The 42,114-nt window shown below is 69.0% G+C and carries 40 protein-coding genes and 3 tRNA genes (1 of these 43 cut by a window edge); 23 read left to right on the forward strand and 20 right to left on the reverse strand.

Features of this window, described 5'->3' with window-relative positions:
• On the forward strand, positions 1-87 hold the 3' portion of the coding sequence (locus tag P1J78_RS04780; protein ID WP_275566186.1) for a hypothetical protein. Its footprint begins 66 nt before the window's first position; 87 of the gene's 153 nt are visible here — the last part of the coding sequence; the start codon falls outside the window, past its left edge; it ends in the stop codon at positions 85-87.
• A gap of 118 nt (positions 88-205) precedes the next feature.
• A complete protein-coding gene (locus P1J78_RS04785) occupies positions 206-619 on the forward strand; it encodes a DUF4112 domain-containing protein (protein ID WP_275566187.1) in 414 nt (137 codons plus the stop codon).
• A gap of 198 nt (positions 620-817) precedes the next feature.
• On the opposite strand, the gene ndk is transcribed toward P1J78_RS04785, so the two are convergent.
• Positions 818-1,240, reverse strand: coding sequence for a nucleoside-diphosphate kinase (ndk, locus tag P1J78_RS04790; RefSeq protein ID WP_275566188.1), 423 nt, complete (start codon positions 1,238-1,240; stop codon positions 818-820).
• Between the two features lie 125 nt (positions 1,241-1,365).
• The gene (locus P1J78_RS04795) at positions 1,366-1,767 is read right to left on the reverse strand and encodes a DUF6636 domain-containing protein (protein ID WP_275566189.1); all 402 of its coding nucleotides are present in this window, start codon (positions 1,765-1,767) and stop codon (positions 1,366-1,368) included.
• A 128-nt stretch (positions 1,768-1,895) separates the two neighbouring features.
• Between P1J78_RS04795 and P1J78_RS04800 the strand changes: the two genes are divergently transcribed.
• The 3 genes from P1J78_RS04800 (at position 1,896) to P1J78_RS04810 (ending at position 5,119) form a co-directional block, all read left to right on the forward strand.
• Positions 1,896-3,743 (forward strand): ABC-F family ATP-binding cassette domain-containing protein, encoded by a 1,848-nt coding sequence (locus tag P1J78_RS04800; protein WP_275566190.1) that lies wholly within the window; start codon positions 1,896-1,898, stop codon positions 3,741-3,743.
• Positions 3,744-3,840: 97 nt separating this feature from the next.
• Entirely contained in the window at positions 3,841-4,482 is a 642-nt protein-coding gene (locus P1J78_RS04805) for a MarC family protein (RefSeq protein WP_275566191.1), read from the forward strand.
• 55 nt (positions 4,483-4,537) lie between these two features.
• Entirely contained in the window at positions 4,538-5,119 is a 582-nt protein-coding gene (locus P1J78_RS04810) for a retropepsin-like aspartic protease family protein (RefSeq protein WP_275566192.1), read from the forward strand.
• Positions 5,120-5,247: 128 nt separating this feature from the next.
• On the opposite strand, the gene P1J78_RS04815 is transcribed toward P1J78_RS04810, so the two are convergent.
• The 6 genes from P1J78_RS04815 to P1J78_RS04840 all read right to left on the reverse strand — a co-directional run bounded on the left by P1J78_RS04815 (position 5,248) and on the right by P1J78_RS04840 (position 12,052).
• Positions 5,248-5,958 (reverse strand): DUF2189 domain-containing protein, encoded by a 711-nt coding sequence (locus P1J78_RS04815; RefSeq protein ID WP_275566227.1) that lies wholly within the window; start codon positions 5,956-5,958, stop codon positions 5,248-5,250.
• 130 nt (positions 5,959-6,088) lie between these two features.
• The gene (locus tag P1J78_RS04820) at positions 6,089-7,495 is read right to left on the reverse strand and encodes an amidase (RefSeq protein WP_275566193.1); all 1,407 of its coding nucleotides are present in this window, start codon (positions 7,493-7,495) and stop codon (positions 6,089-6,091) included.
• A gap of 328 nt (positions 7,496-7,823) precedes the next feature.
• Entirely contained in the window at positions 7,824-8,948 is a 1,125-nt protein-coding gene (gene prfB, locus P1J78_RS04825) for a peptide chain release factor 2 (protein ID WP_275566194.1), read from the reverse strand.
• A 92-nt stretch (positions 8,949-9,040) separates the two neighbouring features.
• Positions 9,041-9,868, reverse strand: a complete 828-nt coding sequence (locus P1J78_RS04830) for an arylamine N-acetyltransferase family protein (protein ID WP_275566195.1) — start codon at positions 9,866-9,868, stop codon at positions 9,041-9,043.
• Positions 9,869-9,955: 87 nt separating this feature from the next.
• Complete coding sequence (locus P1J78_RS04835) at positions 9,956-10,708, reverse strand: DsbA family protein (RefSeq protein WP_275566196.1); 753 nt, start codon at positions 10,706-10,708, stop codon at positions 9,956-9,958.
• 6 nt (positions 10,709-10,714) lie between these two features.
• On the reverse strand, positions 10,715-12,052 hold the full coding sequence (locus P1J78_RS04840) for a M48 family metalloprotease (protein ID WP_275566197.1): 1,338 nt from the start codon (positions 12,050-12,052) through the stop codon (positions 10,715-10,717).
• 59 nt (positions 12,053-12,111) lie between these two features.
• On the opposite strand from P1J78_RS04840, the gene P1J78_RS04845 reads away from it, so the two are divergent.
• Complete coding sequence (locus tag P1J78_RS04845) at positions 12,112-13,251, forward strand: aminotransferase class I/II-fold pyridoxal phosphate-dependent enzyme (protein WP_275566198.1); 1,140 nt, start codon at positions 12,112-12,114, stop codon at positions 13,249-13,251.
• A gap of 440 nt (positions 13,252-13,691) precedes the next feature.
• Positions 13,692-14,903 carry an N-acetylmuramoyl-L-alanine amidase gene (locus P1J78_RS04850; protein ID WP_275566199.1) on the forward strand — a complete coding sequence of 404 codons (1,212 nt, stop codon included), beginning with the start codon at positions 13,692-13,694 and terminating at the stop codon, positions 14,901-14,903.
• A gap of 31 nt (positions 14,904-14,934) precedes the next feature.
• Here P1J78_RS04850 and P1J78_RS04855 read toward each other — a convergent pair whose 3' ends face one another.
• Positions 14,935-15,540, reverse strand: a complete 606-nt coding sequence (locus tag P1J78_RS04855) for a class I SAM-dependent methyltransferase (protein ID WP_275566200.1) — start codon at positions 15,538-15,540, stop codon at positions 14,935-14,937.
• 160 nt (positions 15,541-15,700) lie between these two features.
• Here P1J78_RS04855 and P1J78_RS04860 point away from each other — a divergent pair, with 160 nt between their 5' ends.
• Positions 15,701-18,214, forward strand: a complete 2,514-nt coding sequence (locus tag P1J78_RS04860; RefSeq protein ID WP_275566201.1) for a penicillin-binding protein 1A — start codon at positions 15,701-15,703, stop codon at positions 18,212-18,214.
• A 167-nt stretch (positions 18,215-18,381) separates the two neighbouring features.
• A complete protein-coding gene (locus P1J78_RS04865; RefSeq protein WP_275566202.1) occupies positions 18,382-18,852 on the forward strand; it encodes a hypothetical protein in 471 nt (156 codons plus the stop codon).
• Positions 18,853-18,963: 111 nt separating this feature from the next.
• Here P1J78_RS04865 and ispG read toward each other — a convergent pair whose 3' ends face one another.
• From ispG to P1J78_RS04885, 4 genes are all read right to left on the reverse strand, one after another.
• Complete coding sequence (gene ispG, locus P1J78_RS04870) at positions 18,964-20,097, reverse strand: flavodoxin-dependent (E)-4-hydroxy-3-methylbut-2-enyl-diphosphate synthase (protein ID WP_275566203.1); 1,134 nt, start codon at positions 20,095-20,097, stop codon at positions 18,964-18,966.
• 75 nt (positions 20,098-20,172) lie between these two features.
• Positions 20,173-21,390 (reverse strand): helix-turn-helix domain-containing protein, encoded by a 1,218-nt coding sequence (locus P1J78_RS04875; RefSeq protein ID WP_275566204.1) that lies wholly within the window; start codon positions 21,388-21,390, stop codon positions 20,173-20,175.
• A 111-nt stretch (positions 21,391-21,501) separates the two neighbouring features.
• Positions 21,502-22,725 (reverse strand): 5-aminolevulinate synthase, encoded by a 1,224-nt coding sequence (gene hemA / locus P1J78_RS04880; RefSeq protein ID WP_275566205.1) that lies wholly within the window; start codon positions 22,723-22,725, stop codon positions 21,502-21,504.
• Positions 22,726-22,843: 118 nt separating this feature from the next.
• Positions 22,844-23,422 carry a 5-aminolevulic acid synthase gene (locus P1J78_RS04885; protein WP_275566206.1) on the reverse strand — a complete coding sequence of 193 codons (579 nt, stop codon included), beginning with the start codon at positions 23,420-23,422 and terminating at the stop codon, positions 22,844-22,846.
• Positions 23,423-23,554: 132 nt separating this feature from the next.
• On the opposite strand from P1J78_RS04885, the gene P1J78_RS04890 reads away from it, so the two are divergent.
• Both P1J78_RS04890 and P1J78_RS04895 read left to right on the forward strand, forming a co-directional pair.
• Positions 23,555-24,934: a M20/M25/M40 family metallo-hydrolase gene (locus P1J78_RS04890; RefSeq protein WP_275566207.1), complete on the forward strand. Its 1,380-nt coding sequence runs from the start codon at positions 23,555-23,557 to the stop codon at positions 24,932-24,934.
• Between the two features lie 4 nt (positions 24,935-24,938).
• On the forward strand, positions 24,939-25,238 hold the full coding sequence (locus P1J78_RS04895; RefSeq protein WP_275566208.1) for a putative quinol monooxygenase: 300 nt from the start codon (positions 24,939-24,941) through the stop codon (positions 25,236-25,238).
• A 258-nt stretch (positions 25,239-25,496) separates the two neighbouring features.
• On the opposite strand, the gene P1J78_RS04900 is transcribed toward P1J78_RS04895, so the two are convergent.
• Positions 25,497-25,573 (reverse strand) — tRNA-Asp (locus P1J78_RS04900).
• A gap of 316 nt (positions 25,574-25,889) precedes the next feature.
• On the opposite strand from P1J78_RS04900, the gene P1J78_RS04905 reads away from it, so the two are divergent.
• From P1J78_RS04905 to P1J78_RS04950, 10 genes are all read left to right on the forward strand, one after another.
• Positions 25,890-26,441: a chemotaxis protein CheD gene (locus P1J78_RS04905; RefSeq protein WP_275566209.1), complete on the forward strand. Its 552-nt coding sequence runs from the start codon at positions 25,890-25,892 to the stop codon at positions 26,439-26,441.
• Positions 26,442-26,601: 160 nt separating this feature from the next.
• Positions 26,602-26,904: an STAS domain-containing protein gene (locus tag P1J78_RS04910; protein WP_275566210.1), complete on the forward strand. Its 303-nt coding sequence runs from the start codon at positions 26,602-26,604 to the stop codon at positions 26,902-26,904.
• Entirely contained in the window at positions 26,894-27,259 is a 366-nt protein-coding gene (locus P1J78_RS04915; RefSeq protein WP_275566211.1) for a response regulator, read from the forward strand. Before P1J78_RS04910 ends, P1J78_RS04915 begins: the two co-directional genes overlap by 11 nt.
• Positions 27,260-27,268: 9 nt before the next feature.
• Positions 27,269-29,437, forward strand: coding sequence for a chemotaxis protein CheA (locus P1J78_RS04920; protein ID WP_275566212.1), 2,169 nt, complete (start codon positions 27,269-27,271; stop codon positions 29,435-29,437).
• A 3-nt stretch (positions 29,438-29,440) separates the two neighbouring features.
• Positions 29,441-29,905: a chemotaxis protein CheW gene (locus P1J78_RS04925; protein WP_275566213.1), complete on the forward strand. Its 465-nt coding sequence runs from the start codon at positions 29,441-29,443 to the stop codon at positions 29,903-29,905.
• Entirely contained in the window at positions 29,902-30,798 is an 897-nt protein-coding gene (locus tag P1J78_RS04930) for a CheR family methyltransferase (RefSeq protein ID WP_275566214.1), read from the forward strand. Before P1J78_RS04925 ends, P1J78_RS04930 begins: the two co-directional genes overlap by 4 nt.
• Positions 30,789-31,175 carry a response regulator gene (locus tag P1J78_RS04935; RefSeq protein WP_275566215.1) on the forward strand — a complete coding sequence of 129 codons (387 nt, stop codon included), beginning with the start codon at positions 30,789-30,791 and terminating at the stop codon, positions 31,173-31,175. Before P1J78_RS04930 ends, P1J78_RS04935 begins: the two co-directional genes overlap by 10 nt.
• A gap of 41 nt (positions 31,176-31,216) precedes the next feature.
• Positions 31,217-31,561, forward strand: coding sequence for a DUF8776 family protein (locus P1J78_RS04940; RefSeq protein ID WP_275566216.1), 345 nt, complete (start codon positions 31,217-31,219; stop codon positions 31,559-31,561).
• A 138-nt stretch (positions 31,562-31,699) separates the two neighbouring features.
• Positions 31,700-32,275 carry a hypothetical protein gene (locus P1J78_RS04945; RefSeq protein ID WP_275566217.1) on the forward strand — a complete coding sequence of 192 codons (576 nt, stop codon included), beginning with the start codon at positions 31,700-31,702 and terminating at the stop codon, positions 32,273-32,275.
• 88 nt (positions 32,276-32,363) lie between these two features.
• The gene (locus P1J78_RS04950; RefSeq protein ID WP_275566218.1) at positions 32,364-34,886 is read left to right on the forward strand and encodes a methyl-accepting chemotaxis protein; all 2,523 of its coding nucleotides are present in this window, start codon (positions 32,364-32,366) and stop codon (positions 34,884-34,886) included.
• A 256-nt stretch (positions 34,887-35,142) separates the two neighbouring features.
• Here the strand turns inward: P1J78_RS04950 and P1J78_RS04955 are convergent.
• From P1J78_RS04955 to P1J78_RS04965, 3 genes are all read right to left on the reverse strand, one after another.
• Positions 35,143-35,218: transfer RNA gene (locus P1J78_RS04955), tRNA-Val, on the reverse strand.
• A gap of 119 nt (positions 35,219-35,337) precedes the next feature.
• Positions 35,338-35,412, reverse strand: a tRNA-Val gene (locus P1J78_RS04960).
• Between the two features lie 20 nt (positions 35,413-35,432).
• Positions 35,433-35,708 (reverse strand): HU family DNA-binding protein, encoded by a 276-nt coding sequence (locus tag P1J78_RS04965; protein ID WP_275566219.1) that lies wholly within the window; start codon positions 35,706-35,708, stop codon positions 35,433-35,435.
• Here P1J78_RS04965 and P1J78_RS04970 point away from each other — a divergent pair.
• Positions 35,701-35,988 carry a hypothetical protein gene (locus P1J78_RS04970; protein WP_275566220.1) on the forward strand — a complete coding sequence of 96 codons (288 nt, stop codon included), beginning with the start codon at positions 35,701-35,703 and terminating at the stop codon, positions 35,986-35,988. The genes P1J78_RS04965 and P1J78_RS04970 overlap by 8 nt on opposite strands.
• A 132-nt stretch (positions 35,989-36,120) precedes the next feature.
• Here the strand turns inward: P1J78_RS04970 and lon are convergent, their stop codons facing one another.
• From lon to tgt, 3 genes are all read right to left on the reverse strand, one after another.
• Positions 36,121-38,532 carry an endopeptidase La gene (gene lon / locus P1J78_RS04975; protein ID WP_275566221.1) on the reverse strand — a complete coding sequence of 804 codons (2,412 nt, stop codon included), beginning with the start codon at positions 38,530-38,532 and terminating at the stop codon, positions 36,121-36,123.
• A gap of 216 nt (positions 38,533-38,748) precedes the next feature.
• Positions 38,749-39,144 carry a hypothetical protein gene (locus P1J78_RS04980; RefSeq protein WP_275566222.1) on the reverse strand — a complete coding sequence of 132 codons (396 nt, stop codon included), beginning with the start codon at positions 39,142-39,144 and terminating at the stop codon, positions 38,749-38,751.
• A 35-nt stretch (positions 39,145-39,179) separates the two neighbouring features.
• Positions 39,180-40,310 (reverse strand): tRNA guanosine(34) transglycosylase Tgt, encoded by a 1,131-nt coding sequence (tgt, locus tag P1J78_RS04985; protein WP_275566223.1) that lies wholly within the window; start codon positions 40,308-40,310, stop codon positions 39,180-39,182.
• A 72-nt stretch (positions 40,311-40,382) separates the two neighbouring features.
• On the opposite strand from tgt, the gene rimK reads away from it, so the two are divergent.
• Positions 40,383-41,795 (forward strand): 30S ribosomal protein S6--L-glutamate ligase, encoded by a 1,413-nt coding sequence (gene rimK, locus P1J78_RS04990; protein ID WP_275566224.1) that lies wholly within the window; start codon positions 40,383-40,385, stop codon positions 41,793-41,795.
• Positions 41,796-42,114 lie beyond the last annotated feature (319 nt).

Below are 42,114 nucleotides of genomic sequence, written 5' to 3' on the forward strand. Positions count from 1 at the left end.
CCGTTCCACAACCAGCGCCGCCTGTACCGCCCGGAGGACACGCCGGAGGCCAAGCGCACCGTTTTCACGGACTGGGCCAGCATCTGATCCGCGGCCATCTGGTCTGCGTCCCTGCCGCGCCCCCGGGCGCCCGACGGCGCGGGAACCGGCCGGCCGGCCGCCGCGTTGCCTTTGCGACCGTCCCGAGACGCAAAGGACAGCACCGATGCAGGCCGACACCGCCCACGGAGTCCAGCGCCGCCCCGCCGCGCGGCCGCGCCCGCTGAGCGCCTATCGCCGGGACGAGCTGGCCCGGCTGGAGGATCTCGCCCACCGGATGGACACCATGTTCCGCATCCCGATGACGGAAATCCGGGTGGGGCTCGACACGATCCTGGGCCTGATCCCCGGCATCGGCGACACTGCCACGGCCATACCCGCAGGCTATATCGTCTATCGCGGATACAAGCTCGGGGCGCCGAAGTCGTTGCTGGTGCGCATGGGGGTGAATGCCGGCATCGACTGGCTGATCGGGAGCATCCCGCTCGTCGGCGACCTGTTCGATCTGGGCTTCAAGGCCAACCGCCGCAACGTGCGGCTTCTGCGCCGGCATTTCGAACGCACCGCCGCGCCGGCCTGACAGCGCTGTCCGTTACACCTTGCGTGGTGGCGGGCCGCCTGCACGGGCAATTGCAGCACAGAGATCGCCGCGGCTCCCCCCGCAGCCGAACGCGAAAGGCCCGGACCACCGCCGCGGCCCGGGCCTTTGCATCACCATCGCCGACCGGACTTTTTCGAAAAGTCCGACCCGGATTATTCGCAATAATCCGGAAACGGGTCAGCCGACCAGTTCGATCCCGGCGAAGAAGTAGGAAATCTCGACCGCCGCGGTCTCCGGCGCGTCCGAGCCGTGGACCGAGTTCTCGCCCACCGATTCCGCGAATTCGGCCCGGATCGTCCCCGGCGCGGCCTCGGCGGGGTTGGTCGCGCCCATCACCTCGCGGTTCTTGGCGATGGCGCCCTCGCCTTCCAGCACCTGCACCACGACCGGGCCGGAGGCCATGAAGTCGCACAGCTCGTCGTAGAACGGCCGCTCCTTGTGGACCTCGTAGAAGGTGCCCGCCTGCGCCTTCGTCAGCTTGATCCGTTTCTGCGCGATGATGCGCAGGCCCGCTTCCTCGAACTTGGCGTTGATCTTGCCGGTCAGGTTACGGCTGGTGGCGTCCGGCTTGATGATCGACAGGGTGCGCTCGGTGGCCATGGGGGTCTCTCCTCGAAAGAAAGGCCGGACGGGGACGGTCCGGCGCGTTGGGTCGGCAGCCCGTTAGCATGAGGGTCGGGGTTTGAAAAGTGGCCACCGCGCCGCCGCCCGGCCCCGCCCCGGCGTCAGAAGACCGACTGCGACTCGGGGCTCAGCGTGAAGCCGTGCGCCTCGGCGTTCATGCAGGTCATGCCGGTCTCTTCGGAAAAGCAGATCACCCCGCCGATCCCGTGGCTGTAGCCCGGCGGCATCTTCTGCACCTCGGGGTCGGCGACGGTGTCGCCGGCGCAGATCGGCCGCCCCGGCCCGCGCACGCCGAGCTCGAAGGCATGACCCCAGTCCAGGGCGCAGTCCTCCGGCGGGTCGGCAAAGCTCGCCTCGCCCCCGACGACGTCGCAGCGCACCCGATTGCGCGCGCCGCCGTGGAAGATCACGCAATGCACGCCGCCGTCCGGGGTCTGGAACGGCAGGGTCTCCTCGGCGGCGGCCGGGACGGCGAGACACAGGACAAGGGCGGCAAGACGCATTCGGAACCTCCGGGCTTGGCGCCAGCCTAGCCCCGGCCGCCCCGCGACGGGAAGGGGGAACGCGCCGATCCCGCGCGCGGCGTCCCCCGCCATTGACATCCGCCCGCGCCCGCCGCATCCCCGCGCCCATGCTGCGGATCGACGATATCCACTTCGCCATGGAGGGCCGGCCCCTGTTCGAGGGCGCCTCGGCGCAGATTCCCACCGGCCACAAGGTCGGGCTCGTGGGCCGCAACGGCGCGGGCAAGACCACGCTGTTCCGCCTGATCCGCGGCGAGCTGGCGCTGGAATCGGGCGCCATCGCCCTGCCGCCCCGCGCCCGCATCGGCGGTGTCGCACAGGAGGTGCCGGGATCGGAGGTCTCGCTGATCGACACCGTCCTGGCCGCCGATACCGAGCGCGCCGAGCTGATGGCGGAAGCCGAGAGCGCGACGGACGGCACCCGCATCGCCGAGGTGCAGACCCGGCTGGCCGACATCGACGCCTGGTCGGCAGAGGCCCGCGCCGCCGCGATCCTCAAGGGCCTGGGCTTTTCCGACGCCGAACAGCAGATGCCCTGCTCCGCCTTCTCGGGCGGCTGGCGGATGCGCGTGGCGCTGGCCGCGGTGCTGTTTTCGGCGCCCGACCTGTTGCTGCTGGACGAGCCGACCAATTACCTCGACCTCGAAGGCGCGCTCTGGCTGGAGCAGTATCTCGCCCGCTACCCGCATACCGTGCTGATCATCTCGCACGACCGCGGGCTTCTGAACCGGGCCGTCGGCAACATCCTGCATCTCGAGGACCGCAAGCTCACCTATTACGCCGTCCCCTACGACCAGTTCGCCGAGCGCCGCGCCGAGCGGCTGGCGCAGGCCCAGGCCGAGAACGCCAAGGCCCAGGCCCGCATCGCGCATCTGCAAAGCTTCGTGGACCGTTTCCGCTACAAGGCGTCCAAGGCGGTGCAGGCGCAGTCGCGGCTGAAGATGATCGAGCGCATCCAGCTCGTCTCCACCCCGCAGGAAGCCGCGCTGAAGAAGTTCACCTTCCCCGAGCCGGAAGAGCTGTCGCCGCCGATCATCAACCTGGAGAACGCCGCCACGGGCTATGGCGAACGCCGGGTGCTGTCGCGGATGACCCTGCGCATCGACCAGGACGACCGCATCGCGCTTCTGGGCCGGAACGGCCAGGGCAAGTCGACGCTGGCCAAGCTTCTGTCCGACCGCCTGTCGCTGCAGGACGGGACGATGACCAAGGCGCGCAAGCTGCGGATCGGCTATTTCGCGCAGCACCAGGTGGACGAGCTTCGGGTGAACGAGACGCCGCTGGAGCACCTGCGGCGGCTTTTGCCGGGCGAGCTGCCGGGCAAGCACCGCGCGCGCCTCGGGGGCTTCGGGCTGGCCGCCGCGCAGGCGGAGACCGAGGTCGGACGGCTGTCGGGCGGGCAGAAGGCGCGGCTGTCGCTGATGCTGGCGACGCTGGACGCGCCGCATCTTCTGATCCTCGACGAGCCGACCAACCACCTCGACATCGAAAGCCGCGAGGCGCTGGTCGAGGCGCTGACCGCCTATACCGGCGCCGTCATCCTCGTCAGCCACGACATGCATCTGCTGAGCCTGGTGGCCGACCGGCTGTGGCTGGTGAAGGACGGGCGGGTGACGCCCTACGAGGAGGATCTCGAAGCCTATCGGCGGATGCTGCTGTCGGCGGACCGGCCGGCCGAGAAGCCGAAGCCGGAAAAGCCGAAGCCCGTCAGCCGCGAGAAGGTGCTGGAGCTGCGCGCCGAGGTCCGCAAATGCGAGGCGCGGCTGGAGAAGCTCAACGAGATGCGCGACAAGCTGGCCACCAAGCTGGCCGACCCGGCGCTCTACGAGCCCGAGAACCTGGGCCAGATGGAAGTCTGGCAGAAGAAATACGCCGAGGTGATGGACGGGCTCGACCGCGCCGAGGGGCTGTGGCTGACGGCGCAGGAAAAGCTGGAGGCGGCCGAGGCGCGCTGATCCCGGGCGCACACGAATTTTCGTCGAAAATTCGCACGCGCCCGGACAGCCGGCCCCAAAGGCTTCCCTCGCGCAGCGCGGCGCGGTAGCAACGGCCATGGACCCGGCGCAGCTCGTTACCGCCTTCGTCACGCTCTTCGTGGTGATCGACCCCGTAGGCCTGTCGCCGCTCTTCGTGGCGCTGACCCGCGGGATGCTGCCGCCGCGCCGCCGGGCCGTGGCGCTGCGCGCGGCACTGACAGCCGTCGGCCTGCTGACCGTCTTCGGCCTGTTCGGCGAAGCGCTGCTGGCCTTCGTCGGTATCTCAATGCCCGCCTTCCGCATCGCCGGCGGCATCCTTTTGTTCCTGACCGCGCTCGACATGCTGTTCGACCGCCGAGCCAAGCGGCGCGAGGGCCAGGCGCACGAGCAGGACGACGACCCGGGCGACGACCCCTCGGTGTTTCCGCTCGGCGTGCCGCTCACCGCCGGCCCCGGCGCCATGGCCGCGATGATCCTGCTGGTCGGCCAGCACGAGAACGACTGGACCTGGGTCGTCGCCATCCACCTGGTGATGGTCAGCGTGATCGCGCTGTGCCTGCTCTTGTGGCTCGCCGCCGGGCTGATGGAGCGGGCGCTCGGCCCCACCGGCATCAACGTCGTCACGCGGCTTCTGGGCATGCTGCTCGCCGCGCTGTCGGTGCAATTCGTGCTCGACGGGCTGCAGGGCGCCGGCGTGCCGCTGCTGACGGCTGCGTGAGGCTCCTGACAATCGCCCCCGCGCTGCCTATCTTGAGTCGGGAAAGGGTGGGTCCATGGATTCGCAAAGCATCGGAAGCCTCGTCTACCTCGTCCTGCTGGGCTGCGTGGTGGGCAGCTATTTCCTGATCAGCCATCGCCGCAACATCGGCCAGATGGCGCGGCACGCGCTGCTGTGGGGGCTGATCTTCCTGGGCGTGATCGCCGGGGTCGGGCTGTGGTCCGACATCCGGCGCGACATCGCCCCGCAGCAGTCGGTCTTCGCCGAGGAGGGCCGGATCGAGGTGCCGCAGGCGCATGACGGGCATTTCTACATGACCGCGCAGGTCAACGGAAAACCGGTGATGTTCGTGGTCGACACCGGCGCGACGGACATCGTGCTGACCCGCCAGGACGCGCGCATGGTCGGGATCGACCCCGAGCGTCTGGTCTATTCCGGCCGCGCCGGCACCGCCAACGGCGTGGTGGACACGGCGCGCACCACGGTGGACGAGTTCGCCGTCGGTCCGCTCGTCGACCGCGACGTGGCGGTCTGGGTGAACCGGGGCGAGATGAACACCTCGCTTCTGGGCATGGCCTATCTGCGCCGGTTCGAGCGGATCGAGATCTCGGATGGCACGCTGGTCTTGGAGCGGTAGGTCTCGCCGCGCCTCGCGCGCGCCGATCCGCCCGGGGCTCCGCCCCGCCGCCCTTATCGCCCGGACCGCTTGTGCGACACGGCCGGCCCTTGGAGTATTTCGGCCATGATGAAGCGGAGAAGGCCGCCTCAGACCGGATCGTAGAGCGCCCGGCGATAGAGGTGCCAGGTCGCGTGCCCCAGCACCGGCAGCACCACGAACAGCCCCAGGAACCAGGGCAGCATCCCCAGGAACAGAAGCCCCGCGATCACCGCGGCCCAGACCAGCATCACGCCCAGATTGGCGAAGGTCGCCCGCAAGCTCAAGAGCATCGCCGTGATGAAATCCACCTCCCGCTCCAGCAGCAGCGGCAGGCTGACCACGGTCAGCGAGAACAGGACGAAGGCCGCCACGCCGCCCACCGCGATCTCCACCGCGACCATCGTCAGCCCGGTGGGCGTCAAGTACATCTCCCAGGAGGTCGAGGCGTTGGTCAGCGCCGAGGGGCCCATGAACAGCGCGAACAGCATATGCGCCAGGAACGACCAGAACAGGAAGTAGATCACGATGATCGCCCCCGCCCAGGGGATCTGCCGCTGGCGTTCGCGCAGCACCACGCCCAGCACCGCGCCCCAGTCCAGCGGTTCGCCGTCCTCCAGCCGGCGCGACACCTCGTAGAGCCCGACCGCCGCGAAGGGCGCCACCAGCGGGAAGCCGAGGCTCAGCATCAGCGTCCAGATCCAGCCGCTCGCCCCCAGCGCCGTTAGGACCAGCCCCACCACGGCATAGACCCCGCCGAAGAACAGCCCGAAGAGCGGCGCGCGGCGGAAATCCCGCCACCCCCGCTCCAGCGACACCATCACCTCGGCCAGCGTGACCCGCCCGATCTCGGGCAGCGGCGACGCCTCGGCAGTCTCGGCCACGATCTCCTCCGTTCCGTCCGGCAGGCATCAGAGCATGAAGCGCGGCGGCGGCAAAGCCGAAAAAAGCTTAGATCGGGGGCGGCCGCGCCCCGGGCCAGTCGGTCGCGCCGTGATACGCCTCGGCCATCTGCAGAAGCGCCCGGTCGGCCCCGCGCGGCCCCGCCAGCTGAAGGCCGCCCGGCAGCCCCTGCGCCCCGAATCCCGCCGGCAGCGCGGTGCAGGGCAGGCCGATCAGGCTCACCGGCACGACGCATTCCATCCAGCGGTGATAGCTGTCCATCCCCTGCCCCGCGATCTCCTTCGGCCAGTCCCACTCGGCCGGGAACGGCCAAAGCTGCGCCGTCGGCATCGCCACCGCGTCGTAGCTCTGAAACATCCGCGCCGCCGCGCGGTACCACTCCGACCGGAGCGCGCTGGCCGCGAGGATGTCGGCATTCGCCAGGGCCCGCCCCCGCTCGATCTCCCAGACCAGCTCGGGCTTCATCAGCGCCCGCGCCTCCGGATCGTCGTAGAGCGCCCCGTGCTTGCCGGCCACCGCCCAGTGCCGCAACGTCACCCAGGATTCCCACAAGGCGTCGGCCGAAAACGGCGGCGCCAGCGGCTCGACCGCGCAGCCCAGATCCGCGAACACCCGCAGCGCCCCCTCGCAGAGCTCCAGGATCCCCGGCTCCACCGGCCACGCGCCGCCCCAGTCGCCCAGCCAGCCAATCCGCCGCCCGCGCAGATCGGCCGCCAGATCGCCGGCCTCGAACACCGCGCCCACGGGCTGCAGCGGGTCCGGCCCCGCCAGCACCTCCAAGAGCGCCGCGAGATCGCGCGGACAGCGCGCCATCGGCCCGTTCGTCGACAGGGGATGCAGGACCATCTCGCCCACCGGATCGCCCGGCACCAGCCCGTGCGTCGGCCGGTGCCCGTAGACGTTGTTCCAGCCCGCCGGGTTCCTCAGCGAGCCCATCATGTCCGAGCCGTCCGCCACGCTCACCATCCGCGTCGCCAGCGCCGCCGCCGCCCCGCCCGACGACCCGCCGGCCGAGCGCGACGGGTCGTAAGGGTTCCGCGTTACCCCGTGCACCGGGTTGTAGGAATGCGAGCCCAGCCCCATCTCCGGCACGTTCGTCTTGCCGATCAGGATCGCGCCCGCGTCCTTCAGCCGCCGCGCCAGAAGGTCGTCCGCCGCCGGAACGAAATCTTCGAAGATCGCCGAGCCGTAGCTCGTCGCGATCCCCTCGGTCGCCACCAGGTCCTTCACCGCCACCGGAATCCCGTGCAGCCAGCCGCGCCGCGGACTGCGGTTCGCCACCATCGCCTCGGCCAGCAACGGGCTGCGATCGCGCAGCGACACGATCGCGTTCACCGCCGGGTTCACCGCCTCGATCCGGTCGAGCGTCAACCCCACCAGCTCCGGCACGCTCAACTCCCGGCGCTCCAGCATCCCGGACAACTCCAGCGCCGACAGGTCCAGAACATCTTCCATGCCCGGAAAGGAACCCCGCCCCAAACCGAAGCGCAACCCCCTGCTTCTTTTCGTTAAAAATACGCCCGCCGGAGGCAGGCCGGACAGTCCAGCCCGAACCCCCGCCGATCAGGGGCGACACGTCGCCGATTTCAGGAAAGATCCTGCGCGGAAGCGCTCCTTTGGATTACCTCCGTCTCGCTTCGCGGCGGTGCGGTTCAAGGACCGGGCGCGCTCCGCGCGTTCGGCCCTCGGGCCGTCCACTGGACGCCCCGCCGCCTACGGCGGACCGGGCGTTCGGCCCTCGGGCCGTCCACTGGACGCCCCGCCGCCTACGGCGGACCGGGCCTCACTCCTCCACCGCCGCCTCCGCCCGGCTCTTGCCCGAGACGTCCAGCGCCAGCGTCGCCGCCATGAAGGCGTCGAGGTCGCCGTCCAGCACCCCTTGCGTGTCCGAGGTCTCGTGCCCCGTCCGCAGGTCCTTCACCATCTGGTAGGGCTGCAGCACGTAAGACCGGATCTGGTTGCCCCAGCCGGCCGAGCCCTTGTTCTCGTGCGCCTCGTTGATCGCCGCGGTCCGCTTCTCCAGCTCCATCTGGTACAGCCGCGACTTCAGCGCCTTCATCGCGATCTCGCGGTTCTGGTGCTGCGACTTCTCCGACGAGGTCACCACGATGCCGGTGGGCGCGTGGGTGATCCGCACCGCCGAGTCGGTGGTGTTGACGTGCTGGCCGCCCGCGCCGGACGCCCGGAAGGTATCCACCCGGATGTCGGCCGGGTTCACCTCGATCTCGATATTGTCGTCCACCACCGGATAGACCCAGACGCTCGCGAAGGAGGTCTCGCGCGTGCCCTTGCCGAAGGGCGAGATCCGCACCAGCCGGTGCACGCCCGACTCCGATTTCAGCCAGCCATAGGCGTTCGGCCCGGAGATCTTGTAGGCGCAGGACTTGATCCCCGCATCGCCGCCCGGCTCTTCCGACTGCAGCTCCACCTTGAAGCCGCGCTTCTCGGCCCAGCGCACATACATCCGCTGCAGCATCTGCGCCCAGTCGCAGGCCTCGGTGCCGCCCGCGCCCGCGTTGATCTCCAGGAAGGTGTCGTTGCCGTCCGCCTCGCCGTTCAGAAGCGCCTCCAGCTCCTTCTGCGCCGCGGTTTCCTTCAGCGCCTTCAGGCCGGCCTCCGCCTCGGACACGACCTCGTCGTCGCCCTCGGCCTCGCCCATCTCGATCAGCTCGACATTGTCCTCCAGGTCGCGCGCGATCCCCTCGTAGGTCTCCATCGCCGCGACCAGCGCCTGCCGGTCGCGCATCAGCTTCTGCGCGTTCTCCGGATCGTCCCACAGCGTCGGGTCCTCGACCCGCGCGTTGAACTCCTCCAGCCGGTGCTGGGCGGTGTCGTAATCCATCCGCTGACGCAACAGCGACAGCGACTTGCGGATGTCTTCGACGGTGGCTTGCGTCTCGGCGCGCATTGCTTGGATCCTGCTCTTTGGAGTCCGGCACAGATAGCAACGCCCCGCCCGCGCGGCAAGAACCGGCGGCCCGCCCGGCCCGCTTCCGGCCGTCAGCCGCCGGCGACCGGCGCCTCGGCCAGCCGCGCCCAGATTCGGGCGGTCATGTCGGGCCCGGCATTCAGCCCGAGCCGCGCGAACAGGGCCGACAGGTCGTCCGGCGAGGCCAGCACCGACTTGCGCAACCCGTCCGGCCCGTCCTCGGTCAGCGCGCGGTTGAACAGGCCGAGCCGGGTGGCCCCGTCCATGCCGGCGATCAGAAGGTTGCCGGGGAACACGCTGTTCTCCCAGGTCGCCGCGACATGGTTGGCGGCGGCCACCTCCTCGTCCGTCACATGCGCGCCGTCGAAGCTGTAAAGCGGCTCCCACCCGTCCGGGCCGCGCCGTTCCAGCACGTGCTCGTCCAGGCTCTCGTCGCGGGTCAGCCGGTAGCTGCCGTTCGCGACGCGCTGCTCGCCGGCGGCCAGCCGCAGCGGCGCGCGCGGCGCGGGGCCGCCGAAGCCGGTATCGGCCAGCCGCGTCCCGTCGTCCAGCATCACCAGCCAGGCGAGGTGGCTGCGCGCGCCCGGAAACGGCCGCCGCTGCCGCACCCGGCACAGCGCCCGGCGCGCGGTGAAGCCGCAGGCCGCCAGCGCCGCGCCGAACAGGCTGTTCTGCTCGTAGCAATAGCCGCCGCGGCGGTCCTGCAGGAGCTTCTTCGTCAGCGCCTCGGGCGACAGGTCGGGGACGCGGCCCAGGAACGGGTCGATGTTCTCGAACGGGATGGCGCCCAGATGCGCGTGCTGCAGCGTCGCGAGGCCGTCGGCCGTCGCCGGCGGCGCCTCGGGCAGGCCGAGGCGGTCCAGATAGAGCGCGAGGTCGTTCGGCGTGAAGGTGAACACCGGGATATCCTTGCGGTGACGCGCCGGCCGTCCGGCGCTCCGGGGCGCCGCCACCGCCGGCGGCGCGCCCCGCGCCCCGTCGGGGCCTTAGCCCTCCGCGCGTTCCTCGGCCAGGATCTCGCGCATCGCGTCGAGCGGCAGGTAGCCGCGCAGCATCTCGTCGCCGAAGATGAAGCTCGGCGTGCCGTTGATCTGCATCCGCTGCGCCAGCGCGCGGTTCTGCATGATGATCTCCTGCACGCTGTCGCTGTTCATCGCCGCGAAGATCTCCGGCGTGTCGAAGCCCTTCTCCTCGGCCATCGCCGTCAGCGCCTCCTCGGTCACGTCGGCGCGCATCGTCATCAGGTCGTTATGCACGTCGTAATACGCCTCGTCCCCCTCGACCTGCTTGACCGCGATGGCAAAGCGCGAGGCCAGCACGGACTGTTCGCCGAGGATCGGGAACTCCTTGATGACATAGCGGATGTTGCCGTCGGACTCGATCAACTCGGTCACCTCCGGATGCGCCTTGCGGCAATAGCCGCAGCGATAGTCCAGGAATTCGACCACGGTGATGTCGCCGTCGGGGTTGCCGCCGACATAGGAATAGCCGTCATTGACCAGTTCCTCGCGGTTGGTCTCCACCAGCGCCACGTCGTTGGCGGCCTGCTCCTCGGCCTGGCGCCGTTCGAGCACGTCGATCGCTTCCAGCAGCACTTCGGGATTGTCCATCAGATAGGCGCGCACCTCCGAGCGGAAGATCATGCGTTCCTCGGCGGTCATCTCGCCGATCTCGAAGGCGGCGAGCGGCGTGGCGGTCAGGGCCACGAGGGCTGCGGACAGCAGCAGGCGCGGTGTCATGGTCGATTATCCTCTTTCAATTCCGGCGGCTCGCGCCGCTGATAGCACATCCTGCGCGCGGTTCCACCCGCGCGAGCCGCGCGGCAACAGGCCCACCGCGCGCTCCGCGTGGATCGCCGCGGTCTTGAGATTGCCGAGCACGGCATAGCGTTCGGCGGTGACCAGCGAGGCCATGCCGTTATTGCCGGTCTTGGCATAGGCGACGGCCAGGTCGCGCAGCATCCGCGGGTCGGTGCCGTCGCGGGCGCGGGCGCGCTCCAGCACACCCAGCGCCTCGCCGTGCCGGCCGATGGCGACCAGCGCCCGGCCATAGCCCGCCAGGATCAGCGGCTCGGACGGCGCGGCATTGGCGGCGGCGCCGTAGCTGTTCGCGGCGCCGCCGAAGTCGCGCGATTCCAGCTGGATCTGGCCCTTGAGCTCCAGGTAATACGGATCGCCCGGCTTCATCGCCAGCAGCCGGTTGATCGCGGTCAGCGCCTTCGCCTTGTCGGACGACCGGTGATAGGCGATCGCCTGGCGCATCAGGCCGAGCTCGGAATTGTCGTTGCGCACCCGGTTCAGCGTCCAGCCCGGGCTGCGGGTGAAGGCCGACAGCTTCCCCTGCGCCCGCAGGAACCAGTAATTCGCCGCCGGGTTCTCCTGCGCACGATCCTTGTAGGCGGCGGCATAGCCCTCCACCGCGCGGATGCGGTCGCGCGACAGCGGATGCGTGCGGACGTAAGGATCCTGGCGGTACTCCGACAGCACCTCCTGCCCGCGGAAATATTCCAGCACGTCGGCCATGGCCGTCGGGTCGATGCCGCGCATGGCCATGTAGCGCAGCGCCGCCTGATCGGCCGAGGATTCCTCGGCGCGGGTGTGTTTCAAAAAGACGCGCGTGGCCGACGAACCGGTGCCGATGGCCACGCCGGCGGCCGCCTCGGGATGGCCGGTGGCGGCGCCCACGGCCAGCGCCAGCAAGAGCCCGAAGCGCGCGGCGGTATTGGCCGTGCCCAGGTTGGTCAGGCGCCGCGACAGGTGGCCGTTGGCGATATGCGCGACCTCGTGGGCGATGACCGCCTGCAGTTCCTCGGCGCGCTTCGTCTTCAGGATCAGCCCCGAATGGATCAGGATATGGCGGCTGTCGACGACGAAGGCGTTGAGGTTCGGATCGTCGACCACCAGCACCTTGATCTGCGCCGGGCTGAGCCCCGCGGCGGTGATCAGCGGCTTGGCGATTTCCTTCAGAGCCCGCTCGATATCGGGGTCGCGGACGACGCCGGCGGCCAGCGCGGGCAGCGCGAGCGAACAGAAGGCGAGCGCGAACACGGCCGTGCGCAGCATGTGGCCAAGGTGTCTCGCCATTGACTGTCCGCCTCTCCGGGTGCAGGTCCTGCCTCGCGCGGAAGCATAGAGAGAGCGGCATGCGGAACTCAAGACGCAGCGAGGTCGATCCCTTCATTGTGATGGACGTGATGGAGCGGGCGCGCCAGGCCGAGGCCACCGGGCGCCGCATCATCCACATGGAGGTCGGCCAGCCCGGCACGCCGGCCCCGGCGGGCGCGCGCGCGGCGGTGGCGCGGGCGATGGAGGCCGATCCGCTGGGCTATACCGTGGCGCTGGGGCTGCCGGCGCTGCGCGAACGGATCGCGCGGCTCTACGACGAGTGGTACGGGGTGGACCTGGACCCGGCCCGCGTGGTGGTGACGCCGGGCTCGTCGGGGGGGTTCCTCTTGGCCTTCACGGCGCTCTTCGACACCGGCGACCGGGTGGGGATCGGCGCGCCGGGCTACCCGTCCTACCGCCACATCCTGACGGCGCTGGGGCTTGAGGCGGAAATGATCGAGACGGCGCCGGAGAACCGGCTGCAGCCCGTGCCCGAGGACCTGCCCGCGGGACTCGACGGGCTGCTGGTGGCCAGCCCCGCCAACCCGTCGGGCACGATGCTGGACCGCGCGGCGCTGGCGGCGCTGATCGGCGCGGCGCAGGACCGGGGTGCGGCCTTCATCTCCGACGAGATCTATCACGGGCTGGAATACGGGCGCAAAGCCGTGACGGCGCTGGAGATCACCGACGACGCCTATGTCATCAATTCCTTCTCGAAATATTTCAGCATGACCGGCTGGCGCGTGGGCTGGATGGTCGTGCCCGAGGACCAGATCCGCGTGGTGGAACGGCTGGCGCAGAACCTGTTCATCTGCCCGCCGCATGTCAGCCAGGTGGCCGCGCTGGCGGCGATGGACTGCGGCGACGAGCTGAAGGCCAACCTCGCGGTCTACGCCGAGAACCGCCGCCTGATGCTGGAGGGCCTGCCGGCGGCGGGGTTTGGCGACATCGCGCCACCGGACGGCGCCTTCTACGTCTATGCCGACGTCTCCGACCTGACCGACGACAGCCGTGCCTTCGCCGCCGAGATCCTCGACCGGGCCGGCGTCGCCGTCACGCCGGGGCTCGATTTCGACGCCCGGCGCGGCACCGGCACGCTGCGCTTCTCCTACGCCCGCGCAACCGCCGACATCGCCGAGGGCCTGGAACGGCTGAGGGATTTCATGTCCCGCCGCTGACCCCCGCCTCGTCGCGCCCTCCCGGCCGCTTCTCGGACCCCCTGCTTCTTCTGGCCCAAAAAACTCCCGCCGGAGGCACAAAGACCCTGGCGCGCAGGTCGCGACATGCCCCCGCGCCGACGACCCAGGCGACGCACCCCGCGCCTCCCACGCGCCCCAGCTTCTTCTGGTTTCAAATATCCCCGCCGGAGGCATGAAGACTCTCGCGCCCCCGTCGAATTGAATTCGCCGGTCTGGCCGGAGCGCCCCGTTCGCGGCCTGTCCCGGCGCCGACGGCCCACGCGGCGCACCCCGCGTCTCCCTCGCGCCCCAGCTTCTTCTGGTTCCAAATATCCCCGCCGGAGGCATGAAGACTCTCGTGCACCCGGCGAATTGAATGCGCCGGTCTGGCCGGGACGCCCCGTTCGCGGTAGGATCGCGGAAAACACGGGCGAGTTGGTATGAGCAGGCTCCTCCTTACGATGATGGCCCTGGTCTGGGCCACGGTCGCGGTCGCGCAGGATCTCACCGGCCTGGCGCGGCTCGACTCCGCGCGCTCGGCGCTGCGCGACGACGGGCGCGGCCTGGAACTCGTGCTGGGCCTGTCGCAGCCGGTGCCCTACCGGGTGTTCACGCTGGACGACCCGCGGCGGCTGGTGCTGGACTTCTCGGTGGTGGACTGGTCCGGGCTGGACGCCGACGCCATCGACACGACCGAGGCGGCCAGGGTAGTCAGCGCCGGGGTGTTCCGGCCGGGCTGGTCGCGCATGGTGGTGGAGCTCGCCCGCCCGATGGCGGTGGGGGAGGCCTGGATGGACACCGGCGACGCCGCGCGCGTCACGGTGAAGCTGGTGCCGGTGGCGCCGGAGGTCTTCGCCGCGGCCGCCGGCGCGCCGTCGAGCGCGCTGTTCGCGCTGCCGGAGCCCTCCGGCGACCTGCCGCCGCCGCACCGGCGCCAGGACGGCTCGCGCCCCGTCGTCGTGGTGCTGGACCCGGGCCATGGCGGCATCGACCCCGGCGCCGAGCGCGACGGGGTGGTCGAGGCCGACCTGATGCTGCGCTTCGCCCGCGAGTTGCGCGAGGTGCTGCAGCGGGCGGGCGGCTTCGACGTGGTCCTGACGCGCGACGACGACATCTTCGTGCCGCTGGAGATGCGGGTGTCGATCGCGCGGATGGCCGGCGCCGACGTGTTCCTGTCGCTCCATGCCGACGCGCTGGCCGAGGGGCGGGCGCGCGGCGCCACGATCTACACGCTGAGCGAGGAGGCCTCCGACGTGGCCTCCGAGAAGCTGGCCGAGCGCCACGACCGGGGCGATCTGCTGGCCGGCGTCGACCTGACGGAGCAGGACGACCGGGTGGCGCATGTCCTGATGGAGATGGCGCGGCTGGAGACCCGGCCGCGGGCCGACCGGCTGGCCGATGCGCTGGTCGCGGCGCTGGAGGACAGCATCGGACCGTTGCACAAGCGGCCCCGGCTGGAGGCGTCCTTCTCGGTGCTGAAGGCCGCCGACATCCCCTCGGTGCTGGTCGAGCTGGGGTTCCTGTCCTCGAAACGCGACCGCGAGAACCTGCTGGACCCGGACTGGCGGGCGCAGGCGGCCGACGGTATCCGCGACGCGCTCATCGCCTGGGCCAAGGCGGATGCGGCGGAGGCGTCGCTCCTGCGGCAGTGAAGAGGGCGCGCCGCGCCCGATGAACGGGGGGTCAGCCCTGGACCGGGCGCGCCCGCGCCAGCCAGACCGTGTGGCCCGCGCAGGCGGGATCCTGCGGTCGGTAGTCGAGCACCTCGAAGCCGTGCGCGCTCATCAGGTCGGCATAGTCCTGCGGCGCCAGCGAGGCGTGGTAGACCGGCTCGCCCTCGACCCGCCCGATCGGCTCGGCCGCGACATGGCCCGTGGTGATCATCAGCACCGCCCGCGGCCCGGCATGGGCCGCGAAGACCGGGAACATCGCCCGCTGGTCGCCCGGCGACAGGTGAAAGAAGCTGTCCCAGGTCAGGATCGCGTCGAACCGCTCCTCCAGGTCCAGCCCGCGCATGTCGGCGCGCACCGCCTTGGCCCCGGGCACGTTCTGCCGGAACAGCGCGATCATCGACGGCGCCCCGTCCACGCCGGTGATCCGGCAGCGCCGGTCGGCGAGATAGGTGGCGATCGGCCGGCCCGAGCCGCAGCCGAGATCGAGCACCCGCCGCCCCGGCGCGAAGTTCAGCATCCGGTCGAGCCAGCGCCGCTCGAACAGCGTCCGGTTGCGGCTGGCATCGTAGCCGCGGGCCACGCGGTCATAGGTGGGCAGGACATCTTCGGGTCGCATTCCTGACTCGTTACGCGGGCCCGCCGGCCGGCACAACCGTTCGTGAAAGCCGCGCCGGAGAGCGCCCCATCACATGCGCGCGATGCCGCCTATGGGCCTTTCGAGGGGCCGGCAAAACCCCTATAGTCGCTTGCGGAAATCGAACACCCCGGGGGCAGGCATGCTGCGGTTCATCGCGTCGTTCTTCGGCGGTATTTTCAGCTGGATCACCACCGGCGCCGTGATGGCGGCGCTGATCGTGGGCGCGGTGTTCTACATGTACGGCCGCGACCTGCCGAATCACGAGCAGCTGTCGCTCTACGCCCCGCCGACGATCAGCCGCATCTACAACGGCGAGGGCCGGCTGATCGACGAGTTCGCCCAGGAACGGCGGCTGTTCACCCCGATCGAGGACATCCCCGACATCGTCAAGCACGCCTTCATCAGCGCCGAGGACAAGAACTTCTTCGTCCATCGCGGCTACGACCCGCGCGGCATGGTCGCGGCGGCGCTGGACGCGGCGCGCGGCGGGCGGCTGCGCGGCGCCTCGACGATCACCCAGCAGGTGATGAAGAACTTCCTGCTCTCCGCCGACCGGACCGCCGAGCGCAAGATCAAGGAGTTGATCCTGGCCAGCCGGCTGGAGGAGACGCTGTCGAAGGACGAGATCCTGGAGTTGTACCTCAACGAGATCTATCTCGGCCAGAATTCCTATGGCGTGACCGCGGCGGCGCAGGTCTACTTCAACAAGACGCTGGAAGAGCTGTCGGTGGCCGAGGCCGCCTATCTGGGCGCCCTGCCCCAGCGGCCGGCCGAGACGCACCCGGTGCGCGACCGCGAGCGCGCCCTGTCGCGCCGCGAATACGTCCTGCGCGAGATGCGCGAGAACGGCTATATCTCGGCCGAGGAATACGAGGTCGCCCAGGCCGACCCGCTGAGGACGGTCCAGGCCGGCGACTATGCCGCGTTCGGCGCGACCCTGCCGCCGCGCGACTACTTCACCGACGAGATCCGCCGCCAGCTGTCGGGCGATTTCGGCGAGGAGGAGTTCTTCGGCGGCGGCCTGACGATCCGGGCGACCGTCGATCCGGAGCTGCAGGCCGAGGCCGAAAAGGCTCTGCGCGCGGGGCTGGAGAAATACGACCGCGGGCTGGGCGTCTGGCACGGCAAGGAAGGCGAGATCGCCGAGGACAAGCTGGCCGACGCCGAAGAATGGCGCGCGGCGCTGACCGAGATCGACATGCCGCGCGACATCCAGGGGTGGTTCCCGGCGGTGGTGCTGGGGATCGAGGCGCAACAGCTGCGCATCGGCATCGAGGGCGTGGAGCCGACCGGCGAGGAACCGCAGGTCGTCCCGCGCGAGGACATCCGCTGGCTGAAGGGCGACTTCTTCGACAATTTCGAGGTCGGCGACGTGGTCTATGTGCGCCGGATGACCCGCGACAGCGACGGCTCCTTCCTCCGCTGGACGCTGCGCCAGATCCCCGAGGTGCAGGGCGGCTTCATGGCGATGGACGTGGAGACCGGCCGCGTGCTGGCGATGCAGGGCGGCTTCTCCTACCAGGATTCGGCGTTCAACCGCGCCACCCAGGCGGACCGGCAGCCGGGCTCGTCCTTCAAGCCCTTCGTCTATGCCACGGCGCTCGATTCCGGCTTCAGCCCGGCGACGATCATCATCGACGCGCCGATCGAGGTGAAGACGGGCGACGGCATCTGGCGGCCGACCAACGCCAGCCACCAGTTCTACGGCCCCACGCCGCTGCGCACCGGGATCGAGCGGTCGCGGAACCTGATGACCGTGCGCCTGGCGCAGGAGATCGGGATGGAGCTGGTCGCCGGCTATGCCGAGCGCTTCGGCGTCTACGACCGGCTTGAGCCGTTCCTGGCCAATGCGCTCGGCAGCCAGGAGACGACGCTGTTCAAGATGGTGGCGGCCTACGCGATGTTCGCCAATGGCGGCGAGCGGGTCGAGCCGACGCTCGTGGACCGGGTGCAGAACCGCTGGGGCGAGACGATCTATCGCCACGACGACCGCACCTGCGAGGATTGCCAGGTCGCCTCGCTGGAGCCCGGCGTGCCGCCGACGATCACCGACGACCGCGAGCGGGTGATGAACGCGATCACCGCCTACCAGCTGACCTCGATGATGCAGGGCGTGGTGCAGCGCGGCACCGCGGCGGGCCGGGTGAACCTGGGCGTGCCGGTGGCCGGCAAGACCGGCACCACGAACGACGCCAAGGACGTGTGGTTCATCGGCTTCACCTCGAACATCGTGGCGGGCTGCTACATGGGCTATGACCGGCCCAAGCGGATGCCCGGCGCCTCGGGCGGGGCCATGTGCGCGCCGGTCTTCGACCAGTTCATGAAGGTGGCGACCGAGAAATACGGCGGCGGCAAGTTCGACCTGCCGCCGGGCGGGCATTTCATCAAGATCGACCGCTTCACCGGCGCCCGGCTGCCCGATTCCGCCTCCGGCCCCAACGTCGTCGCGGAATATTTCCGCAGCGGCGAGGAGCCGGTCTTCGGCGTGATGTTCGACGGCGGCTGGGCGATGGGGTCGAACCTGCCGCTCTTCGGCCCCGGCGAAGGCGGGATCGTCGAGGACGGCGTCACCGTCGAGACGGCCGACGGCGAGGTGACGATCATCCCCGAGAAGGCGGATTTCGGCACGCTGAGCTCCGGCGGGCTCTATTGAGGCATGTCGCGTTCGGTTCGGGACATGCTGTCACCTGCCGCGCCCCGAGGCCGCGAATGCGTAGGCGTTCGGGGCGCGCGCGGCGGCGCGTGAATGCATAGACGCGACCGGCTCTGAGAGCGTCCAGCCGCCCTGCCCTTCGCCACCCCAGACGGATACGCCAGCCCATGCGCCTGCTTCGCCTCGCCTTGCCCCTCCTGCTCGCCGCCGCGCCGGTCGCGCCGGCCTGGGCGCAGGATACGCTGGAGCGCCTGCGCGACCTGCGGCCCGACCCGCCGAGCGTCGGCGCCATCTATGCCGAGGAGATCGCCGCCGATCTCGCCCTGATCGCCGCGCAGGCCGAGCGGCTCTTCGACCCGGACCGCCCCGGCCTCGGCCCCGCGGACGCCCCGGTCCGCATCGCCTTCTTCACCGGCGCGGGCTGCACCGACTGCCCCCGCGCGCGGGCGGAACTCGCGGCGCTGGCCGCGCGGCTGGGCGTGCGCGCCGCGGTCTTCGACGTCTCGGACAGCCCGGCCGACGCGGCCCTGATGGACCGCCTGACGCTGGACACCCTGCCCTCCTACGTGATGCGCGACGGCCTGATCCGCGGCGCCATGCCGGCGATGGTGCTGGAGCGCTACCTGACCTCGGAGTGAGCCGCCGCGCGTGTCCCAACGGGGCTTGGCCGGCCGCCTGCGGACACCCGGACAGTTAGCGCTATCTGTAAGAATTTCAGCGGCTTGACCCCGTGTCCAACCTTGGACACCCTACTCGGCCGCGGTCTCCTGGGCCGCATTCTCCGCCTCGATCTCGGCCGCCCGCTTCTCGACCTGCTCCACGATATGGTCGATCATGGCCTCGTTCGACATCCGGTGGCTCTGCTTGCCGGCCAGATAGACCATCCCGTTCCCGGCCCCGCCGCCGGTGAAGCCGACATCGGTCATCAGCGCCTCGCCCGGCCCGTTCACCACGCAGCCGATGATCGACAGGCTCATCGGCGTCTTCACATGCTCCAGCCGCTTTTCCAGGATCTCGACCGTCTTGATCACGTCGAACCCCTGACGGGCGCAGCTGGGACAAGAGATGATGTTCACCCCCCGATGCCGCAGCCCGAGGCTTTTCAGGATCTCGTAGCCGACACGCACCTCCTCGACCGGATCGGCCGACAGGCTGACCCGCAGCGTGTCGCCGATCCCCATCCACAGAAGGTTGCCGAGGCCGATGGCGCTCTTGATCGTGCCCGACATCAGCCCGCCCGCCTCGGTGATGCCGAGATGGATCGGCGCGTCCGTCGCGTCGGCGATCCCCTGATAGGCGGCGGCGGCCAGGAACACGTCCGACGCCTTCACGCTGATCTTGAATTCGTGGAAGTCGTTGTCCTGCAGGATCCGGATATGCTCCAGCCCGCTCTCGACCATCGCCTCTGGGCAAGGCTCGCGGTACTTCTCCAGAAGGTGCCGCTCCAGCGAGCCGGCATTCACCCCGATCCGCATGGAACAGCCGTGATCCTTCGCCGCCCGGATCACCTCTTTCACCCGCTTCTCGTCGCCGATATTGCCGGGATTGATCCGCAGACAGGCCGCCCCGGCCTCCGCCGCCTCGATGGCGCGCTTGTAGTGGAAATGGATGTCGGCCACGATCGGAACCGGGCTTTCCCGCACGATCTCGCGCAGCGCCTTCGTCGCCGCCTCGTCCGGTGCCGAGACGCGCACGATGTCGGCCCCCGCCTCCGCCGCGGCCTGCACCTGCGCCACCGTCGCGGCGACATCGCCCGAGTCGGTGTTGGTCATCGTCTGCACCGAGATCGGCGCGTCGCCGCCGACGGGCACGTCGCCGACCATGATCTGGCGGGATTTCCGGCGGTAGATGTCGCGCCACGGGCGCACGGGGTTGAGCGACATGGGGGCGGTCCTCTGGTCCCGGGTCTCTGAGGGTGAATTAGGACGGATGCGCCCGCAACGCAATGGCCCGCGCCGTCACTCCTGCGGCACCGCGCCGTCGAGGCTGGCGACGACGCTGGCAAGCGCGCGGTCGGCGGACAGGTCGGCCAGGGCATAGGCGCCGGTCAGCGCCTCGGGCCCGAGCGCCACGTTCTTCACCACCGCGCCCCCGGAGCCGGCCGGGCCGTAGGTCTCGCCGGCGACCATGAAATAGACCGACCCGGCATTGCCCGCGCGCAGCGTCGGCGGCTCCTCGGTCTGCGGCAGCACGTATTGCTCGCCCGCATCGAGGATCTTCTCGAACAGCACCGTCCCGTCGGCCGAACGGACGCGGACCCAGGCCGGCTCCACGGCGAACATGACGACCTGCTGCGGCGCGTCCTCGACGACCTTGACGGGCGGCGCCGTCTCCTCGGGCGCCGGCGGCGCGGCATCGGCGATCACCGGCGCCTCGGGGGCGGGCGCGGCATCCTTCAGGGTGCCCACGGCGCGCGGGTCGATGGTGGAGATCGGGCCGTCGCGCGCCGTCAGCACCGGCACCTCCAGCGCCTGCGGCCGGTATAGCCGGTCCATCACGTCGGCCGGCGGCGCCTCCAGCCCGGCGGTCTCGGTGGGCGCCTCGACCGTGCCGGCGGGCGCCAGGGGGTCGACTTCGGCCACCACGCCGGGGGTCTGGTCGACCGGGGTCAGCTGAACCTTCTGCATCTGCTGCAGCACGGACCAGCCGCCATAGCCGATCCCCGCCACCAGCAGCACCAGCACGGATAGCGAGCCGAGCGCCCCCGGCTCGACCCGGGAGAAAAACGGTTCCGCGTGCGGCGCGAAAGGCGTGTTGGGATTTTCGAAAGGATCCCGCGATACGGTGCTGCGGACGGCGCCGTCGGGTTTCTTGGGTTTCGACTTGCCGGGGCCGGTGATCGGGCCCAGCCCGTGGGTCACCTCGAACTGCCCCTCGCGGCAGAACTGGTCGAACGCCCAGTCCGGGTCGAGCCCCAGGTAACGCGCGTAGGAGCGGACATAGCCGGACACGAAGCCCGGCGTCTCGAAGGCCGAGGGATCGGCGTTCTCGATGGCGGCGATGTAGCTGGCCTTGATCTTCAGCTCGCGCTGAACGTCGAGCAGCGACTTGCCCTTCGTCGCGCGCTCGCCGCGCATGACGTCGCCGAGACGTAGCTCGAAGTCGTCGAAGCTTTGCAGCCCCGACGATTCGTCAATCGTCGCGTCCGGAGGGGGAGCTGTGCGCCGCCCGATCATGCCCCATGTTACCCTTTGGCGTCCCTGAGCGGCCCGTGGGCGATTCGCCCCGGACCTGCGCTATTAGCAACACGCTAACACAGCCGGGGCGTCAATGCACTTTTAGAACATTCAGGCGGAGAGCTCGGCGCGATTCAGCGCACAATGCGACCACAGATCATCGAGCGCATCCACCAGGCGATTCATCTCGTCGGGGCCATGCACCGGCGACGGCGTGAAGCGCAGACGCTCGGTCCCGCGGGGCACCGTCGGATAGTTGATCGGCTGCACGTAGATGCCGTGCTGGTCCAGCAGCATGTCCGAAATCAGCTTGGTGTGCACCGGATCGCCGACGATGACCGGCACGATATGCGAGCCGTGGTCGATGAAGGGCAGCCCCAGCGCGCGCAGCCGGGTCTTGAGGATCTTCGCCTGGGTCTGGTGCCGCTCGCGCAGCTCCTGGTCGGTCTTCAGATGCCGGACCGAGGCCGCGGCGCCCGCCGCGACCGCCGGCGGCAGCGACGTCGTGAAGATGAAGCCCGGCGCGTAAGACCTTATCGCGTCGCACATTTTCGCGCTGGCCGCGATATAGCCGCCATGCACGCCGAAGGCCTTGCCGAGCGTGCCGTTGATGATGTCGATGCGGTGCATCAGCCGGTCGCGCTCGGCCACGCCGCCGCCGCGGGGGCCGTACATGCCGACGGCGTGCACCTCGTCCAGGTAGGTCAGTGCGCCGAATTCGTCGGCCAGGTCGCAGATCGCCTCGATCGGGCCGAAATCGCCATCCATCGAATAGACCGACTCGAAGGCGATCAGCTTGGGCGCGGCGGGGTCGTCGGCGGCCAGCTTGGCGCGCAGATCGTCGACGTCGTTATGCTTGAAGATGCGCTTGGCGCCGCCGTTGCGGCGGATGCCCTCGATCATCGAGGCGTGGTTCAGCTCGTCGGAATAGACGATCAGGCCGGGAAACAGTTTGGGCAGCGTGCTCAGAGTGGCATCGTTCGCGATATAGGCCGAGGTGAAGAGCAGCGCCGCTTCCTTGCCGTGGAGATCCGACAGTTCGGCCTCCAGCGCCTTGTGATAGACGGTGGTGCCGGAGATGTTGCGGGTGCCGCCGGAACCGGCGCCGGTGGCGTCGATCGCCTCGTGCATCGCGCTCAGCACCACCGGATGCTGGCCCATGCCGAGATAGTCGTTGCCGCACCAGACGGTGACCGGCTGCTCGGTGCCGTCCGACTTCACCCAGGTCGCGTGGGGAAAGGCGCCCCGCTTGCGCTCGATATCGATAAAGGTCCTGTAGCGGCCTTCGTCATGCAGCCGCTGCAGAGCCGTGTCGAGATGCGCTTGATAGTCCAACGTGATTCCCCCGCGCTCTTGGATTTGTTCTGTTTAATGGCTTCGTGCTCATATTCCAATCACGGAACATGACGGTGATACGTTTTGCCGCCCCGCCGTCGTCCCGCAATGATCTGCGTCAATCGGCGACCGCGATCCGGCAATCGCGTGCGCCGGCCTGCGCGTTGCACTCGGCCACGGCCTGGGCCTGGGCGTCGCCGCCCGTCCCGATGCCGTAGGCGCCGGTCGAGGCGGACAGCGCGATCGCCTTGGGGCCGTCGCTTTCGGCATAGTCGGCGAAGGCCGCCGTCGCGTCCTGCGACAGCTGGAACGTGCGCGGCTGGTAGCCCCGGGGGAAGAGCTGCGCGGCGACGACGCAGGCCTCCGTTCCGGGCTGCTTCGCCTGCGAACAGGCCGCGAGCGCGGCGCGGCTGGCCGTCTGTACGTCGTGGAAGTTGAACGCGCCCTGCAGGGACTCCGACATCAGCCCCTCCTCCGGCGAAAACGCGATGGCGCCGTAATAGCTGAAATCGTTGCTGCGCACGAGGATGTCCACGATCTCGGCGTCCTTCTCGTTCAGGCCGGCGCCGGGGTTCACGGCCACGCTGACCGCGTCGCCGAACAGCATCGGCGCGGCCGTCTCGCCGTCGATGGGCTGAGCGGCGGCAAGAGCGGGCAGGACGAGGGCCGCCGCGAGCGAAAGCAGTGTGAGGCGCATGACATCTCCCATTGGCGCGGACCAGACAGTGCCCTCTCTAGCGTGCCTCACGCAACCGATCCACCCGTCTCACTGGACAGTGACCGGCACGGTGATAGCCTGCCGCCGGACTCTTACGGGAAGGATAACGACATGAGCCTCGACGCCGTCCTCGCTCGCATCGACGACGACTTGCCCGCCGCGCTGGACCGTCTGAAGGCGTTGCTGCGCATCCCGTCGATCTCGACCGACCCGGCCTATTCCGCCGAGTGCGACGCGGCGGCGGACCGGCTGGTGGCGGAGCTGGAATCGCTGGGCGCGAAGGCCGAGAAGCGGCCGACCGACGGTCACCCGATGGTCGTGGGGTACGGCGGCTCGGGGGGGCCGCATCTTCTGTTCTACGGGCATTACGATGTGCAGCCCGTCGATCCGCTGGCGCTGTGGAACCGCGACCCGTTCGATCCGCAGGTCGAGGACACGCCGAACGGCAAGGTGATCCGCGGCCGCGGCGCCTGCGACGACAAGGGCCAGCTGATGACCTTCATCGAGGCCTGCCGGGCCTGGGTCGCGGTGCATGGCGACCTGCCCTGCCGGATCACCTTCTTTCTGGAGGGCGAGGAGGAATCCGGCTCGCCCTCGCTGGTGCCGTTCCTGCGCGCCAACCGCGAGGAGCTGAGCCGCCCGGATATCGCGCTGATCTGCGACACCGGGATGTTCGACGAACAAACCCCGGCGATCGCCACCATGCTGCGCGGCCTTCTGGGCGAGGAAGTCACCATCACCGGCCCGGACAAGGATCTGCATTCCGGGATGTATGGCGGCATCGCGATGAACCCGGTGCGCGTGCTGGCCAAGATCATCGCGGCGCTGCATGACGACGACGGGCGGATCACGGTCCCCGGCTTCTACGACGGCGTGCCGGAGCTGCCCGATGCGATCCGCGCACAGTGGGAGGGGCTGGGCTTCGACGCCGAACGTTTCCTGGGCGGCGTCGGGCTGTCGCAGCCGGCGGGCGAGCGGGACCGGACCGGCCTGGAGATGATCTGGTCGCGCCCGACCTGCGAGGTGAACGGCATCTCGGGCGGCTACGAGGGCGACGGGTTCAAGACCGTCCTGCCGTCGAAGGCCAGCGCCAAGATCAGCTTCCGGCTGGTCGGCACGCAGGATCCGTTCGTCATCCGCGAGAATTTCCGCGAGATGGTCCGGGCGATGCTGCCGCCGGACTGCAGCGTCGACTTCACGCCGCACGGGGCATCGCCCGCATCGGTCATGCTGACCGACGACCCCGCCTTCGAAAAGGCCCGCGCGGCGCTGTCCGAGGAGTGGCCGAACCCCGCCGCCTTCATCGGCTGCGGCGGCTCGATTCCCATCGCGGGCTATTTCAAGACGATCCTCGGTCTCGATTCGCTTCTGATCGGCTTCTCGCGCGACGACGACCAGATCCACAGCCCCAACGAAAAATACGACCTTGAAAGCTTCCATCTCGGTGCCCGGAGCTGGGCGCGGGTGCTGGACGCGCTGGCGAAGGAGTAGGACCATGCTGGTTGTCACAGGTGTCACGCGGATCGCCGAGACGGATGCCCCCGCCGCCCGCGCGGCCGCCGCGAAAGTAGCCGCGCTGACACGGACGGAGGACGGCTGTTTCACCTATGCGTTCTACGAGGATGTCGAGGTGCCCGGCCGGTTCCGCGTCTACGAGGAATGGCGCGACGAAGCGGCGCTGCGGGCGCATCTGGCCACGGCGCATATCGCCGAGTTCCGCGAGGTGATCGGCGGGCTCGAGGTGCTGGAGCGCGACATCAAGATGCTGAAGGGCTGCACGGAAGAGCCGCTCTGACGGATCGGCGCGGGTTTCGGCTCTGCGCGGCGGTGCGTTTCCCGCACCGGCCGCAGGACCGCGACGCGCCAGGCCGAAACGGTCGACGGGCCGCGCAAGTGTCCCGCCGGCCAGCATTTTCCGTTTGTCCCGGAGATCCGGCGCGGGCGTGACCGAGGCCAGCCCTGGCGTCGCGCGGACAAGCACGCGCGCGCCCGGCGCCACCCTGTCGATCAGGGCGCGCAGGCGAGCCATTCGTCCGAGATGTCGGGATGGGAATGGCGCGGTTGACGGGGCTCGAACCCGCGACCCCCGGCGTGACAGGCCGGTACTCTAACCAACTGAGCTACAACCGCGTGCCGACGGGAGATAGGCAAAACGCCGACGGGCGTCAAGCGACTTTCTGGGCGACCAGTCGGGAAATCTCGGTCGCCGCCGGCCGGCGGTCCGGGCGCGCGGCGAGGCGCCTCGGGCACGGCCCCGGACCGCGCGCCCGGGAACGTCGGAGAGTGCCGTTAAGACGCGCTTCACTCCCACCGTGCAACAACCTCCCCGAACGGCCGGCGATTCGACCCGGCAGGCAGCCAAGCGGAGAGGCATCTTGCGCAATAGCACCCCCCTGACCGACCCGGCCAACGCACGCGGCACGGCGCTTCTGCGAGCGGGGGCGTGATGGAACCCGGGGCAAAGGTCGTCACCGTGATGCAGGGGGAGCTGTCGGTCTCCGGCGACCCGACCGTGGTCATGTCCTGCATCCTCGGCTCCTGCGTGGCGACCTGTCTCTACGACCCGTCGGCGCGGGTGGGCGGCATGAATCACATCCTGCTGCCCGGCCGGCGCGGCGAGGCGGTGGCGCATAACAAGTTCGGCGTCTTCGCGATGGAAACGCTGATCAACGAACTGATGCATATCGGCGCGCGCAAACCGAAGCTGGTGGCCAAGATCTTCGGCGGCGCCAGCACCTTCGACAACGGGCTGGCCATCGGCGCGGCGAACGCCGCCTTCGTGCGCGACTTCCTGGAGACCGAATCGATCCCGATCGCCGCCGAAAGCATCGGCGGTCGCCAGGCGCGGCGCGTCCGGTTCTTCCCCGAAAGCGGCCACGCCAAGCAGCTTCTGACGGCCGAGGCGGTGCCCGCCGAGGAACTGCGCCCGCAGAAACCCGCCCGCGACCGGCGCCCCGCCGTCCCGCCCGGCGGTTCCGGGGAGGTCGAGCTCTTTTGAAACCCGATGCGATTAACGGCTCCTTAGAGAAGAGGATGCAAACCTACCCCGAACAGACACCCCGTGGAGGGTGCGCAGGACGGCAACCGCGGCCCGCCGCCCGCCGGTCCGCTCCGCGCAGCCCCCTCCGCGCCCAACAGACGGCCAGGAGCCGACGCAAATGACCGCAACCGACGACACGACCCTCCTCGAGGTTCCGCCCAAACTGAAAAGCGCGGAAGCGCAGCCGCTGCACGAGATGCTGGCGGACCGCCGCGGCCGCCCCGTGGCGCTGGACTTCGCGGCGGTCACCCAGCTGGGCACGCAGTGCCTGCAGGTGCTCGCCGCCGCGCATCAGACCTGGCAGGCCGAAGGCACCCCGTTCGAGATCAGGAACATGTCCGACGAGATCCGGGACGGGCTGCTGCCGTGCGGTCTGCAACCGGCGCAGATCGGCGCAAAGGAGGCGCAGCATGACGCTTAAGGTATTGGCGATCGACGATTCCCGCACGATGCGCGACCTGCTGCAGGTCTCGCTCACCGAATCCGGCTTCGACATCACCCTGGCCGAGGACGGGATCGACGGGCTCGACAAGCTGGAGACGGCCGAACCCGACGTGGTGATCACCGACATCAACATGCCGCGGCTCGACGGGTTCGGCGTGATCGAGGCGGTGCGCGCCCGCGCCGATCACCGCGCCACGCCGATCCTCGTGCTGACCACCGAAAGCTCGCCGGAGATGAAGTCCCGCGCCCGCACCGCCGGCGCCACCGGCTGGATCGTGAAACCGTTCGACGACGTGGCGCTGGCCTCCGCCATCCACCGCGTCACGGCCTGAGGGAGCGTCATGAGCAAGACCGACGAACTGCGCACCACCTTCTTCCAGGAGGCCGAGGATCTGCTGGAGCAGCTGACCGACGGGCTGGAAGAGCTGTCATGCGGCGACGCCGACCCGGAAACCGTCAACTCGGTGTTCCGCGCCGTGCATTCGATCAAGGGCGGCGCCGGCGCCTTCGCGCTCGAGGCGATCGTCCGGTTCGCGCACCGGTTCGAGAACGTGCTCGACGCGCTGCGATCGGGCGAACTGGCGATGTCGGGGGCCGTGCTGGACGTCCTCATGCGATCCTCCGACCACCTGACGGTCCTGCTGGAGACCGCGCGCGACGGCACGCTGGAAGAGGACGACCCGGCCGGCGAGCCGTTGCTGGCCGAACTCATGGGCCTGACCGGCGCGACCGAGTCGCCCGCCGACAGCACCGACGAGGTCGACTTCACCCCGATGACCATGGCGCTGGACGACCTGTCCGGGCCCGGCCCGTCGGAGTTGCGCTTCCATATCGGGTTCCGCCCGCATGACGCGCTGTTCCGGAGCGGGAACGAGCCGGTCTTCCTGCTGCGGGACGTCTGCGCGCTGGGCGAGGCCGAGGTGCAGTGCGACCTCTCCGGCCTGCCGGATTTCGACTCGCTCGACACCGAGGCCAGCTACCTGGCCTGGCAGATCGCGTTGCAGACCGAGGCGTCGGACAGCGCGGTTCACGAGGTGTTCGAGTTCGTCGACGGCCTGTGCGACCTGACGGTCGACCAGGACGGCGTCGAGCCACTGCCCGACCTGCCCTCCCTCGATCCACCGTCAGGGCCGGGGGCCGACCCAGAGGAGTCCGCTCCGACCCCTGAGCCTGCCGCGGCCGCGTATCCGCCGCCCGCCGCCGCAACGGCAGCCTCCCCGGCGGCGGCTTCGCCCGAAGCGGCCCGCGCGTCCGGCGCCGCGCGCCCCGAGGCCGCCGGCAAGTCCGCGCCGCCGCAACCGGTCGCCTCGACGATCCGCGTCGACCTGCACCGCATCGACCGGATGATCAACCTCGTCGGCGAGTTGGTGATCAACCAGGCGATGCTGACGCAGGCCGTAAAGCGCGACGGAATCGCCCAGGGCAGCGACGCCGATGTCGGCCTGGAGGAGCTGCGCACGCTGACGCGGCAGATCCAGGACAGCGTCATGGCGATACGGGCGCAGCCGGTGAAAGCGCTGTTCCAGCGCATGTCGCGCATCGCCCGGGAGGCGGGCAGCGAGACCGGCAAGACGCTGCGCATGGTGACCGAGGGCGCGGCGACCGAGATCGACAAGACCGTCATCGAGAAACTGGCGGACCCGCTGACGCACATGATCCGCAATGCGGTGGACCACGGTCTGGAAAACGCGGAGGACCGGATCGCCGCGGGCAAGACCCCCGAAGGCTCGATCCGCCTCTCCGCCGCCCATCTGTCGGGCCGTGTCGTCATCGAGATCAGCGACGACGGCGCCGGAATCAACCGCGACAAGGTCCGCGAGATCGCCGAGGAAAAGGGCCTAATCGCGCCCGATGCGCAGCTGACGCCGAACGACGTCGACAACCTGATCTTCCAGCCCGGTTTCTCCACGGCCAACGAACTGACGGCGCTGTCCGGCCGGGGCGTGGGCATGGATGTGGTGAAGAAATCGATCCAGTCGCTCGGCGGCCGCGTCTCCATCTCCTCGGAACCGGGCGACGGAAGTACCTTTTCGATCGTGCTGCCGCTGACACTCGCGGTCCTCGACGGCATGGTGATCGAGGTCGGCGGCCAGACCGTCGTGATCCCGATCTCGGCGATTCTCGAAACGATGCGCGTGCCGACCGAACAGGTCTTCCAGCTCGGAACGAACAACGCCGTCGTCCGCCTGCGCGGCGCCTATGTGCCGATCGTCGATGTCGGCGCGGTCATGGGCTACCGCGCGCCCGTCGCGCCCGATGGCGAGCATGTCATCCTGCTGGTCGAGACGGCGGACGGCGTGCGCGCGGCCCTCTTGATCGACGCGATCCACGATCAGCGACAGGTCGTCATCAAGGGGCTCGAGGAGAATTACGGCCAGGTGCCGGGCGTCGCCGCGGCCACGATCCTGGGCGACGGCCGCATCGCGCTGATTCTCGATCCCTCCGCCATCGTCGGCCACACCGGCGCCGGCGGCGGCGCCGCCCTTTCCACCCCCCTAGCCGCGGAGTGAGCCATGGCAGACCCGACCGAAACCGACGCCGAAGACGTCAACGAACTCATCGCCTTCCGCATCGCGGAACAGGATTTCTGCTTCAATATCATGTCGGTGCGCGAGATCCGGGGATGGACCCCCGCGACCATCATTCCGCATGCCCCAAGCTACGTGCGCGGCGTCATCAACCTGCGCGGAGCCGTGGTGCCGATCGTCGACCTGGCGGCCCGGCTGGGGCTCGAGGTCCCCGAACCCACGGCGCGGAACGTGATCATCATCACCCAGATCGACGGTCCGATCGTCGGGCTACTGGTCGATGCCGTGTCGGACATCCTGTCGGCCTCGGCGAAAGAGGTGCAGCCAACCCCCGACGTCGCGGCGAACGGCTCGGAGTTCCTGTCGGGCATCATTACTCGGGAGGACAAGATGATCCGGCTGCTGAACCTGGCGGCGATCCTGCCCGAGACCGTCGTGGCGGCCGCATGAACGACGCCCTGCCCGCCTCCCGGACCGGGGTCCTGACGGAGCTGTCCATGGCCGAGTTCCATCGGATCGCCGCGGTTCTGCTGCGCGAAGCCGGAATCGAGCTCACGGAGGGCAAGCTCCCGCTCGTGCATTCGCGGCTCAGCGGTCGCCTGCGCAGCCTCGGGCTGCGTCGATACAGCGACTACTGCGACTACATCGAGAGCGGCGACGGCGAGGCCGAGCTGCTGGAAATGCTGTCGGTGCTCACGACGAATGTCACGCGGTTCTTCCGGGAGCCGCACCATTTCGAGTATCTGCGCAAGCACAAGATGCCGGAGCTCGTCGCCGCGCTGAAGTCCGGCGGCCGGGTCAGGGTCTGGTCGGCCGGATGCGCGTCCGGCGAAGAGCCCTACACGCTCGCCCTGACCTTTCTGCAGGAGATGCCCGATATTGCCCGCTACGACTTCCGGATCCTCGCAAGCGACATCGACCCGGCAATCCTGCGCCAGGCCGCCGCCGGGCTCTATCCGGACCGCTCGCTGGCACAGGTGCCGGAGCCGCAACGCCAACGCTACTTCCAACCCGTCGCGGATCGGCCGGGCTGCTGGAAGGTCGGGCCGGAGATGCGCGCGCTGATCACGTTCCGCCGGCTCAACCTGATCGGCGACTGGCCGTTCACCCGACCGTTCGACGTGATCATGTGCCGAAACGTCGTGATCTATTTCGGCGCCGAAACCAAGGCGCAGGTCTGGTCGCGGCTGGTGGAGCAGCTTCGCCCCGGCGGCTGGCTGATCACCGGCCACTCCGAGCGCCTGTCGGACGCGGCGGCCGCCGCCACGGAACTCCTCTACACCACGACCTACCGCCGCAGGGAAGCGTCCTCCAGCCCGAAGGAAAACGCCACATGTCACTGAGGGAAAAGCTGAAGATCCTGGTGGTCGACGACATGGCCGTCAGCCGGGGCCTGCTGACCCAGGCGCTCGACCAGCTCAACATCCGCAACTACGACTATGTCAGCAACGGCCAGGAGGCGATGCAGTACCTCAGCCGAACGCCGGTGCACCTGGTCATTTCCGACTACAACATGCCCGAAATGGACGGCCTCGGCCTGCTGCGCGCGATCCGCTCCTCGGCGGCGACCTCGAAGACCGGGTTCATCATGGTCACCGGCTCGGAGGATGCCCGCGTGATCCAGCAGGGTGCGCAGTTGGGCATGAACAACTTCCTGAAAAAGCCCTTCACGGCAGCGAACCTGAGAGAATGCATCGAAAAAGTGTTCGGCAGGCTCTGATGCGACACGACCCCGCGAAAGATGCAGGCGCCGAACCGGTGATGATCGATCAGGCGGTCTTCCTGGAACGCCTGTCGGCCGAACTGGCCGGGCTCGGCCGGGTCGCCTCGGGCCTGCAGGAGGCGATACACGATCTGCCCCTGTCGCATAGCGGCCGGCACACGCGCCGGGTCCTGCAATCCGCCGATGTCCTGACGCAGAGCCTCGTCTGCCTCAGCGCGGCCGTGCATGGCCTGTCCGATCTCTCCGTCGCGACGCGGGAACACGACCTGAGCGACGTGCTTGACGCCGTCTTTCTCGAGGATCTGCGCGCCCGCCTGACGGAAGGGCGCGACCACAGCCACGATCCCGGCCGCGCGCACCCCGGCGAGATCGACCTGTTCTGAGCCGGCACGGAGGCTCACGCCGGCCCCCGCACCGGAAACGGCGACCAATCGCAGAAGCGGCTTAAGCGGATGAAAATCATTTGCCCCTAACGTCCCACCACGTCCCCGAAAGGGCAGCCAGCAACCAAGGAGATCCCGATGAAGAGACTGTCAATCCTCGCCGCTCTGGCCGTCTGTGCCACCGCCCATGCCACCGCGGCCGACGAGTTCCGCCCGGCGCTCGAGGCCTATCTGGAGGCCGAACTGCGCGACTGGGTCAACGATCCGGTCCTCGTCGCCGCCATCAAGGCCCAGAACGCGATGACGACCGATTACGCGCAGGACCGGATCGACTCCCTCGACCAGTCCTGGCGCAACGAAGTGGGCAGCGCGGACACCGGCATCGTTGCCGACGTCATCGAGAATGAAGTCGCGGATTTCCTCCGCGACCGCCTGGAGGCCTCCGCAGGCGCGATCGTTGAAATCTTCGCGATGGACGCGCGCGGCCTGAACGTCGCAGCCACCGCCCCGACCTCCGATTACTGGCAGGGCGACGAGGCGAAGTTCCAGGAAACCTTCCTGAACGGGCCGGACGCCGTGCATTTCGGCGATATCGAGTTCGACGAATCCAGTCAGAGCTACCTTGGCCAGATCTCGGTGGTGATCACGGACCCCGACGACAACACCCCGATCGGCGCGATTACCGTCGGTGTCGATGCCGAGGCGCTGCTCTGACAGCGGTACTGCGCGTGGCCCGCGCGGGCGGCCACGCGGTCGCGACCGCTCGCGCGACACGCTTGGGATTGGAGACAGGTGACCGATCATGACCGACGGAACGACACAGCAGGTCAGTCCCCTGCGTTCCATCTTCTTTGCCAGCACCTTCGTGGTGGCGATCTGCACCGCCCTGGTGACCCTGTCGCTGGAACTGAGTTCCATCAGGTCCTCCAACCGGTTCGCCGACGACGGAGCCCGGGTGCACGGCGCCGAGGTGACGCGGCTGGTCGCCCAGCAATCCGGCGGCGCGCTTCGGTTCGGCAATGCCGACGCGCTGACCGCGCTTCTGGCGGGTGCGATCGAAGGGTCGGAGGGGGCCGCCGTCGCCGGATTCGCCGTAAAGCCGGACGGCAGCGTGATCGCCCGCCATGGCGACGTCACCGGGCTTGGCCCGCGCGCGGCCGACCTTGCAGAGCGTGCAATCGCGCAAGAGGCTGCGGTGACGAGCGAGAACGGCTTCACCATTGCCGTGCCGGCCGCCCTCAAGGACCGGCCGGCCGGCGCGATCGTGATGCATTGGACGTCGGCCCCGGCGCGCGCGATGCTCTGGGATGAACAGAAGCGCTCGCTGGCGATCGCCACGGGAATATTCGTGGCGGCCCTGATCGGGGCCGCCCTGTTCCTGCGGCACCGGATTTCCCGGCCGCTGACCGGCGTGCAGCACGCGATCTCCCGCATTGCGGGCAAACGCTATGACACCGAGGTGCCCGGGGCGGCTCGGAAAGACGAGATCGGTCACATAAGCCGGACCGTAGCCACATTCCGCGACACGCTCGAGGCCGCCGAGACCGCGACCCGGGACAGTCTGTTCAAGGGCGCCGCCTTCGAGGGCGCCTCCATCGCCATGCTGATGACGGACACCGACCTGACGATCCTCTATTCCAACGCCTCCTGCCGAAGGTTGCTCGCCCGGTTCCGGGAGGAGTTCGCGGCACGCGATGCCGGTTTCGACCCCGAGGCCCTGGTCGGCCGGACGGTCACCGACTTCGTGGCCTCCGATATCCTGACGGCCGAGATGGCCGGCGATTCCCTGCGCCTGCCGATCACGGCGGACCTTCCGATGGGCGAGCGTCGGCTGAACCTGACCGTGAGCGCGGTTCACGACGCGGACGGATCGCAGATCGGCTGCGTCCTCGAATGGAAGGACGTGACAGAGGAGCGCCTGAACCGCGCGATCCTCGATGCGATCGACAGCGACCAGGTCCATGCCGAGTTCTCCGTCGAGGGCGCGCTGACCACGGCGAACCCGACGCTCCTGCAGGCGCTCGGGCGCCGGGACGGGTCCCTGCCGGACGGCCAACTGAAACGGATGGTCGCCGGGTACGGACCGGACGGCACGCCCGAGCCGCTCGACTGGTCGTCCCTGGAGGCGGGCGAGCGGCTGCACGGTCGGTTTCTCCTCCGCCACCGCGACGATCCGGCCGTCATCGTGGAAGGCGGTCTGTCGCAGGTGCGCGACTCCGCGGGCCGGCCGCTGCGCATCCTGCTGCTCGGGAGCGATATCACCGACGCGCAGGCCGCGATCGAAGAGGCCGAGCGGACGCGCGCGCGGATGGCCAGGGCCCAGGAGCGCGTCGTTTCGGCGTTGTCGGATGCACTGGACCGCCTGGCAGAGGGGGATCTGTCGGTCCGGCTCGACGAAGATCTCGGAACGGACTACGAAACGCTGCGCCGCAACTTTAACGATGCGATCGACCGGCTGCGCGCCGCCATGAGCACGGTGATCGACAGCGCCGCACGGATCGGCAACGAGGCGGGGGCCATTTCATCGGGCGCGGACGAGTTGTCGGAACGCACGGAACGGCAGGCGGCCACGCTGGAGGAGACGGCGGCGGCGATCGATACGCTCGCATCGTCCGTCCGGTCCGCCGCCGAAGGCGCGACGCAGGCCAGCGACATGGCCAGCGCCGCCAGCGCACGCGCCGAAAAGAGCGAGGCGGTGGCACAGACCACGGTGGACGCGATGAGCGAAATCGCGCGGAGTGCGCAGGAAATCTCCAAGATCATCAACGTGATCGAGGATATCGCGTTCCAGACGAACCTGCTCGCCCTGAATGCGGGCGTCGAAGCCGCCCGCGCCGGCGAGTCCGGGCGCGGCTTTGCCGTGGTCGCTTCGGAGGTCCGGGCCCTGGCGCAACGCTCCTCCGCTGCCGCACAGGAGATCAACGGCCTGATCTCGCGCAGCAATGCCGAGGTCGACCGCGGCGTGGAGCTCGTGGGCGATGTCGGGACCGCCCTGCGCGAGATCGTGGGGTCGATCTCGGACATCTCGTCCCATGTCCACGGCATCGCCGGCGCGATCCAGGAACAGTCCGGCTCGCTGTCGGACGTGAACGGCGCGATGACCGACCTGGACCGGGTGACGCAGCGAAACGCCGCCATGTTCGAGGAAACGACCGCCGCAAGCCACGCGCTGACCGGCGAGGCCGAGGTCCTTGCGGAAATGACCGCCAAGTTCCGCGTCTCGCCAGCGGATGAAGCCGGGCCCGGGCCGAAGGCCCCGGACTCCGCGTCGCCAAGCGCCACGCCCGAAGCGGTGGCGACCTGGGACAAGGTGGCCTCTTTCTAGGATGGCCCGGTTTTCCCTGACGGCTCAGTCCGACCGCGCATGCGTCTGCACGACCGATCTGCGCAATGATGGCGCCTTCGCGCGCATGGCCTGCGACGGCGCCGCGGGGCGACGGAAAGCCCCGGCCCGGGATGCGACAGCCCGGGTCAGGGAACCGCGCCTGACAAACTGGGAACCGCGCCGGCCACACTGGGAACCGGTGCGGACACATGGGCATAGCCAATCCCGAATAATCGAGAGATATCAGTGGCTTAAATGGTGGGTGATGAGAGATTCGAACTCCCGACATCTTCGGTGTAAACGAAGCGCTCTACCAGCTGAGCTAATCACCCGCCAAGACTTGTCTGATAGCGAAGCCGTCCGATGCGCGCAAGACCGCGCCGCGCCCGGCGACCGCCATGCCCTGGGATCCGGCATCCGCCAAGATGACCGCGTACAGGATGTCTGTGAATGGTGGGTGATGACAGATTCGAACTGCCGACATCTTCGATGTGAACGAAGCGCTCTACCACTGAGCTAATCACCCGCCGGAGCCTTCGTTTAGCGTCACTCCGCAGCCTCTGCAAGGGGGTCCGTGGCCTGCGTCTCCGCCGCCTGCACCGCCAGCTTCGACCGCCGCAAGCGAAGCTCCACGACCTCGGCGTTGTCGAGATCCTTGAGCTGCTTCACGATGCCCTTGCCGAACGGCTGCAGGTTCAGCGTCTCGCCGCGCGACAGGGCGTCGCCCAGTTCCTTGAGCATCGCCTCCACGACCGGCTTTGCGGCGCGCTTCTTGATGCCGGACGCGCTCACGACGCGGTCCACCAGTTCGCGCTTGCCCATCACCCTGGGCGAGACGGCCGGCGCCGCGGAGGCGTCGGGCGGCGGCGCCTTCGGCTTCGCCGTCTTCTTCGCCGTGGTCGTCTTCGCCGTCGTCGCCTTCGCCGTCGTCGTCTTCGCCGTCGATGAGGTCTTCGCGCGCGTGCCGCTGCGGCTGGTCGCTTTGGTGCTGGTCGTCTTGCGGGCCATGATCACTCGCTCATGCGGGGGTCGGAGTGGCTTCGACGATACACAGATCGTGACCGGGATTCCACCATGCATTGGCGGCGATCCGCCCAAATAAGGTGTTGTCCGGCCTCCGACCCCACAACATAGCGGCAGATCCGGCGCGGATCCGGTCCCGTCGGCGGCCCGCGAACGACAAGGGGCGCCCCGTCGGGACGCCCCTTTTTTCGCTCCGTCAGGACGGCAAGGGTCAGTGCGCCACGGCACCGGTTCCCTCGGCGGTCGGGTTCAGCGCGGCGCGGGCGGCGGCGGCCTCTTCCTCGGCCTCGGCATCCCATTCGATGGGCTCGGGCCGGCGCACCAGCGCATGCTCCAGCACCTCGCCGACGGTCTCGACCGGGATGATCGAGAGCCCCTCCTTCACGTTGTCGGGAATCTCGGTCAGGTCCTTCTCGTTCTCCTTCGGGATCAGCACCGTCGTGATGCCGCCCCGCAGCGCCGCCAGCAGCTTCTCCTTCAGACCGCCGATCGGCAGCACATGGCCGCGCAGCGTGACCTCGCCGGTCATCGCCACATCCTTGCGCGCCGGAATCTGCGTCAGCACCGACACGATGGAGGTCACCATCGCGACGCCCGCCGACGGCCCGTCCTTGGGCGTGGCGCCCTCGGGCACGTGGACGTGGATGTCCATCAGGTCGAAGCGCGGCGGCTTCACCCCGATCGTCGGCGCGATCGCGCGGACATAGGAGGACGCTGCGTCGATCGATTCCTTCATCACGTCGCCCAGCTTGCCGGTGGTCTTCATCCGGCCCTTGCCCGGCAGGCGCAGCGCCTCGATCGACAGCAGGTCGCCGCCGACCGACGTCCAGGCCAGCCCGGTGGTCACGCCGATCTGGTCCTCCTTCTCGGCCAGGCCATAGCGGAACTTCTTCACGCCGAGGAAGTCCGACAGGTTCTCGGGCGTGACCTCGACCGTCTCGGCCTCTTTCTTGATCAGCTTGGTCACCGCCTTGCGGCAGATCTTGGAGATCTCCCGCTCCAGGTTCCGCACCCCCGCCTCGCGGGTGTAGTAGCGGATGATGTCGGTGAGCCCCGCATCGGTCAGCACGAACTCGCCCGTCTTCAGGCCGTGGTTCTTGATCTGCTTGGGCAGCAGGTGCTGCTTGGCGATCTCGGCCTTCTCGTCCTCGGTGTAGCCGGCCAGCGGGATGATCTCCATCCGGTCCAGCAGCGGCTCGGGCATGGTGTAGGAGTTCGCCGTGGTCAGGAACATCACGTTCGACAGGTCGTATTCGACCTCCAGGTAGTGGTCGGTGAAGGTCCCGTTCTGCTCGGGGTCCAGCACCTCCAGCATCGCCGAGGCCGGGTCGCCGCGGAAGTCCTGGCCCATCTTGTCGATCTCGTCCAGGAGGATCAGCGGGTTCGTCGTCTTGGCCTTCTTCAGCGCCTGGATGATCTTGCCGGGCATCGAGCCGATATAGGTCCGGCGGTGGCCGCGGATCTCGCTCTCGTCGCGCACCCCGCCCAGCGAGATGCGGATGAATTCGCGCCCCGTGGCCCGCGCCACGGACCGGCCCAGCGAGGTCTTGCCCACGCCCGGCGGGCCGACGAGGCACATGATCGGCCCCTTCAGCTTCTTCGAGCGCTGCTGCACCGCCAGGTATTCGACGATCCGCTCCTTGACCTTCTCCAGCCCGTAGTGATCGTCGTCGAGGATCTTCTCGGCGCGGCCCAGGTCCTTCTTGACGCGGGATTTCTTGCCCCACGGGATCGACAGCATCCAGTCGAGATAGTTGCGCACCACCGTCGCCTCGGCCGACATCGGCGACATCGAGCGCAGCTTCTTCAGCTCGCCCTCCGCCTTTTCCTTGGCCTCCTTGGACAGCTTGGTGTTGGCGATCTTCTCTTCCAGCTCCGCGATCTCGTTGGAGCCGTCGTCGCCGTCGCCCAGCTCCTTCTGAATGGCCTTCATCTGCTCATTCAGGTAATATTCGCGCTGGGTACGCTCCATCTGCGACTTGACGCGCGTCTTGATCTTCTTCTCGACCTGCAGAACGCTCATCTCGCCCTGCATCAGGCCATAGATCTTCTCCAGCCGCTCGGCGACGGACAGGGTCTCCAGCAGATCCTGCTTCTGCTCGACCTCGACGCCCAGATGCCCGGCCACCAGGTCGGCCAGCTTCTGCGGATCGCGGGTCTCGGCCACCGCGCCCAGCGCTTCCTCGGGGATGTTCTTCTTGACCTTGGCGTAGCGCTCGAAATCCTCGGAGACGGATTTCACCAGCGCGGCCACGGTCGCGGCGTCGCCGTCGCTCTCTTCCAGCGTCTCGGCATGGGCCTCGAAGAACTGGTCGTTGTCCAGATAGTCGCTGATCTTCACCCGCGACTTGCCCTCGACCAGCACCTTCACGGTGCCGTCAGGCAGTTTCAGAAGCTGCAGCACGTTGGCCAGAACGCCCACCTCAAAGATGCCTTCGGGCGTGGGTTCGTCGACCGCCGGGTCGACCTGGCTCGACAGCAGGATCTGCTTGTCGTCCTGCATCACCTCTTCCAGGGCGCGGACGGATTTCTCGCGGCCCACGAAGAGCGGCACGATCATGTGGGGAAACACCACGATGTCGCGCAGCGGCAGGACGGGATAGGACGGAAATTGGTCTGACATGCTCTTTCCTTGCTCTGGCAAGACGACACCGGCCCCGCATTCGGCTGCCCCCGGTCGCCTCCGGTCTTGGCCTCAATATCTGGGGCTGGCGCCCTTCTGGTTCAACCACGACCTGTTCGCGTTCGCCCCACTGTGCCGCGCCCGCTGCGCCGGGGCAAGGGCGCAGACGACACCGACAGAGGGGCCGGCGACACGGGCGCCGACAGGGGCGCGGCGTCACCGAAGGGCGTTCGGCAGGCGCGACCGGGCGGCGGCGAGCGCTTGCTCCAGCTCCTTCAGTCGCGCCACAAGCGTCTTGTGGCGCCGCTGGGCCTTGTCGATCTCGCGGATCACCCGTTCGGCCTTCTCGTGATCCTTCTTGGCGCGCGCCGTGGCGAGCGCGTCCTTGAGGTAGTCGATCTCCGCCTCGGTTTCGGCAAGCTCCGCCTTCGTCTGGTCGATCCGGTACTTGAGGGTCTCGACCTCGGCCTGCACCGCCTCGGGATTCGTGGTCGCCAACCTCCCGCTTCCGACGTTGGAGCCCTGCGCGGCGGCCTCCCCGACGCTCGCCACGACGCTCGCCATGACGCCGAGCACGGCGATGCCCGCAACTGCGACCGCTCTGAACGACATGGGCGCCTCCCGTCAAATCCGGCCCCAGTGTGCCGTCACAGGGGCGGAATGTCACCCTCCTGCCGCTGCGCGTGGAACTGGCTCTGCCACGCCTCGAACCGCCCGTCGGCGATGGCGGCGCGCATGCCGGCCATGATCTCCTGGAAATAGTGCAGGTTGTGCCAGGTCAGCAGCATCGAGCTGATGATCTCCTGGCTGCGGAAGACGTGGTGCAGGTAGGCGCGGCAATAGGCGCGGCAGGCCGGGCAGGCGCAATCCTCGTCCAGCGGGCGGGGGTCGTCCTGGTGTCGGGCGTTCTTGATGTTCACCACGCCGCGACGGGTGAAGGCCTGCCCGGTCCGGCCCGACCGCGTGGGCAGCACGCAGTCCATCATGTCGACGCCGCGGGCGACGGCGCCCACGATATCGTCGGGCTTGCCCACCCCCATCAGATAGCGGGGGCGGTCGCGGGGCAGCATCTCGGGCGCATAGTCCAGAACGCCGAACATCGCCGCCTGCCCCTCGCCCACCGCCAGCCCGCCGATGGCGTAGCCGTCGAAGCCGACGGCGGTCAGCGCCTCGGCGCTCTCGGCGCGCAGATCGCGCGTGACGCCGCCCTGCTGGATGCCGAACAGCGCGTGGCCCGGCCGGTCGCCGAAGGCCTCCTTCGACCGGGCCGCCCAGCGCATCGACAGGCGCATCGACTCGGCCACCTGCGCCTCCTCGGCCGGCAGCGCGGGGCATTCGTCGAAGCACATCACGATGTCCGAGCCCAGGAGCCGCTGGATTTCCATCGAGCGCTCCGGCGAAAGCGCGTGTTTCGAGCCGTCGATATGGCTGCGGAACGTCACGCCGTCCTCGGTCAGCTTGCGCAGCTCGGCCAGGCTCATCACCTGGAAGCCGCCGGAATCGGTCAGGATCGGCCGGTCCCAGTTCATGAACCGGTGCAGCCCGCCCAGCCGGTCGATCCGCTCGGCCCCCGGCCGCAGCATCAGGTGATAGGTATTGCCCAGCAGAACGTCCGCCCCGGTCTCGCGCACCGAGCCCGGCAGCATCGCCTTGACCGTGCCCGCCGTGCCCACGGGCATGAAGGCCGGCGTGCGGATCTCGCCCCGGGGCGTGCGGATCACGCCGGTGCGCGCGCGGCCGTCGGTGGCCTGCAGATCGAAGGCAAATCCCTCAGCCATTTGTTTCCCCTGCCCTGTCGCGTTAGGTCTTGTGGGCTAATTGTCGCCCGAAGCCAAGCCGAGGAGCCCCCGATGGCCCAACCGACCGAGCCGACCGAGCCGTTTCGCCTGGGATGGGAGGAATGGCTCTCCTTCCCCAAGCTGGGCCTGCCGGCGCTGAAGGCCAAGATCGACACCGGCGCCCGCACCTCGGCGCTGCATGCCAGCGATATCGAGCCGTTCGGGCCGGCCTCGAAGCCCAAGGTGCGCTTCCAGGTGCATCCGATCCCCGGGCAGTACAACGTGGCGATCCCCTGCTCGGCCACCATCGTCGACCGGCGCGACGTGACCTCGTCGAATGGCGAGACCGAGTTTCGCTATGTGATCGAGACGCCGATCAAGATGGGCGGGCGGACCTGGCCGATCGAGGTGACGCTGACCGACCGGACGAACATGGCCTACCGGGTGCTGGTGGGCCGCCAGGCGCTGGCCGAGGACATGGTGGTCTCGCCGGCCGAGAGCTTCTGCCAGCCGGAGATGAGCTATGAGGTCTATCATTCGGCCCAGCTGCGCGAGGTGGTGCCGGACCGGGCGCTCCGGATCGCGGTGCTGAGCCGAGAGGCGACGAACTATTCCACCGCCCGGCTGGTGGCGGAAGGCGAGAAGCGCGGGCATGTCGTCGAGGTGATCGACACCACCCGCTGCTACATGGCGATCAACGCGATGGCGCCGGAGGTGCATTACGACGGCACGCGGCTGCCGCGCTACGACGCGGTGATCCCGCGGATCGGGGCCTCGATCACGCCCTACGGCACGGCCGTGACGCGGCAGTTCGAGACGACGGGGACCTACTGCGTGAACGGCTCCGAGGGGATCACGGCGAGCCGGGACAAGCTGCATGCGCATCAGATCCTGGCGCGGCACCGGATCGGGATGCCGACCACGGCGTTCGCGGCCTCGCCCAAGGACACCGACAACCTGATCGGTCTGGTAGGCAAGGCGCCGCTGATCGTGAAGCTTCTGGAATCGACGCAAGGCAAGGGCGTGGTGCTGGCCGAGACGCCGAAGGCGGCGCAGTCGGTGATCGACGCCTTCCGGGGGCTGAAGGCGAATTTCCTGGTCCAGCAATTCGTGAAGGAGGCCGCGGGGGAGGACATTCGCTGCCTCGTCATCGGCGGCCGCGTGGTGGCCTCGATGAAGCGGACCGGCGCCGAGGGCGATTTCCGGTCGAACCTGCACCGGGGCGGGTCGGCGGTGCCGGTCCGGATCAGCAAGGACGAGCGGGACACCGCGGTCCGCGCCGCGCGGGCGTTCAAGCTGGGGCTGGCGGGGGTCGATCTTCTGCGGGCCGAGAGCGGGCCGAAGGTGCTGGAGGTGAACTCGTCGCCCGGGCTGGAGGGGATCGAGAAGGCCAGCGGGAAGAACATCGCGGGGCTGCTTTACGAGAATATCGAGAAGCGGGTCCGGCCGACCCCGGCCCGGAAGACGCGGACGAAGAAGCGGTAGCGGGCAGAGTGTCCAAGGTTGGACACCTATCTAACGTCTTGAAATCTATAATGCTACCGCTAACGGCAGGGTCGGACAGCACACCTCACGACACTGCTTCCTCGGCATTGCCGGATAGCGGCACCGGTCGAGCGGAACGCCGTGCAGCGCCGGCCCGCCGGGGCGCGGTCGAACCTTGCGATTCCGGAAAAATAAGCATGTATGTCGGGCACTTGGCACCGTCCTCGCCAGAAGCGCCGCCCCGGTGGGGGCGGGTCTCTCGGGCATTTCGAAACGAAATGCCCTGCCGACAGGCGATTGCAGAGCAATCGCCGAGAGG

Source organism: Psychromarinibacter sediminicola (assembly GCF_029168335.1).
GTDB classification, from domain to species: domain Bacteria; phylum Pseudomonadota; class Alphaproteobacteria; order Rhodobacterales; family Rhodobacteraceae; genus Psychromarinibacter; species Psychromarinibacter sediminicola.

Coding starts and splice junctions, on each gene's coding strand:
- rimK (WP_275566224.1), top strand. CDS start 40,383: ATGGCCCAACCGACCGAGCCGACCGAGCCGTTTCGCCTGGGATGGGAG.
- ndk (WP_275566188.1), bottom strand. CDS start 1,240: ATGGCCACCGAGCGCACCCTGTCGATCATCAAGCCGGACGCCACCAGC.
- P1J78_RS04800 (WP_275566190.1), top strand. CDS start 1,896: ATGCTGCGGATCGACGATATCCACTTCGCCATGGAGGGCCGGCCCCTG.
- P1J78_RS04945 (WP_275566217.1), top strand. CDS start 31,700: ATGAAGAGACTGTCAATCCTCGCCGCTCTGGCCGTCTGTGCCACCGCC.
- P1J78_RS04785 (WP_275566187.1), top strand. CDS start 206: ATGCAGGCCGACACCGCCCACGGAGTCCAGCGCCGCCCCGCCGCGCGG.
- P1J78_RS04805 (WP_275566191.1), top strand. CDS start 3,841: ATGGACCCGGCGCAGCTCGTTACCGCCTTCGTCACGCTCTTCGTGGTG.
- prfB (WP_275566194.1), bottom strand. CDS start 8,948: ATGCGCGCCGAGACGCAAGCCACCGTCGAAGACATCCGCAAGTCGCTG.
- P1J78_RS04845 (WP_275566198.1), top strand. CDS start 12,112: ATGCGGAACTCAAGACGCAGCGAGGTCGATCCCTTCATTGTGATGGAC.
- P1J78_RS04820 (WP_275566193.1), bottom strand. CDS start 7,495: ATGGAAGATGTTCTGGACCTGTCGGCGCTGGAGTTGTCCGGGATGCTG.
- P1J78_RS04935 (WP_275566215.1), top strand. CDS start 30,789: ATGTCACTGAGGGAAAAGCTGAAGATCCTGGTGGTCGACGACATGGCC.
- P1J78_RS04875 (WP_275566204.1), bottom strand. CDS start 21,390: ATGATCGGGCGGCGCACAGCTCCCCCTCCGGACGCGACGATTGACGAA.
- P1J78_RS04925 (WP_275566213.1), top strand. CDS start 29,441: ATGGCAGACCCGACCGAAACCGACGCCGAAGACGTCAACGAACTCATC.
- P1J78_RS04840 (WP_275566197.1), bottom strand. CDS start 12,052: ATGGCGAGACACCTTGGCCACATGCTGCGCACGGCCGTGTTCGCGCTC.
- P1J78_RS04950 (WP_275566218.1), top strand. CDS start 32,364: ATGACCGACGGAACGACACAGCAGGTCAGTCCCCTGCGTTCCATCTTC.
- tgt (WP_275566223.1), bottom strand. CDS start 40,310: ATGGCTGAGGGATTTGCCTTCGATCTGCAGGCCACCGACGGCCGCGCG.
- P1J78_RS04920 (WP_275566212.1), top strand. CDS start 27,269: ATGAGCAAGACCGACGAACTGCGCACCACCTTCTTCCAGGAGGCCGAG.
- P1J78_RS04850 (WP_275566199.1), top strand. CDS start 13,692: ATGAGCAGGCTCCTCCTTACGATGATGGCCCTGGTCTGGGCCACGGTC.
- P1J78_RS04895 (WP_275566208.1), top strand. CDS start 24,939: ATGCTGGTTGTCACAGGTGTCACGCGGATCGCCGAGACGGATGCCCCC.
- P1J78_RS04905 (WP_275566209.1), top strand. CDS start 25,890: ATGGAACCCGGGGCAAAGGTCGTCACCGTGATGCAGGGGGAGCTGTCG.
- P1J78_RS04860 (WP_275566201.1), top strand. CDS start 15,701: ATGCTGCGGTTCATCGCGTCGTTCTTCGGCGGTATTTTCAGCTGGATC.
- P1J78_RS04795 (WP_275566189.1), bottom strand. CDS start 1,767: ATGCGTCTTGCCGCCCTTGTCCTGTGTCTCGCCGTCCCGGCCGCCGCC.
- P1J78_RS04885 (WP_275566206.1), bottom strand. CDS start 23,422: ATGCGCCTCACACTGCTTTCGCTCGCGGCGGCCCTCGTCCTGCCCGCT.
- P1J78_RS04910 (WP_275566210.1), top strand. CDS start 26,602: ATGACCGCAACCGACGACACGACCCTCCTCGAGGTTCCGCCCAAACTG.
- P1J78_RS04855 (WP_275566200.1), bottom strand. CDS start 15,540: ATGCGACCCGAAGATGTCCTGCCCACCTATGACCGCGTGGCCCGCGGC.
- P1J78_RS04940 (WP_275566216.1), top strand. CDS start 31,217: ATGATCGATCAGGCGGTCTTCCTGGAACGCCTGTCGGCCGAACTGGCC.
- P1J78_RS04965 (WP_275566219.1), bottom strand. CDS start 35,708: ATGGGCAAGCGCGAACTGGTGGACCGCGTCGTGAGCGCGTCCGGCATC.
- P1J78_RS04890 (WP_275566207.1), top strand. CDS start 23,555: ATGAGCCTCGACGCCGTCCTCGCTCGCATCGACGACGACTTGCCCGCC.
- P1J78_RS04815 (WP_275566227.1), bottom strand. CDS start 5,958: ATGGTGTCGCTGGAGCGGGGGTGGCGGGATTTCCGCCGCGCGCCGCTC.
- lon (WP_275566221.1), bottom strand. CDS start 38,532: ATGTCAGACCAATTTCCGTCCTATCCCGTCCTGCCGCTGCGCGACATC.
- ispG (WP_275566203.1), bottom strand. CDS start 20,097: ATGTCGCTCAACCCCGTGCGCCCGTGGCGCGACATCTACCGCCGGAAA.
- P1J78_RS04835 (WP_275566196.1), bottom strand. CDS start 10,708: ATGACACCGCGCCTGCTGCTGTCCGCAGCCCTCGTGGCCCTGACCGCC.
- P1J78_RS04810 (WP_275566192.1), top strand. CDS start 4,538: ATGGATTCGCAAAGCATCGGAAGCCTCGTCTACCTCGTCCTGCTGGGC.
- P1J78_RS04865 (WP_275566202.1), top strand. CDS start 18,382: ATGCGCCTGCTTCGCCTCGCCTTGCCCCTCCTGCTCGCCGCCGCGCCG.
- P1J78_RS04980 (WP_275566222.1), bottom strand. CDS start 39,144: ATGTCGTTCAGAGCGGTCGCAGTTGCGGGCATCGCCGTGCTCGGCGTC.
- P1J78_RS04915 (WP_275566211.1), top strand. CDS start 26,894: ATGACGCTTAAGGTATTGGCGATCGACGATTCCCGCACGATGCGCGAC.
- P1J78_RS04930 (WP_275566214.1), top strand. CDS start 29,902: ATGAACGACGCCCTGCCCGCCTCCCGGACCGGGGTCCTGACGGAGCTG.